General features: G+C 67.3%; 59 protein-coding genes and 1 tRNA gene (2 of these 60 running past the window's edge). 34 read left to right on the top strand and 26 right to left on the bottom strand.

Features of this window, described 5'->3' with window-relative positions; translation table 11 throughout:
• Window positions 1-679: the 5' portion of a 4-hydroxy-tetrahydrodipicolinate reductase gene (dapB, locus tag N8I71_RS01770; protein ID WP_262876197.1), read on the bottom strand. It extends 134 nt beyond the left edge of the window; only the first 679 of its 813 coding nucleotides appear in the window; the start codon lies at window positions 677-679; its stop codon lies beyond the left edge, outside the window.
• A gap of 119 nt (window positions 680-798) precedes the next feature.
• Here dapB and rbfA point away from each other — a divergent pair, with 119 nt between their 5' ends.
• The 5 genes from rbfA (at window position 799) to N8I71_RS01745 (ending at window position 4,548) form a co-directional block, all read left to right on the top strand.
• Window positions 799-1,224 carry a 30S ribosome-binding factor RbfA gene (gene rbfA / locus N8I71_RS01765; protein ID WP_262876196.1) on the top strand — a complete coding sequence of 142 codons (426 nt, stop codon included), beginning with the start codon at window positions 799-801 and terminating at the stop codon, window positions 1,222-1,224.
• Window positions 1,221-1,985 (top strand): phosphodiester glycosidase family protein, encoded by a 765-nt coding sequence (locus N8I71_RS01760; protein WP_262876195.1) that lies wholly within the window; start codon window positions 1,221-1,223, stop codon window positions 1,983-1,985. Before rbfA ends, N8I71_RS01760 begins: the two co-directional genes overlap by 4 nt.
• A gap of 42 nt (window positions 1,986-2,027) precedes the next feature.
• Window positions 2,028-2,933 carry a tRNA pseudouridine(55) synthase TruB gene (gene truB, locus N8I71_RS01755; RefSeq protein WP_262876194.1) on the top strand — a complete coding sequence of 302 codons (906 nt, stop codon included), beginning with the start codon at window positions 2,028-2,030 and terminating at the stop codon, window positions 2,931-2,933.
• Window positions 2,934-3,090: 157 nt separating this feature from the next.
• Window positions 3,091-3,603 carry a DUF1643 domain-containing protein gene (locus N8I71_RS01750; RefSeq protein ID WP_262876193.1) on the top strand — a complete coding sequence of 171 codons (513 nt, stop codon included), beginning with the start codon at window positions 3,091-3,093 and terminating at the stop codon, window positions 3,601-3,603.
• Between the two features lie 51 nt (window positions 3,604-3,654).
• A complete protein-coding gene (locus N8I71_RS01745; protein WP_262876192.1) occupies window positions 3,655-4,548 on the top strand; it encodes an alpha/beta fold hydrolase in 894 nt (297 codons plus the stop codon).
• 9 nt (window positions 4,549-4,557) lie between these two features.
• Here N8I71_RS01745 and N8I71_RS01740 read toward each other — a convergent pair whose 3' ends face one another.
• Window positions 4,558-6,006 (bottom strand): calcium-binding protein, encoded by a 1,449-nt coding sequence (locus tag N8I71_RS01740; protein WP_262876191.1) that lies wholly within the window; start codon window positions 6,004-6,006, stop codon window positions 4,558-4,560.
• 386 nt (window positions 6,007-6,392) lie between these two features.
• Between N8I71_RS01740 and rpsO the strand changes: the two genes are divergently transcribed.
• Window positions 6,393-6,662, top strand: a complete 270-nt coding sequence (gene rpsO / locus N8I71_RS01735) for a 30S ribosomal protein S15 (RefSeq protein WP_262876190.1) — start codon at window positions 6,393-6,395, stop codon at window positions 6,660-6,662.
• Window positions 6,663-6,725: 63 nt separating this feature from the next.
• Here the strand turns inward: rpsO and N8I71_RS01730 are convergent, their stop codons facing one another.
• Window positions 6,726-7,091, bottom strand: coding sequence for a cupin domain-containing protein (locus N8I71_RS01730; RefSeq protein ID WP_262876189.1), 366 nt, complete (start codon window positions 7,089-7,091; stop codon window positions 6,726-6,728).
• Between the two features lie 224 nt (window positions 7,092-7,315).
• On the opposite strand from N8I71_RS01730, the gene pnp reads away from it, so the two are divergent.
• From pnp to N8I71_RS01715, 3 genes are all read left to right on the top strand, one after another.
• On the top strand, window positions 7,316-9,454 hold the full coding sequence (gene pnp / locus N8I71_RS01725; RefSeq protein ID WP_262876188.1) for a polyribonucleotide nucleotidyltransferase: 2,139 nt from the start codon (window positions 7,316-7,318) through the stop codon (window positions 9,452-9,454).
• A 184-nt stretch (window positions 9,455-9,638) separates the two neighbouring features.
• Window positions 9,639-10,265 carry a L,D-transpeptidase gene (locus tag N8I71_RS01720; protein ID WP_262876187.1) on the top strand — a complete coding sequence of 209 codons (627 nt, stop codon included), beginning with the start codon at window positions 9,639-9,641 and terminating at the stop codon, window positions 10,263-10,265.
• Window positions 10,266-10,427: 162 nt separating this feature from the next.
• Window positions 10,428-11,066 (top strand): L,D-transpeptidase, encoded by a 639-nt coding sequence (locus N8I71_RS01715; protein ID WP_262876186.1) that lies wholly within the window; start codon window positions 10,428-10,430, stop codon window positions 11,064-11,066.
• A 60-nt stretch (window positions 11,067-11,126) separates the two neighbouring features.
• Here N8I71_RS01715 and N8I71_RS01710 read toward each other — a convergent pair whose 3' ends face one another.
• A complete protein-coding gene (locus tag N8I71_RS01710) occupies window positions 11,127-11,783 on the bottom strand; it encodes a peroxiredoxin (protein WP_262876185.1) in 657 nt (218 codons plus the stop codon).
• Window positions 11,784-12,033: 250 nt separating this feature from the next.
• On the opposite strand from N8I71_RS01710, the gene N8I71_RS01705 reads away from it, so the two are divergent.
• Together N8I71_RS01705 and N8I71_RS01700 are read left to right on the top strand one after the other, a co-directional pair.
• Window positions 12,034-13,467: an aldehyde dehydrogenase family protein gene (locus N8I71_RS01705; protein ID WP_262876184.1), complete on the top strand. Its 1,434-nt coding sequence runs from the start codon at window positions 12,034-12,036 to the stop codon at window positions 13,465-13,467.
• A gap of 103 nt (window positions 13,468-13,570) precedes the next feature.
• Window positions 13,571-14,344, top strand: a complete 774-nt coding sequence (locus N8I71_RS01700; RefSeq protein WP_262876183.1) for a hypothetical protein — start codon at window positions 13,571-13,573, stop codon at window positions 14,342-14,344.
• Here N8I71_RS01700 and N8I71_RS01695 read toward each other — a convergent pair.
• From N8I71_RS01695 to N8I71_RS01665, 7 genes are all read right to left on the bottom strand, one after another.
• Window positions 14,283-14,933 (bottom strand): RluA family pseudouridine synthase, encoded by a 651-nt coding sequence (locus tag N8I71_RS01695; protein WP_262876182.1) that lies wholly within the window; start codon window positions 14,931-14,933, stop codon window positions 14,283-14,285. The two genes, N8I71_RS01700 and N8I71_RS01695, sit on opposite strands and share 62 nt — an antisense overlap.
• Before the next feature lie 39 nt (window positions 14,934-14,972).
• Window positions 14,973-15,179: a hypothetical protein gene (locus N8I71_RS01690; protein ID WP_262876181.1), complete on the bottom strand. Its 207-nt coding sequence runs from the start codon at window positions 15,177-15,179 to the stop codon at window positions 14,973-14,975.
• The gene (locus N8I71_RS01685) at window positions 15,176-15,385 is read right to left on the bottom strand and encodes a hypothetical protein (protein WP_262876180.1); all 210 of its coding nucleotides are present in this window, start codon (window positions 15,383-15,385) and stop codon (window positions 15,176-15,178) included. Before N8I71_RS01685 ends, N8I71_RS01690 begins: the two co-directional genes overlap by 4 nt.
• A 51-nt stretch (window positions 15,386-15,436) precedes the next feature.
• Window positions 15,437-16,474, bottom strand: a complete 1,038-nt coding sequence (gene tdh, locus N8I71_RS01680) for an L-threonine 3-dehydrogenase (RefSeq protein WP_262876179.1) — start codon at window positions 16,472-16,474, stop codon at window positions 15,437-15,439.
• Complete coding sequence (locus N8I71_RS01675) at window positions 16,471-17,670, bottom strand: glycine C-acetyltransferase (protein WP_262876178.1); 1,200 nt, start codon at window positions 17,668-17,670, stop codon at window positions 16,471-16,473. The genes tdh and N8I71_RS01675 overlap by 4 nt, the downstream gene beginning before the upstream one ends.
• Window positions 17,671-17,775: 105 nt before the next feature.
• Window positions 17,776-18,420, bottom strand: a complete 645-nt coding sequence (locus tag N8I71_RS01670; RefSeq protein ID WP_262876177.1) for a ChrR family anti-sigma-E factor — start codon at window positions 18,418-18,420, stop codon at window positions 17,776-17,778.
• A gap of 18 nt (window positions 18,421-18,438) precedes the next feature.
• Window positions 18,439-19,083 (bottom strand): sigma-70 family RNA polymerase sigma factor, encoded by a 645-nt coding sequence (locus N8I71_RS01665; RefSeq protein ID WP_406676063.1) that lies wholly within the window; start codon window positions 19,081-19,083, stop codon window positions 18,439-18,441.
• Between the two features lie 120 nt (window positions 19,084-19,203).
• Between N8I71_RS01665 and N8I71_RS01660 the strand changes: the two genes are divergently transcribed.
• The 5 genes from N8I71_RS01660 (at window position 19,204) to N8I71_RS01640 (ending at window position 23,674) form a co-directional block, all read left to right on the top strand.
• The gene (locus N8I71_RS01660; protein ID WP_262876176.1) at window positions 19,204-20,499 is read left to right on the top strand and encodes an NAD(P)/FAD-dependent oxidoreductase; all 1,296 of its coding nucleotides are present in this window, start codon (window positions 19,204-19,206) and stop codon (window positions 20,497-20,499) included.
• Window positions 20,496-21,260 (top strand): DUF1365 domain-containing protein, encoded by a 765-nt coding sequence (locus N8I71_RS01655; RefSeq protein WP_262876175.1) that lies wholly within the window; start codon window positions 20,496-20,498, stop codon window positions 21,258-21,260. The genes N8I71_RS01660 and N8I71_RS01655 overlap by 4 nt, the downstream gene beginning before the upstream one ends.
• A gap of 1 nt (window position 21,261) precedes the next feature.
• The gene (locus tag N8I71_RS01650; RefSeq protein WP_262876174.1) at window positions 21,262-22,521 is read left to right on the top strand and encodes an MFS transporter; all 1,260 of its coding nucleotides are present in this window, start codon (window positions 21,262-21,264) and stop codon (window positions 22,519-22,521) included.
• Between the two features lie 17 nt (window positions 22,522-22,538).
• Complete coding sequence (locus N8I71_RS01645) at window positions 22,539-23,276, top strand: SDR family NAD(P)-dependent oxidoreductase (RefSeq protein WP_262876173.1); 738 nt, start codon at window positions 22,539-22,541, stop codon at window positions 23,274-23,276.
• 80 nt (window positions 23,277-23,356) lie between these two features.
• Window positions 23,357-23,674: a DUF3775 domain-containing protein gene (locus N8I71_RS01640; protein WP_262876172.1), complete on the top strand. Its 318-nt coding sequence runs from the start codon at window positions 23,357-23,359 to the stop codon at window positions 23,672-23,674.
• Between the two features lie 115 nt (window positions 23,675-23,789).
• Here the strand turns inward: N8I71_RS01640 and N8I71_RS01635 are convergent, their stop codons facing one another.
• From N8I71_RS01635 to N8I71_RS01625, 3 genes are read right to left on the bottom strand one after another with little or no spacing between them, the layout of a single operon-like run.
• Window positions 23,790-24,842, bottom strand: a complete 1,053-nt coding sequence (locus N8I71_RS01635; protein ID WP_262876171.1) for a saccharopine dehydrogenase — start codon at window positions 24,840-24,842, stop codon at window positions 23,790-23,792.
• 12 nt (window positions 24,843-24,854) lie between these two features.
• Window positions 24,855-25,508, bottom strand: coding sequence for a histidine phosphatase family protein (locus N8I71_RS01630; RefSeq protein WP_262876170.1), 654 nt, complete (start codon window positions 25,506-25,508; stop codon window positions 24,855-24,857).
• A 60-nt stretch (window positions 25,509-25,568) separates the two neighbouring features.
• Window positions 25,569-25,733, bottom strand: a complete 165-nt coding sequence (locus N8I71_RS01625) for a hypothetical protein (RefSeq protein WP_262876169.1) — start codon at window positions 25,731-25,733, stop codon at window positions 25,569-25,571.
• A 106-nt stretch (window positions 25,734-25,839) separates the two neighbouring features.
• Here N8I71_RS01625 and N8I71_RS01620 point away from each other — a divergent pair, with 106 nt between their 5' ends.
• Window positions 25,840-27,048, top strand: a complete 1,209-nt coding sequence (locus N8I71_RS01620) for a hydantoinase/carbamoylase family amidase (protein ID WP_262876168.1) — start codon at window positions 25,840-25,842, stop codon at window positions 27,046-27,048.
• A gap of 72 nt (window positions 27,049-27,120) precedes the next feature.
• Here the strand turns inward: N8I71_RS01620 and N8I71_RS01615 are convergent, their stop codons facing one another.
• Both N8I71_RS01615 and N8I71_RS01610 read right to left on the bottom strand, forming a co-directional pair.
• Window positions 27,121-27,822 (bottom strand): response regulator transcription factor, encoded by a 702-nt coding sequence (locus N8I71_RS01615; protein WP_262876167.1) that lies wholly within the window; start codon window positions 27,820-27,822, stop codon window positions 27,121-27,123.
• Window positions 27,819-29,741 (bottom strand): hybrid sensor histidine kinase/response regulator, encoded by a 1,923-nt coding sequence (locus N8I71_RS01610; protein ID WP_262876166.1) that lies wholly within the window; start codon window positions 29,739-29,741, stop codon window positions 27,819-27,821. Before N8I71_RS01610 ends, N8I71_RS01615 begins: the two co-directional genes overlap by 4 nt.
• Window positions 29,742-29,952: 211 nt before the next feature.
• On the opposite strand from N8I71_RS01610, the gene N8I71_RS01605 reads away from it, so the two are divergent.
• Genes N8I71_RS01605 through N8I71_RS01590 form a run of 4 tightly spaced genes read left to right on the top strand, consistent with a single transcriptional unit; the run spans window position 29,953 to window position 34,029 of the window.
• Window positions 29,953-31,929, top strand: coding sequence for an AMP-binding protein (locus tag N8I71_RS01605; RefSeq protein ID WP_262876165.1), 1,977 nt, complete (start codon window positions 29,953-29,955; stop codon window positions 31,927-31,929).
• On the top strand, window positions 31,926-32,180 hold the full coding sequence (locus N8I71_RS01600) for a hypothetical protein (RefSeq protein WP_262876164.1): 255 nt from the start codon (window positions 31,926-31,928) through the stop codon (window positions 32,178-32,180). The genes N8I71_RS01605 and N8I71_RS01600 overlap by 4 nt, the downstream gene beginning before the upstream one ends.
• Window positions 32,177-33,013, top strand: coding sequence for an ABC transporter ATP-binding protein (locus N8I71_RS01595; RefSeq protein WP_262876163.1), 837 nt, complete (start codon window positions 32,177-32,179; stop codon window positions 33,011-33,013). The genes N8I71_RS01600 and N8I71_RS01595 overlap by 4 nt, the downstream gene beginning before the upstream one ends.
• A 29-nt stretch (window positions 33,014-33,042) precedes the next feature.
• Window positions 33,043-34,029 carry a branched-chain amino acid ABC transporter permease gene (locus N8I71_RS01590; RefSeq protein WP_262876162.1) on the top strand — a complete coding sequence of 329 codons (987 nt, stop codon included), beginning with the start codon at window positions 33,043-33,045 and terminating at the stop codon, window positions 34,027-34,029.
• A 24-nt stretch (window positions 34,030-34,053) separates the two neighbouring features.
• Here N8I71_RS01590 and N8I71_RS01585 read toward each other — a convergent pair whose 3' ends face one another.
• Window positions 34,054-34,332, bottom strand: coding sequence for a hypothetical protein (locus N8I71_RS01585; protein ID WP_262876161.1), 279 nt, complete (start codon window positions 34,330-34,332; stop codon window positions 34,054-34,056).
• 212 nt (window positions 34,333-34,544) lie between these two features.
• Between N8I71_RS01585 and N8I71_RS01580 the strand changes: the two genes are divergently transcribed.
• The 5 genes from N8I71_RS01580 to N8I71_RS01560 all read left to right on the top strand — a co-directional run bounded on the left by N8I71_RS01580 (window position 34,545) and on the right by N8I71_RS01560 (window position 39,463).
• Complete coding sequence (locus N8I71_RS01580; RefSeq protein ID WP_262876160.1) at window positions 34,545-34,790, top strand: hypothetical protein; 246 nt, start codon at window positions 34,545-34,547, stop codon at window positions 34,788-34,790.
• An 88-nt stretch (window positions 34,791-34,878) separates the two neighbouring features.
• The gene (locus N8I71_RS01575; RefSeq protein WP_262876159.1) at window positions 34,879-35,955 is read left to right on the top strand and encodes a branched-chain amino acid ABC transporter permease; all 1,077 of its coding nucleotides are present in this window, start codon (window positions 34,879-34,881) and stop codon (window positions 35,953-35,955) included.
• Window positions 35,956-36,031: 76 nt separating this feature from the next.
• Window positions 36,032-37,309, top strand: coding sequence for an ABC transporter substrate-binding protein (locus N8I71_RS01570; protein WP_262876158.1), 1,278 nt, complete (start codon window positions 36,032-36,034; stop codon window positions 37,307-37,309).
• A gap of 109 nt (window positions 37,310-37,418) precedes the next feature.
• Window positions 37,419-38,279: an ABC transporter ATP-binding protein gene (locus tag N8I71_RS01565; protein ID WP_262876157.1), complete on the top strand. Its 861-nt coding sequence runs from the start codon at window positions 37,419-37,421 to the stop codon at window positions 38,277-38,279.
• Window positions 38,279-39,463: a phenylacetate--CoA ligase family protein gene (locus N8I71_RS01560; protein ID WP_262876353.1), complete on the top strand. Its 1,185-nt coding sequence runs from the start codon at window positions 38,279-38,281 to the stop codon at window positions 39,461-39,463. Before N8I71_RS01565 ends, N8I71_RS01560 begins: the two co-directional genes overlap by 1 nt.
• Before the next feature lie 6 nt (window positions 39,464-39,469).
• On the opposite strand, the gene N8I71_RS01555 is transcribed toward N8I71_RS01560, so the two are convergent.
• Window positions 39,470-39,799: an EF-hand domain-containing protein gene (locus N8I71_RS01555; protein ID WP_262876156.1), complete on the bottom strand. Its 330-nt coding sequence runs from the start codon at window positions 39,797-39,799 to the stop codon at window positions 39,470-39,472.
• Between the two features lie 103 nt (window positions 39,800-39,902).
• Between N8I71_RS01555 and N8I71_RS01550 the strand changes: the two genes are divergently transcribed.
• The gene (locus N8I71_RS01550) at window positions 39,903-40,388 is read left to right on the top strand and encodes a RidA family protein (RefSeq protein ID WP_262876155.1); all 486 of its coding nucleotides are present in this window, start codon (window positions 39,903-39,905) and stop codon (window positions 40,386-40,388) included.
• Between the two features lie 82 nt (window positions 40,389-40,470).
• The gene (locus N8I71_RS01545; protein WP_262876154.1) at window positions 40,471-42,123 is read left to right on the top strand and encodes a peptidoglycan-binding domain-containing protein; all 1,653 of its coding nucleotides are present in this window, start codon (window positions 40,471-40,473) and stop codon (window positions 42,121-42,123) included.
• 70 nt (window positions 42,124-42,193) lie between these two features.
• On the opposite strand, the gene ykgO is transcribed toward N8I71_RS01545, so the two are convergent.
• Both ykgO and N8I71_RS01535 read right to left on the bottom strand, forming a co-directional pair.
• Complete coding sequence (gene ykgO / locus N8I71_RS01540; RefSeq protein ID WP_012177066.1) at window positions 42,194-42,319, bottom strand: type B 50S ribosomal protein L36; 126 nt, start codon at window positions 42,317-42,319, stop codon at window positions 42,194-42,196.
• A gap of 92 nt (window positions 42,320-42,411) precedes the next feature.
• Window positions 42,412-42,486: transfer RNA gene (locus N8I71_RS01535), tRNA-Val, on the bottom strand.
• Window positions 42,487-42,666: 180 nt separating this feature from the next.
• Between N8I71_RS01535 and N8I71_RS01530 the strand changes: the two genes are divergently transcribed.
• Window positions 42,667-43,524: an N-formylglutamate amidohydrolase gene (locus tag N8I71_RS01530; RefSeq protein ID WP_262876153.1), complete on the top strand. Its 858-nt coding sequence runs from the start codon at window positions 42,667-42,669 to the stop codon at window positions 43,522-43,524.
• A 63-nt stretch (window positions 43,525-43,587) separates the two neighbouring features.
• Here N8I71_RS01530 and N8I71_RS01525 read toward each other — a convergent pair whose 3' ends face one another.
• Entirely contained in the window at window positions 43,588-44,841 is a 1,254-nt protein-coding gene (locus tag N8I71_RS01525) for a DNA polymerase IV (RefSeq protein ID WP_262876152.1), read from the bottom strand.
• A 99-nt stretch (window positions 44,842-44,940) separates the two neighbouring features.
• On the opposite strand from N8I71_RS01525, the gene N8I71_RS01520 reads away from it, so the two are divergent.
• The 3 genes from N8I71_RS01520 to N8I71_RS01510 all read left to right on the top strand — a co-directional run bounded on the left by N8I71_RS01520 (window position 44,941) and on the right by N8I71_RS01510 (window position 46,539).
• On the top strand, window positions 44,941-45,252 hold the full coding sequence (locus N8I71_RS01520) for a DUF6958 family protein (RefSeq protein WP_262876151.1): 312 nt from the start codon (window positions 44,941-44,943) through the stop codon (window positions 45,250-45,252).
• A 115-nt stretch (window positions 45,253-45,367) separates the two neighbouring features.
• Complete coding sequence (locus N8I71_RS01515) at window positions 45,368-46,255, top strand: SPFH domain-containing protein (RefSeq protein WP_406676062.1); 888 nt, start codon at window positions 45,368-45,370, stop codon at window positions 46,253-46,255.
• Window positions 46,255-46,539: an NfeD family protein gene (locus N8I71_RS01510; protein WP_262876149.1), complete on the top strand. Its 285-nt coding sequence runs from the start codon at window positions 46,255-46,257 to the stop codon at window positions 46,537-46,539. Before N8I71_RS01515 ends, N8I71_RS01510 begins: the two co-directional genes overlap by 1 nt.
• Window positions 46,540-46,576: 37 nt before the next feature.
• On the opposite strand, the gene pyrF is transcribed toward N8I71_RS01510, so the two are convergent.
• Both pyrF and N8I71_RS01500 read right to left on the bottom strand, forming a co-directional pair.
• Complete coding sequence (gene pyrF / locus N8I71_RS01505) at window positions 46,577-47,266, bottom strand: orotidine-5'-phosphate decarboxylase (protein ID WP_262876148.1); 690 nt, start codon at window positions 47,264-47,266, stop codon at window positions 46,577-46,579.
• A gap of 144 nt (window positions 47,267-47,410) precedes the next feature.
• Entirely contained in the window at window positions 47,411-47,536 is a 126-nt protein-coding gene (locus tag N8I71_RS01500; protein ID WP_262876147.1) for a hypothetical protein, read from the bottom strand.
• Window positions 47,537-47,812: 276 nt separating this feature from the next.
• Between N8I71_RS01500 and clpB the strand changes: the two genes are divergently transcribed.
• Window positions 47,813-50,428 (top strand): ATP-dependent chaperone ClpB, encoded by a 2,616-nt coding sequence (gene clpB / locus N8I71_RS01495; RefSeq protein ID WP_262876146.1) that lies wholly within the window; start codon window positions 47,813-47,815, stop codon window positions 50,426-50,428.
• Window positions 50,429-50,497: 69 nt separating this feature from the next.
• On the opposite strand, the gene N8I71_RS01490 is transcribed toward clpB, so the two are convergent.
• The 3 genes from N8I71_RS01490 to N8I71_RS01480 all read right to left on the bottom strand — a co-directional run bounded on the left by N8I71_RS01490 (window position 50,498) and on the right by N8I71_RS01480 (window position 52,371).
• A complete protein-coding gene (locus N8I71_RS01490; protein ID WP_262876145.1) occupies window positions 50,498-51,226 on the bottom strand; it encodes an alpha/beta fold hydrolase in 729 nt (242 codons plus the stop codon).
• An 89-nt stretch (window positions 51,227-51,315) separates the two neighbouring features.
• Window positions 51,316-51,813, bottom strand: a complete 498-nt coding sequence (locus N8I71_RS01485; protein ID WP_262876144.1) for a fasciclin domain-containing protein — start codon at window positions 51,811-51,813, stop codon at window positions 51,316-51,318.
• A 78-nt stretch (window positions 51,814-51,891) separates the two neighbouring features.
• Complete coding sequence (locus tag N8I71_RS01480; protein WP_262876143.1) at window positions 51,892-52,371, bottom strand: fasciclin domain-containing protein; 480 nt, start codon at window positions 52,369-52,371, stop codon at window positions 51,892-51,894.
• A 244-nt stretch (window positions 52,372-52,615) separates the two neighbouring features.
• Here N8I71_RS01480 and N8I71_RS01475 point away from each other — a divergent pair, with 244 nt between their 5' ends.
• Window positions 52,616-53,780, top strand: the 5' portion of a protein-coding gene (locus N8I71_RS01475) for an FMN-binding glutamate synthase family protein (RefSeq protein ID WP_262876142.1). 329 nt of this gene lie beyond the right edge of the window; the window shows 1,165 of its 1,494 coding nt (coding positions 1-1,165); it begins with the start codon at window positions 52,616-52,618; its stop codon lies beyond the right edge, outside the window.

Below are 53,780 nucleotides of genomic sequence, written 5' to 3'. Positions count from 1 at the left end.
CGGGACCCGCGAAGATCACGTCGTGCTCACCCACGATGTCGCCGCCGCGGATCGCCGAGAACCCGATGGCCCCTTCGCCCCGCGGCCCGGTGATCCCGTCCCGGCCTCGTTCGGAGACCTCGGATAGGTCGACGCCGCGTCCCGCCGCCGCGGCCTCGCCCAGCATCAGCGCGGTGCCCGAGGGCGCGTCGACCTTGTGGCGATGGTGCTTTTCCACGATCTCGATGTCGAATTCGGTGTCGAGAGCGGCCGCGATCTGCTGCGCGAGCCGGGTCATGAGGTTCACGCCGAGGCTCATGTTGCCGGCCCGGACGATCGTCGCATGGCGTGCGGCGGCGTCGAGGGCGGCGATGTCCGTCTCGCTCAGTCCGGTGGTGCCGATGACGTGGACCGTGCGCGCCTGCGCCGTCAGCTGGGCATGGGCGATCGTCGCCTCGGGCGAGGTGAAGTCGATCACGGCCTGCGCCTTCACGATCACGTCGAGCGGATCGCCGTAGACCGGAACCCCCATGTGCCCGCGTCCCAGCGCATCGCCGAGGTCCTTTCCGACCCAGTCGTGCCCCGGACGCTCGGTCACGCCGATCAGTTCGGCCCTGTCGCTTTCGGCGATGGTGTCGATCAGCATCCGGCCCATCCGGCCCGAGGCCCCCATCACCGCGATGCCCACACGTTCGCCCATCCCGACCTCCGTCGCCTGCGTTTCGTCCCGGTCCTAGCCGATGGCGCCCGCGCGCGAAACCCGTCGCTTGCGGGCGGGGCGCGCATGTCATACCTCCCGGGAACAAGGAAAGGCGGAAGATGGCGAAGAACAGGCATCACGACGGCGCGGGACCTTCCCAGCGGCAATTGCGCGTGGGTGAACTGATCCGCCGCACGCTTTCGGCCGTTCTGGCGCGGGGCGACGTGCACGACCCGGAACTCAATGCCATGTCGATCACCGTGGGCGAGGTGCGGACCTCGCCCGACCTCAAGGTGGCGACGGTCTATGTCATGCCGCTCGGCGGTGCCGGGCGCGAAGACGCCATCACCGCGCTGAAACGCAACAGGGGCGAACTGCGCCGCGCCCTGATGAAGGACATGACGCTGAAATACGCGCCCGACCTCCGCTTCGTTATCGACGAGACATTCGACAGGATGGACGACACGCGGCGGCTGTTCTCGGACGAACGCGTCCGCCGCGACGTGGAGGCAGACCGGGACGACGACGAAGGAGACGCGGAATGATCCGCGCCGCCCTTGCCGCGCTGGGGCTCATGATGGCCGCGCCGGCGACGGCGGCCGAGTGCCAGCGCCTGCTTTTCGACGGCGCGCGTTTCACTGCCTGCGAGCTCGACATGGCGGCGGATGACGTGCGGCTTTTCCTGCGGAACCCCGATGGCGAGGTCTACGGCACCTTCTCGAGGGTCGAGGCGGGCCTTCCCGAAGGTCAGCGGCTCGGCCTCGCGATGAATGCGGGGATGTTCCACGAGGACCTGAGCCCGGTCGGCCTCTATATCGAGAACGGCGCGGAGGAGATGCGCATCGTCACGCGCGACGGGCCGGGCAACTTCGGCCTTCTGCCCAACGGCGTGCTTTGCCTCGGCTCGGGCTGGGCGCGGGTGGTGGAGAGCCGCAGCTTCGCCGAGGACCCGCCCGCGTGCCGTTATGCCACGCAGTCCGGGCCGATGCTGGTGATCGGCGGCGACCTGCACCCGCGTTTCATCGAGAGCGGCACGAGCCTGAACATCCGCAATGGCGTCGGCGTCTCCGACGACGGGCGGCGCCTTGTGCTGGCCATCGCGGACGAGCCGGTGAATTTCCACCATTTCGCGCGTTTCTTCCGCGACGGGATGGGGACGCCGGATGCGCTCTACCTCGACGGGCGGGTGTCGCGGATGCATGCGCCGGGGATCGGGCGTTCGGATATCGGCTTTCCGCTCGGCCCGATCATCGGCACGGTCGTGACCGAAACGCCTCCGGTTGACGGCGGCGACGGCCAAGGCTAGCAGGACCGCCTTTCCCGGCAGGCCGATCTCACGGAGCTTCGCATGGCACGCAGGCGCAAGGGGCGCGACATTTCCGGCTGGCTTCTCGTGGACAAGCCCGCGGGCATGACCTCGACCGCGGTCGTCAACAAGGTGCGCTGGGCCTTCGATGCGAAGAAGGCGGGGCATGCCGGCACGCTCGACCCGGACGCCACGGGGCTTCTGCCGGTGGCGCTGGGTGAGGCGACGAAGACCATCGCCTATCTCGGTGACGCGCTGAAAGGCTATGACTTCACCGTGCGCTGGGGCATCCAGACCACCACCGACGACGCCGCGGGCGAGGTGATCGCGGCCTCCGATGCCCGACCGTCAGAGGCCGACATCGAAGCCGCTTTGCCCGCCTTCACCGGTGACATCCGGCAGGTGCCGCCGCAATTCTCGGCGGTGAAGGTGGACGGCGCGCGCGCCTACGACCTGGCGCGCGAGGGTGAGACCCTCGAGCTGGACGCGCGCGACCTCTACGTGGACGAACTGACGCTCGTTTCGCGTCCCGATGCCGACCACGCCGAGTTGCGCTTCGTCTGCGGGTCGGGCGGTTACGTCCGGTCGATCGCGCGAGACCTCGGCCAGACGCTCGGCTGTCTCGGGCACGTCACGGCGCTCCGGCGCACATGGGTCGGCCCCTTCGATATCGAGCACGCCGTGACGCTCGACGAGGTGGAGCGACTGGCGAAGACGCCCGAGATCGACGCGCTGCTGGCGCCGACCGCGTTGGCGCTTGCGGACCTGCCGGAGTTGAAGGCCACCGAGGCGGGGGTCGCGCGGCTCAGGAACGGCAATCCGGGGCAGGTGCTTCCCGGGCCGGTCGAGTACGGCGATCTCGCCTGGGCCTCGCATGGCGGCGAGCCCGTCGCCGTCGGCCGTTTCCGCGCGGGCGAACTGCATCCCGAGCGGGTCTTCAACCTCTGAGCCCGCTTTCATCGCTGCGGTTTCTGCGTCGGGCGAATGGCGCTTCGCCGATCCCCGCAACCTTCGTGGCCTTCGTCCTCATTCGCCGCGCGATCGAGACCGCCCAACGCGCGTCCGGAGGGTTCACCCCGGCGCGCGCCCGCGCCATAACGGGCCCATGATCGTGCGGCATTTCCAGAAAGGCGACGCGGCGAGCGTGGCCGAATACTCCGACTGCGAGCTTTACCGCTACACCCTGACCCGGGTCTGGGACGAGGGCGGGGCGCGGGCGCTGTTCGTCATGCTGAACCCCTCGACCGCGACCGAGGTGCAGAACGACCCCACGGTCGAGCGTTGCGAGCGGCGGGCGCGTGCGCTGGGTTTCGGGGCGTTCCGGGTCCTCAACATCTTCGCCTTCCGCGCGACCGACCCGCGCGACATGCGCGCCGCTACGGACCCGGTCGGACCGGGAAACGACGCCGCCATCCTCGACAGCCTGCCTTGGGCCGACCGGGTGATCTGCGCCTGGGGGACCCATGGCGCGCACCTGAACCGGGGGCCCGAAGTGGAGCGCCTGTTGCGCGGCGCGGGGGCGGAGTTGTTCCATCTGGGCCTGTCCAAGGACGGCCATCCGAAGCACCCGCTTTACATCGGCTACGCGGTGCAGCCCGTGGGCTGGCCCGCCGATTGACCGCGCCAGGCCTCTGCGTCACGGTCGCAGGGCATCGGCGAGGGGGACGGAATGGCGATCGAAGGGTTCACGCAGTCGCGGATCGGGACGAACGGCACCCACCTGTCGGTCCATCGCGGCGGAACCGGGACACCGCTGATCCTGCTCCACGGCTATCCGCAGACACACGCGGCCTGGGCGAAGGTCGCTCCGGGGTTCGCCGGGCATTTCGACGTGATCGTCCCGGACTTGCGCGGCTACGGCGAAAGCGATGTGCCGCCGAACGATCCCGGCAACCATGCCTATTCCAAGCGCGAGATGGCACGGGACATCGTGGGGCTGATGGATGCGCTGGGCCTGCCCCGCGCCCATGTTCTCGGCCACGACCGCGGCGCCCGGGTCGCGTACAGGATGGCGCTCGACCATCCTGACAGGGTCGACCGGCTGGGTATCGTCGAGGTGGTGCCGACCGGCGATTTCTGGGACGCGTGGAACGCCGATCTTGCGCTCAGGGCCTATCACTGGACCTTCCTCGCGCAGCCCGCGCCGCTGCCCGAGCGCATGATCTCGGCCGACGGGCGGGGCTATATCGACTGGACGCTGTCGAGCTGGACGCATGCCGGCGACCTCTCGCCATTCACGGACGCCTCGCTCGCCTCCTACCGGGCGCAGGCTGCGGACCCGGCGCGGGTGGCGGCCATGTGCAACGACTACCGCGCGGGTGCGACGGTGGACCGTGCCCTCGACGAGGCAGACCGGGCCGCGGGGCGGCGCATCTCGGCGCCGCTGCATTTTCTCTGGGCCGAGGGTGGGTTTCCCGCCCGCACGGGTGATCCGCTGGCTCTCTGGCGGCGCTGGGCCGACGACGTGACGGGGAGCGAGGTCGCCGGGATCGGCCACTTCGCCATGGAAGAAGCGCCCGAGGCCGTGCTCGCGGCCTTCCTGCCCCATTTCGGGGTGGCCTGAGTCCAGCGCTCAGCCCTGCGGCGTAAGGGTCCGCAAGTCCACATTCGCGGGGTCCAGGCCCTGGGCCCCGTGGACCCGCATCATGACCTCGCCGTTCAGAGTGATGCTGGCGCCCGTGCCGTCGCCGAAATCTATGACGCCGATCTCGGGATCCGAGACGCGCGCGGGATCGTAGAGCACCTCGATCCGGTCGGTCGCCGGGTCGAAGTCGGTGACTTCCGCGGGTGGCGACCCGGGCGACCGGACGCCACCGATGAAGGTGTCAGCCCCGGCTCCCCCGGTGACGGTATCACCCGCGCCGGCCAGGATCGTATCTTCGCCCTCGCCGCCGTCGATCAGGTCGCCTGCATCCCGATCGCCGCCGTCTCCGTCGCCGTGCCAAAAGGTGCCGTCGATCACGTCGTTCCCCGCACCGCCCCTGATCGTGTCGGACCCGGGGCCGCCCTGCAGGCCGTCATCGCCGGCGCCGCCATCCATCACGTCGTCGCCCTCGCCGCCGAACACCAGATCGTCGCCGTCGCCGCCGTCGATGCTGTCATCGCCGCGTCCCCCATCGAGGAAGTCGCCGCCTTCGCCGCCATCAAGCAGGTCGTCGCCCTCGTCGCCACGGAGTTCGTCGTTTCCGCCCGCCCCGACGAGCGTATCGCTGCCCTCGTTCCCGAAAACGACGTCGCCGGTTTCGGTGCCCGTGATAGCGTCATCGCCCGGTCCTCCGGTCAGCGCGTCCTGGCCCGTATCGCCGACATGACCCTGAATTGCCGCGCGCGCCTCGGCGAGGTCCGTCACGCTTCCGCCATCGAGGAGGGCGGCGCGCGCATCCACATGAGGTTCCATCGCATCGCCGCTCATCACGACATCGACGTTATCAGTCGTCATCCCCGTGGCGCCGTCGACCAGGGTGATGGCGAGGCCATTGGCCCGCACGACGGCATTGCCCGGGCTGCTGTCGAGGTCGATGTCGATGAGCGGTGCCTCGTCCTTCGTGCCGTCGAAGTCGAGGATCAGCCGGTCGGTCGTGACGTCGAACCCGGAAACGAAGGGAATATCGGGGCCGGTCCCGAAAGGAATGGTGTCATTGACCACCTGGAGGCCTTCGTGCGGGACGGTGTCGTGGCCCTGCGTCTCCTCTTGGTGGAGGGGTGGAGTGTCGGCGAGATCGACTGTTGTTTCTTGAAAAGGGTCCGCTCCCTGGTCCGTGCCGGTGACCTCTTCATCCGCGGGGATATCCGGCCCCTGCATTCCAGCCCCGTCCGCCCCGTCCACCTGGTCGCCGAATTCCGAGCCGAAGAGGAGTTCCGCCAGACCGCCGCCGTGCTCCTGCTCCGGGTCCTGTGACCCGGACCCTTCCGATGGATCGAGGTCATCGCCGGAGTGATCGCCCTCCCGGTCGTCATCCGTCCCGCCATAGCCGGACATGAGCCCGCCGACGGCGGCCCCCACAAGAAGCAGTCCCAGCAAACCACCCGCGGCAAGCATCCCGATCCCCTCGTTCGTGCAGTTCTCGTCAAAAGGCCCCCGGCCGCGACGGGACCGAGGGGTCTGCATGCCTTCTGACGATGCACGCCGGAGGGGCACCCTGGCTGCGACACCACGGGACCATTCGCCGGACAGGGCATCACTCTCGCCGCGAGGTCTTGCCCAAACCTGAATGCCGACGTCCCTTCTGCGTCGAATTCGCCGAAATTTCCCCCGTTCCCCAGGGCGCCCCGGCGCGAGGGGCTTTTCAAGCCCGAAGCGATGCGCTAAGGCCGCGCATCCGCACAGGGGCGACCCCTTGCGATCCCTCCACGGGCCCTGCTGGACGACATCCCGGCTTGTGCCATGACCTCTGAAAGGAGACCCCGATGTCGATCACTGCCGAAGAAAAGCAGAAGCTGATGAAGGAATACGCGACGAAGGAGGGCGACACCGGTTCGCCCGAGGTCCAGGTCGCGATCCTCACGAGCCGCATCGCAACGCTCACCGAGCACTTCAAGACCCACAAGAAGGACAACCACTCCCGCCGTGGTCTCCTTATGATGGTCGCGCAGCGCCGGAAACTCCTTGATTACCTCAAGGCGAAGGACGAAGCGCGCTACACCGATCTGATCGGACGGCTGGGCATCCGCCGCTGAGGCGTTGCCGACACGACCGACAGGAAGGGCCGCATCGCGCGGCCCTTTTTCGTTGGTGCCACGTCAGTCGGCCTGAACGATCACGCACTCGAAATCCTCGTCGCTGACGACCCGGGTGTGGTGGCCCTTGCCGTGCGTGTCGGCCATGCGCCAGACATCGCCCGGCCCTATATGGCGTGCCTCGCCATCGCTGGCGGTGACGATCACCATACCTTGCAGGCACACGAGGGTCTGGACGCGGGGCGTGGGATGCACGGGCTCGTTCCAGCCAGCGGCGAGCCGCAGGAAAAGAAAACCGCCCGCCGGCATGGTCTCGGAAATCTCGATAGCCTCGGCGGGGGGTGCGAAGCTGCGCTCGGTCAGCGTGACCTCGACCGTGCGCCAATGGCTCTCGCCCGCGTCGTCGCAAAAAAGGTCGTGAAACTTCATTCCGGCCTCCCAGGGTTGCCCGTGCGGCGGCGTGCGGCACGCGGATGCAGCACACTCTATTGCCGGTTTTCATATGTCCACGACTGGTGTACATCGCGCTTCATCTGAGACGTGACGCTTCGACCCCGGCGTTGTGCAAAGGACAGGGGTCGGCGGCAATGGGGCCGCCATATCCATGGGAGACCCGGCAGGGGCCGGGAGTGCTCCCCGACAGGAAACGATAGATGTTCGATATCACGAAGAAAGAGATGCAGTGGGGCGAAGAGACGCTCACACTGGAAACCGGGCGTGTCGCCCGCCAGGCCGATGGCTCGGTCATCGCGACGCTGGGGGAGACCAGCGTCATGGCGAACGTGACGTTTGCCAAGGAACCCAAGCCGGGACAGGACTTCTTCCCGCTGACGGTCCACTACCAGGAAAAATACTACGCGGCCGGCAAGGTGCCCGGCGGCTTCTTCAAGCGCGAGGCGCGTCCGACCGAGAAGGAGACGCTGACCGCGCGCCTGATCGACCGGCCGATCCGCCCGCTGTTCGTGCCCGGCTTCAAGCATGAAGTCCTCGTCATGTGCACGGTCCTCAGCCATGACCTCGTCAACGATCCCGATATCGTGGCGATGATCGCGGCCTCGGCCGCGCTGACGATCTCGGGCGTGCCCTTCATGGGCCCGATCGCGGGCTGCCGCGTCGGCTTCGAGGATGGCGAGTACGTCCTGAACCCGACCGTCGACGACATGCAGGGGCTGCGCAACAACCCCGAGCAGCGTCTCGACCTCGTCGTTGCCGGCACGAAAGAGGCCGTGATGATGGTCGAGTCGGAGGCCTACGAGCTGACCGAGGAAGAGATGCTCGGCGCCGTGACCTTCGCGCACGAGCAGATCCAGCCGGTCATCGACCTGATCGTCGACCTGGCCGAGGACGCGGCCAAGGAACCCTTCGACTTCTCGCCGCCGGACTATTCCGCGCTCTATGAGGCGGTGAAGGCCGCGGGCGAGGCGCAGATGCGCGACGCCTACGCGATCCTCGACAAGCAGCAGCGGCAGACCGCCGTGGCCGCCGCGAAGGACGCCATCAAGGCCACGCTGAGCGAGGAGCAGCTCGAGGACCCGAACCTCGGTTCCGCGCTCAAGAAGCTCGAATCGATGGTTCTCCGCTCGGACGTCGTGAAGAACGGCCGCCGGATCGACGGCCGCGCGCTCGACGCGGTCCGCGCGATCGACAGCCAGACCTCCGTTCTTCCGCGGACGCATGGCTCGGCTCTGTTCACGCGCGGCGAGACGCAGGCGCTGGTCGTCACCACGCTCGGGACGGGCGATGACGAGCAGATCATCGACGCGCTGCACGGGAACTTCCGCTCGAACTTCCTGCTGCACTACAACTTCCCGCCCTACTCGGTCGGCGAAGCGGGGCGCGTCGGCCCTCCGGGACGGCGTGAGATCGGCCACGGCAAGCTTGCCTGGCGCGCGCTCCAGGCGGTGCTCCCGGCGCCGACGGACTTCCCCTACACGATCCGGGTCGTGTCGGAGATCACGGAATCGAACGGTTCCTCCTCGATGGCGTCGGTCTGCGGCGGGTCCCTGTCCATGATGGACGCGGGCGTTCCGCTCAAGGCGCCGGTCGCGGGCGTGGCCATGGGCCTCGTTCTGGAAGAGGACGGCTCCTACGGAATCCTGACCGACATCCTGGGCGACGAGGACCACCTCGGCGACATGGACTTCAAGGTCGCGGGCACCGAGAACGGGATCACCTCGCTGCAGATGGACATCAAGGTCGCGGGCATCACGCCCGAGATCATGAAGAAGGCGCTGGAGCAGGCCAAGGCGGGCCGGCTGCACATCCTGGGCGAGATGGCCAAGGCGCTGACCGCGCCCGGCGAGTTCTCGATCCATGCGCCGCGCATCGAGACGATGCAGATCCCGACCGACAAGATCCGCGAAGTGATCGGCTCGGGCGGCAAGGTGATCCGCGAGATCGTCGAGGTTTCGGGCGCCAAGGTCGACATCAACGACGACGGCATCATCAAGATCGCGAGCCCGAACGCCGAAGCCATCCAGAAGGCCTACGACATGATCTACTCGATCGTCGCGGAGCCGGAGGAAGGCCATATCTACAAGGGCAAGGTCGTGAAGATCGTCGATTTCGGCGCCTTCGTGAACTTCTTCGGCAAGCGGGACGGTCTCGTGCATGTCAGCCAGATCGAGAACCGGCGGCTGAACCACCCCTCCGACGTCCTCAAGGAAGGTCAGGAGGTCTGGGTCAAGCTTCTCGGCTTCGACGATCGCGGCAAGGTTCGCCTGGCCATGAAGATGGTCGACCAGGAGACCGGCAAGGAGCTTGCCCGCGAGACGGAAGAGGCGGCCGACTGAGCGCGCGCCTATCCGGACGGAACTGGAAACCCCGGCTTATCGGCCGGGGTTTCTTCTTTGCCGGCTGACAGGGATGTGAACGGCGAAGAGCGCGCGGTGCCTTGCAGTCCTCGGCCTGAATGCCGACCTAGCGGGCGTATTGTATCGCAGCGAAAAAGCGCCAGACTGACATCGAGTGAAGACCATGCTGACCCGCCGACATTTCATCACGACCAGCGCAACGCTGTTTTCCGGCGCGCTGGCTCTGCCTGCCGCGGCGCAGGACCGGGTCGACTTCGACACGACAGTCGAACGACCGGACCCCGACCCGTTCGCCAACAACCCCTGGGGCCTGCATCCGCGGTTCATGCCGACGCGGGTAGCCCATCGCGACGGACTTGTGCCCGGCGACATTCACGTCGATGCCGTGGCGAAGTACCTCTACCTCATCGGCACCGATGGCACCGCGATGCGCTACGGCGTGGCGATCGGCCGGGCGGATCTTTACGAATCGGGGGTCTTCACGATCAACCGCAAGCAGGAATGGCCGTCCTGGCGGCCGACCGACGAGATGATCGCGCGTGAGCCGAACGTGTACGGGCAATTCGCCGACGGAATGCCGGGCGGTCCGGAAAACCCGCTGGGTGCGCGGGCGCTTTATCTCTACGAAGGCGGGCGCGACACGCTGCTGCGCATCCACGGCACGCCGCAGCCCTGGTCGATCGGCACGTCCGCGTCCTCGGGCTGCGTGCGAATGGTCAATGCCCACATCATCGATATGTACGAGAGCGTCGCGCTGGGAGCCACGGCACACCTCTATCCGCCAGTCTGAGGGGCAGGGTTCGCCGCTTTGGCGGGGCAAACGTGCCACGCGGCGGAATTCCTTACCTATTCGTGATGTGTCTTGGCGTCATTGAGACTTGTCCACAGGGCGTGGATCGGGGCAGATTGTTCCGCGACCGCGCCCTGCGCCTTGTTTTCCAGAGACCCGAAGATGACGACGACCCTGACCCGCCGCCATTTCATCATCACGTCCGCAGCTCTGTTCTCGGCTCCTCTTGCGACGGCGGCTGCCGCGCAGGACGCGGTGGAGTTCGATTTCGACGCCGCCGTCACGCGCCATGAGCGGGCTGGAAGTAACCCCTGGGGTCTCCATCCGCGTTTCATGCCGACCCGTGTCGCGCACCGCGAGGGGCTGAGACCGGGGGACATCCACGTCGATCCCGTCGCCAAGTACCTCTACCATATCGGCAGCGACGGCACCGCGATGCGCTATGGCGTCGCCGTGGGCCGCTCGGGCATGCAGAGCCCCGGCACCTTCACGGTCGGGCGAAAGGCGGAATGGCCGTCGTGGACCCCGACCGCGAACATGATCGCGCGCGAACCGCACGTCTACGCGCAGTTCGCCGGTGGCATGGCCGGCGGACCGGAGAACCCGCTGGGCGCGCGGGCGCTCTACCTCTACCGCGGCAATGCCGACAGCATGTTGCGAATCCACGGCACGCCGCAGCCCTGGTCGATCGGCACGTCCGCGTCCTCGGGCTGCGTGCGCCTGGTGAACGACCATGTCATGCAACTCTACGAACAGGTGCCCCTGGGCACTCGTGCGATCCTGCACTCGCCCTGGCGCTGAGGCGCACGGGAGGAAAAGCCGGCATTTCCGACCGGAAACGCCGGCTTTGTTCCGCGCACTTCAGGCGGCGGGCGCCTTGACCGTCCGCAAGTAGGACAGTTTCGCGTCGAATTCCCCGAACTTGGCCTTCGCCGCCGCGTCGTCGAGGCTGAGCGAGACGATCACGTCCTGCCCCTGCTGCCAGTTGGCGGGCGTGGCGATGGGCGTCTCGTAGGTCGCCTGCAGTGCGTCGAGCGCGCGCAGCACCTCGGCGAAGTTCCGGCCGACGGACATCGGGTAGGACATCATCAGTTGCACCTTCTTGTTCGGTGCAACGATAAAGACGACACGCACGGACGCGCTGTCGGCTGCGGTGCGGCCGTCGGGCAGGTAGGCGTCGGCGGGCAGCATGTCGAGCGCCTTGGACACGGCAAGGTCATCGTCCGCGATGATCGGGAAACCCGCCTTTGCGCCCGAGAAACTCTCAATGTCTGCCTTCCACTTCACGTGTTCCTCGACCTTGTCGACGGAAAGGCCGATGACCTTGGTGTTCCGCTTCTCCCACTCATCGGCAAGCTGCGCGACGGCGCCGAACTCGGTGGTGCAGACGGGCGTGAAATCCTTGGGGTGCGAGAACAGGATCATCCAGCTGTCGCCGATGAAATCGTGAAGGGCGAAGCTGCCCTTGTCGGTCTGGACGGTAAGATTGGGGATGGTCTCGTTGATGCGAAGGCCCATGGCTCTCATCTCCTTTTAATTTACAGTGTCAATAAAATATATATGATGTTCAGGACGCCGTTTCACGGGGTTGGGACAGCTTCCGGCGCAGATAAGTGCGAGCATTCTGTCGCACTGCGGCGCGCGGACCGTGCGTCCTTTATCGGGGGCGCGTGCGGAACGGTCGTTTGCGGCCCTTCTGCCGTCGCGTCCCCGCCTTGAAGCCCGGACGACGGAGTGACAGGTTCGTCGTCAAACAAGGGAGAACACCATGCCGAAGACCACCGATTTCTACATCAACGGCCAGTGGGTCGCGCCAATCCGGCCGCGCGATTTCCCTGTGATCGATCCCTCGACCGAGGAAGTCTGCGCGACGATCTCACTGGGTGACACCGAAGATACCGAGGCCGCAGTCGCCGCGGCCAACGCCGCCTTCCCGGCCTGGGCCGCAACAAGCCCGGCCGAACGTATCGCGCTCGTCGAGCGTCTGCTGGAGGTCTACGAGGGCCGCGCCGAGGACATGGCCGTGGCGATCTCGAAGGAAATGGGCGCCCCCATCGACATGTCCCGGCAACAGCAGGTCACCTCGGGCACCTGGCACATGGAGGGCTTCCTGCGCGCGGCCAAGGGTTTCCAGTGGGAACATCCCCTGGGCGACTGGGCGCCGGGCGAGCGGATCCTCCACGAGCCGATCGGGGTCTGTGCCCTGATCACGCCCTGGAACTGGCCGATGAACCAGATCGTTCTTAAGGTCGTTCCCGCGCTTCTGGCGGGCTGCACGATGGTGCTGAAACCTTCCGAGATCGCGCCGCTGTCGGGCCTGCTCTTCGCGGAGATCGTGGATGCGGCGGGCGTGCCGCCGGGCGTCTTCAACCTCGTGAACGGTGACGGGGCCGGCGTGGGCAGCCAGTTGTCCGCCCATCCCGACATCGACATGGTCAGCTTTACCGGGTCCACCCGCGCCGGGCGGTTGATCTCCAAGGCCGCCGCCGACACGATCAAGCGCGTGAGCCTCGAGCTTGGCGGCAAGGGGGCGAACATCATCTTCGCGGACGCCGACGAGAAGGCGGTGAAGTCGGGTGTGATCCGCTGTTTCCGCAATACCGGACAGAGCTGCAACGCGCCGACGCGGATGATGGTCGAGCGCTCGCGCTACGACCAGGCGGTGGAGCAGGCCATAGCCGCCGCCGAGAGCGTGACCGTCGGTCCTGCGGACGACGAAGGCCGCCACATCGGTCCCGCCGTCAGCGAGGCGCAGTTCGACAAGATCCAGGCGCTGATCCAGAAGGGCATCGATGAGGGCGCCCGGCTGGTCGCTGGCGGCACGGGACGGCCCGGGCACCTCAACCGCGGCTTCTACATCCGCCCGACCGTCTTCGCCGACGTGACCACGGACATGACGATCTACCGCGAGGAGATCTTCGGTCCCGTCCTGTCGATCCTGCCCTTCGATGACGAGGACCACGCGGTCGCCATGGCGAACGACACCGAGTACGGCCTGACCAACTACGTCCAGACGACGGACCGGGAGAAATTCCGCCGCGTCGCCCGGCGGCTGCGCTCGGGCATGGTCGAAGGCAACGGCAAGGGGTTTGGCCAGGGATCGCCCTTCGGCGGCATGAAGCAGTCCGGCAACGGGCGCGAAGGCGGGGTCTGGGGCCTGCATGAGTTCATGGAGGTCAAGGCGGTCTCGAACTGGGAATGACGGTCCGCTCGCCTGCGGCCTTTTTGCCGCGGCGCGCATCTTGTCGTTGCCCTGTCATCTGTCCCGCCTATCTGCGGGCTAGGCGACAGGGAAGAACGACAAGATGCAGCCGGTGGTCCTGATCCTCGGAAGTTCACCTGAAGCGGTCTCCTCGCGGGACTGGGACAGGGGTGCCTTCAGCCACATCGTGGCCATCAACAATGCGTGGCGCATCCGACCTGACTGGGACGTGTCGATCCACCCCGAGGATTTCCCCGCCGAACATCAGCCCGACGAATTCGGGCCGGGTCAGCGCCGGGTGGGCGCGTCCGACTACGTCCCGGTGCAGAACGCCTATGGCGGTTTCGTCTACGCGGGCGGAACCATGGCCTTCACGGCCGGGTACTGGGCGCTCGGCGCCCTCCGGCCCCGGGTGATCGCCTTCTTCGGGTGCGACATGGTCTATCCCTCGCGGGGGGCCACGCATTTCTACGGCAGCGGCACCGCCGACCCGCTTCGCGCCGATGTGACGCTCCAAAGCCTGGAGGCCAAGGCCGCGCGGCTGCAGCTGTTCGCGGCCGAACAGGGCTGTGCCTGCGTGAACCTGTCGGCGCGCGAAAGCCGGCTGGTCTTCCCTCGCGCGTCGAGGGCCGAGGTGTCGTGGTCCGAGCCCGTCCCGCCCGAGCCGGAGAGCTTCGAGACCGCGCGGGCGCGGGAGGCGGCTCTGGGTTATTTCGTGCCATCTGGCCGCTACTGGGAAGAGGAGGCCAGGTTCGACCCGGCCGAACTCCGTTCGCTGGACGACCTGTGGCTGGAGGCCCACGCGAGCGCCTCGCTCAGAATGGCACCGGTGCGCGGAAGAGCATCCCTTTCCCGCCGTCGGGATGGCGGAGCTTGAGGCTTTCCGCGTGCAGCATGAGGCGCGGGAAATCGCGCGCCGCGCCCGCCGCATAGAAGGGATCGCCGAGGATCGGGTGGCCGATTTCCTTCATGTGGACGCGCAACTGGTGCGAGCGACCGGTATGCGGGTACAACCGCACGCGCGTCGTCCCATCCTCCACGCGCATCACGCGCCAGTCGGTCAGCGCGGGCTTCCCCGTCTCGTGGTTCACATGCTGCAGAGGCCGGTTCGGCCAGTCGACGATCAAGGGCAGGTCGACCGTGCCGGTCTTCTCCGCCATCTCGCCCCAGACGCGGGCCTGGTAGGTTTTCTTCATGTGCCGCCGCTCGAACTGAAGGCCGAGGTGGCGCTGTGCGGCGGGGGTGAGGGCGAAAACCATGACGCCCGAGGTGTCCATGTCCAGCCGGTGGACGAGAAGTGCCTCGGGGTAGGCGGCCTGAACACGCGAGAGCAGGCAATCGGACAGATGCTCCCCCTTGCCGGGAACCGACAGAAGGCCCGCGGGCTTGTCGACCAGCAGGATCGCGTGATCGGCGTGGATCACGTTCAGCGGTGTGTCGGGCGGGCGGTAGTCGAGCTTTTCCATCGACCCCACCTAAGCCGGGGGAGCCCCTTGGGGAAGGGGTCAGCCCGCGGGCAGCGCCACCTGCATGAAGACCATCACGGCCAGAACGAAGGTCAGGAACAGGAAGGTATTGCGGTCCCGCCGCGTCTCGGCCCCGCCGAACCACTTGCCGAAGCCGCCCTCGTGCCGGATCGCACCGAAGAGGATCCAGGCCCAGGCAAGGAAGACGAGAGCGAGGAGAACGAGGCGGATGATGCTGCCGGTCATGTGTCTGGGTCCTTCGATTGCAGGAGGCGGCGCGCCGACCAGATCGCCGAGCCGCCAAAGAACGCCCCGCCGATGATGGCGATTTCCAGCGAGGCGATGCTGCCGATGCCGTGGCTGGCATAGGCCCCGATCAGAAGCGCGAGGCCGCCCAGGCTAATGGCCAGGCGAAGCTTCAGTTCGGATCTCGTGGGGCCGAAACGGGACATGGGGGCAACCTAGACGATCGCCGGAAGGGCGTCGAAGGGCATTTCGCCGCCTCAGTTCCAGTCGAGGACGACCTTGCCGGAGCGACCGGACAGCATCGCCTTGAACCCTGCCACATAGTCGTCGGCCTTGAAGCGGTGGGTGATGACCCGCCGCACGTCGAGGCCGTTTTCCAGCATCGCGATCATCTTGTACCAGGTCTCGAAGATCTCGCGGCCATAGACGCCCTTGATCGTGATCGCCTTGAAGACGATGCGCGACCAGTCGACGGGGCTCTTGCCCGGCGGGATGCCGAGAAGCGCGATTCGCCCGCCCATGACGAGGCTTTCCACCATCTGGTCGAGTGCCATCTGGTTGCCGGACATCTCGAGGCCGACATCGAAACCCTGCTTCATGCCAAGCTCCCGGATCACGTCCTTCAGGTCTTCCCCGGTGACGTCCACGGGCCTGACATCCGCCACCTCGCCGGCGAGCGCGAGGCGGGCGGGGTTCACATCGGTAATCACGACATGGCGCGCGCCTGCGTGACGCGCGACTGCGGCGGCCATGATGCCGATGGGGCCCGCGCCCGTCACCAGAACGTCCTCGCCCAGAAGGTCGAAGGAGAGCGCCGTGTGCACCGCGTTGCCGAGCGGATCGAGGATCGCCCCGATCTCGTCGTCGATGGCATCGGGCAGCGGCACGACATTGAATGCGGGCAGGCGGAGATACTCGGCGAAAGCGCCCTGTTCGTTCACGCCGATCCCCCGTGTTTCGGGGTCTAGGTGGAACTTGCCCGCGCGCGACTGCCGCGAGGTCTTGCCGATGAGATGACCTTCGCCCGAGCAACGCTGTCCAAGGCTCAGGCCCTCGACATTCCGGCCCATGTCCACGATCTCGCCCGCGAATTCGTGGCCGGTGACGAGAGGCACCGGAACGGTGCGCGCGGCCCAGTCGTCCCATTGCCAGATGTGGATGTCGGTGCCGCAGATGCCCGTCTTCTTCACGCGGATCAGCACATCGTCCGGGCCGATCTCGGGAACCGGACGGGTCTGCATCCGAAGGCCGACCTCGGGGGCGGCCTTCACCAGCGCGCGCATTTCGTTCGTCATGAGAGGACTCCGGTCTTGCGGCCCGCCCTGGCGAAGGCATCAAGCGCGCGGTCGAGATCGGCGCGGGTAAGGGCCGCGTTCATCTGTGTGCGGATGCGGGCGCGCCCGTTGGGCACGACGGGGTAGAAGAACCCCGCAACGTAGACGCCTTCCTCGTAGAGCGCGGCCGCGAGGTCCTGTGCCAGTTGCGCTTCGCCGAGCATCACGGGGACGATGGGATGCACGCCGGGCAGGAGGTCGAAGCCGAGCTTTTCGAGGCCCGCGCGCCAGTAACGCGTGTTCTCGAAAAGCGACGCGCGAAGGCCGTCGTTATCTTCTACAAGATCTATCGCCGCGATCCCGGCGGCGCAGACGGCGGGCGGCAGGGCGTTGGAGAAAAGGTAGGGCCGCGCCCGCTGCCGCAGGAGGTCGATCACCGGCTGCGGCCCGGCGATATAGCCGCCGATGGCCCCGCCCAGCGCCTTGCCGAGCGTGCCGGTCAGGATGTGCACCTTGTCCGCCACACCGAAATGGTGCGGCGTGCCTCGCCCTCCCGGCCCCATAAAGCCGGTGGCGTGGCAGTCGTCGACCATCACCACGGCCTCGTATGCCTCGGCAAGCGCTGTGATCTGCGGCAGGGGCGCAAGGTATCCGTCCATGGAGAAAACGCCGTCCGTCGCAATGAGGATATTTCTCGCGCCATCCGACCGCGCGGCCCTGAGCTGTGCCTCCAGGTCGTCGATGTCCGCATTCGCGTACCGGTATCGCCGGGCCTTGCAAAGGCGGATGCCGTCGATGATCGAGGCATGGTTCAGCGCATCCGAGATCACGGCGTCCTCGGGGCCGAGCAGAGGCTCGAACACCCCGCCATTGGCGTCGAAGCACGCGGCGAAGAGGATCGCGTCGTCCTTGCCGAGATAGGCGGCCAGCCGGTCCTCAAGCGCGCGGTGCAGATCCTGGGTTCCGCAGATGAAGCGCACGCTCGCCATGCCGTAGCCGTGGTCGTCCATCGCGGCCTTGGCGGCGGCGATCAGCGCGGGGTGATCGGCGAGCCCGAGGTAATTGTTGGCGCAGAGGTTCAGCATGTCGCGCCCGTCCGGCGCGACGGCGATATGCCCGCCCTGGGCCGAGAGAATCGGACGCTCGGCCTTCCAGAGGCCCTCGGCGCGGATCTCGGTCAGGGTTTCGGAAATGCGGGTCAGGAATGCCTGCGCCATCGGGACTCCCCTTCTGTTGGGGTCAGTATAGACGCGAAAACGCCCGCCGTTGAACGGCGGGCGACATGCAATGGTCGGTCGGCGTCCGGGTTGCCCCGGTACGCGTCAGATTCCGATGAACGGTTGCGCGATCCGAGGCAGGAGGCCCTTGAAGCGCAGGCGCTGATCGGTGGCGACAAGGCAGATGCAGTCGACATCGCCCTCGGCCACGGGCGTGTGGTCGGTGGTCTGGTCGGCAAATTCCACGTCACCGCGTGCGAAACGGTCGGCCTCGTCCCGATAGGCGCCCTGAAGCACGAGCGTCAGTTCCATGCCGCGGTGGCCATGCTCGGGCATGGCCTGGCCGGCGGGAATGTAGAGCAGGCGCGCGCTGGCGCCGTCGTCGGACTGAAGGACGCACTGCTTGGCGCCCAGGCCGAGGCTGCGCCATTTCACGGCGTCCGCGTCGCCGCCCACGACATTGCGCAGAGGCTCGGGGAAGATGCCGTTCTCGGGCCTTGCCGGAGCTTTGCGGTTCGGGGCGCCTGCGATCTTGGCCAGGGTGCGCTCGAGGCTGTCCTCGGCGATCCGCGCCTCGTTCATGTCGGACAGGACGACCCCGCCCATCGCCTCGTAGCCGGCGAGCCGCGCCCGCGCATCGTCACTCATCGACACGTGGGATGCGACGACGAGGTCGAAGGCATGCGGAAGGGCGCCAGCGGCGTAGCCCATCAGCAGATCGTCGGAGATATGGTGTTTGATACCGGTCATTGCGTCTCTCGCGTCACGTCAACTCATTGCGCGGCGCAACCTTTCCAGAGCCAACCTAATGCGAGACTTGATCGTGCCAAGGGGCAATCCGGTCTCGGCGGCGATTTCGCTGTGCGTTAGATCGCCGAAATAGGCGCGCTCTATGAGGTTGCGCTGTTTTTCGGGGAGCTGGCGGATCGCAGCCGCCAGACGTTCTGAATCCTCTTGCAGGGCCATGACGTCGGCCTGGTCCGGTTCCCGCTCGGGACCCCAGGGAAGTTCCTCGGGCTCGGGACGGGCGTAGCGGCGCAGGAGGTCGATCTTGCGGTTCCGTGCGATCGTGAAGATCCACGTTGCCACGGAGGCGCGCGAGGCGTCGTAGAGATGTGCCTTCTGCCAGAGCGTGGCCATCACGTCCTGCATGCACTCTTCCGCGAGGCTTTCGTCGGCCCCGGACTTGATGAGAAACGCCTTAACGCGTGGTGCAAAATGACGGAAGAGCCGGGCAAAGGCTGCCTGGTCCTCGTCTTTCGCGATCGCCGTTACGCAGGCAACCCATTCAAGTTCGGTCTTTTCTGTTGGTGTCACAGGTCCGTCACGCCTCTGGGGCCGGCGCGCCAGCACCGCGTCGAGCGGCGAGGAACTCGCATCGGACCGAACGTGTTCAGCATGGTCGTTGGACATCAACATATTGCCTGTACGCAGATTTCGGTAGCCCGGATCAAAATAATTTTCTTTGATCTGGTGCGGGTTGCGACCCGTAACACTGCCAATCGACTTCTCTAGCAAATCGGGGACAACCACGTGCCATTCGAGACTTCGGCCGCCGCGCCGCGCCGCATCGCCATCATCGGCGCAGGAATTTCGGGAATGGGGGCCGCGTATCACCTGGCACAATCCCACGCCGTCACATTGTTCGAGGCCGAACCGCGCCTGGGCGGTCATGCCCGCACCGTCATCGCGGGCAAGAACGGCGACCAGCCGGTCGATACCGGCTTCATCGTCTTCAACTACGTGAACTATCCGCACCTCACGAAACTCTTCGCCGATCTCGACGTGCCAGTGGCGAAATCGGACATGAGCTTTGCCGCGTCCATCGACGGCGGCCGCATCGAGTACGGGCTGAAGAGCCTCGGCGCGCTGTTCGCGCAGAAGGGCAACCTGGCGCGTCCCGGTTTCCTGCGGATGGTGCGCGACCTGATGCGCTTCAACGCCGGCGCCGAAAGCCTTGCGACCGATTCGACCATCACGCTCGGCCAGTTCATGGACGAGATGGGCATGGGCGCGTGGTTCCGCGACTACTATCTCACGCCGATCTCCGGGGCGATCTGGTCCACCCCGAAAGAGGAGATCATGGACTTCCCGGCGCAGGCGCTGGTCCGGTTCTTCCGCAACCACAATCTCATGCAGGCCACCGGTCAGCACCAGTGGTGGACGGTGCAGGGCGGATCGGTGGAATACGTCACGCGGCTGGAGATGGCGATGCGCCGTCGCGGCGTCGACATCCGCCTGGCCGCGCCGGTCGATGCCGTCCGCCGCACCCCCGGCGGGATCGAGGTGATCCGCGGCGGTCATCCCGAGCCCTTCGACGAGGTCGTCTTCGCCACCCATTCCGACGACAGCCTGCGCCTTCTGGCCGACCCGACCCCGGCCGAAACCGCGGCGCTGGGCGCCGTGCGGTATCAGCCGAACGCGGCGGTCCTGCATTCCGACGCCTCCGTCATGCCCAAGCGCCGCGTCTGCTGGTCGAGCTGGAACTACACCGAGCGCAAGGGCCACGAGGGCGGACCCATCGACCTCACCTACTGGATGAACTCGCTGCAGCCGATTCCGCTCAACGATCCGCTATTCGTCACGCTGAACTCTCGAGCGACGATCGACGAGCGGCTGATCCATGACGAGACGACGTTCCGTCATCCCGTCTACGACCTTGCGGCGCTGGCCGCGCAGGGTACGATCAGGGAGATGAACGGCGACAACGCGACATGGTTCTGCGGGGCCTGGATGAAGAACGGCTTCCACGAGGACGGCTACGCCAGCGCGATCGACGTGGTCGAGGCCATCGCAGCGCGCGACGCGGAGGCCGCGCTCGCCGCATGAACGCCCGCGTCGATCATATCGCCGGCGAGACGTTCCACGGCCGCCGTGGCGCGGTGGAGAATGCCTTCAAGTACGGCATCGACTACGTGATGGTCGATGCCGAGGCGGATCGCCCAAAGGCCCCTTTCGGCTTCGGGCGGAACCGCCGCGGTTTCCTGTCGCTCTGGGACAGTGACCATGGCGGCACGCCGAAGGAGGGTCGCGGCGCGCCCTGGGCGCGGGACGTGCTCGCGGCCCATGGGCTGTCCGAGGCGACGGACGGGACGCTGTTTCTTCTGGCGCAGCCCCGGACCATGGGACATGTCTTCAACCCGGTCAGCTTCTGGCTCGCCCATGACGGAGAGGGCGCACTCCGCGCCGTGATCGCGGAGGTTTCGAACACCTTCGGCGACCGGCATTCCTATCTCTGCGCGCACGAGGATCAACGCCCGATCACCCGGGAGGACACGCTGACGGCCGCGAAGATCTTCCATGTCTCGCCGTTTCAGCCGATCGAGGGCGGCTATACCTTCCGCTTCGACATCCGAGACGACCGGGTGGGCGTCTGGATCGACTATTCGACCGGCAACGAAGGGCTGTTCGCCACGCTGACCGGCAAGCGGCGGCCCCTGACGGCGCCCGGCATCCTGCGCGCCGCGCTGCGCCGTCCGTTCGGCGCGCGGCGGGTCTTCGCGCTCATCCACTGGCAGGCGCTCAAGCTCTGGTGGAAGGGCGCGCCCTACCGTGTCCGTCCCGAGCCGCCCGGACACGAGGTCTCCTGACATGGGAGCAACCGGCCCCGACAGGGCGGTGAGCCTGCCGGGCTACGCCGTCTTCGCCGCCATGCTGTCGGCGGCGGGCCTGCCCATCTACATCCACGCGCCCGCCCACTACGCGACCGATTTCGGAGTGAGTCTCACGGCGCTGGCGGGGGTGCTCTTCGCGCTCCGCCTGATCGACGTGGTGCAGGACCCCGCGCTCGGCTGGCTGTCGGCGCGGCTGCGCGCGAAGCGGGGGATCGCGGTCGGGATCGGTGTGGTTCTTCTGGCCGGCTCGATGCTTGGGCTATTCGCCGTGACGCCGCCGGTCGCGCCGCTTCTGTGGTTCGCGATCACCATGACCGGGCTTTTCTCAGCGTTCTCGTTCCTGACGATATCGATGTATGCCGAAGGCGTGCAGGCTGCGGGGCGTATCGGCGGGGCCGGGCACCTGAAACTCGCCGGATGGCGCGAGACCGGCGCGCTTCTGGGCGTATGCGTCGCGGCGGTCGTGCCGACGGTGCTGGTCGACACGGGCGCGCCTTATGCGTGGTTCGCGGCCGGGTTCGCCGCCCTTTGTCTTGTCGCCGCGCTCCTGATGCGGGGGCAGTGGGGCCGGGGCGGGACGCTGGCGCCGTCCGGTTTCCGCCAGGTCCTCTCGGACCCGGTGGCGCGGCGGCTCCTGCTGATCGCGCTTATGAACGCGGCGCCGGTGGCGGTGTCCTCCACGCTGTTTCTCTTCTACGTCGAAAGCGTGCTGGACGCGCCGGGATGGGAGGGGCCGCTTCTTGTCCTGTTCTTCCTCGCCGCGGCGGGGGCCGCGCCGGTATGGTCCCGCCTCGCGGTTCGGTTCGGCGAACGCGCGATGCTGCTGTCGGCCATGGCGCTGGCGATCGCCGCCTTCTCGGTCGTGCTGGTTTTGGAACCGGGCCAGGTCGGGGCATTCGCCTTCGTCTGTCTTGCCTCCGGTGCGGCGCTCGGCGCCGATTTCGCGATCCTGCCGGCGCTGTTCGCGCGCCGGATGAGCAAGGTCGCGCCCGATGCGGCTGCCGCCTTCGGCCTCTGGGCCTTCGTGCAGAAGGCATCGCTCGCGCTCGCGGCGGTCGTGCTCTTGCCCGCGCTCGACGCCGCCGGTTTCTCGGCGGCCGAGGGCGCCGCGAACCCGGCTGGCGCACTTGAATTGTTGACCTACCTCTACGCGCTCGTGCCCTGTATCCTGAAACTGGGCGCCATGGCGCTTCTGGCGGTGACGCCGCTTCCGGCCCCGGCGCCGGCCTCAGCCTGACGGAAGGACCCAAACCGATGCGCGACTGGAGCGGAAAACGCTATTGGCTTGTCGGCGCCTCCGAGGGGCTGGGCCGTGCCCTGGCCCTTCAGATGAGCCGCGCCGGCGTCGAGCTTGTCGTCTCCGCGCGGTCGGAGGATCGTCTGAAGGACCTGGTCGCCGAATTGCCCGGCCGCGCCACCTGCGTGCCCATGGACATCGCCGACCGCGACAGCGTCATCGCCGCCGCGCGGGACGTGGGCGAGATCGACGGGATGGTCTTTCTTGCGGGGCTCGCGACCCTCGTCAAGACGCAGGACTGGGACGCCGAGCGGGTCGAGCAGATGTTCGACGTGAACCTCACCGGGGCGGCGCGCGTGATCGGGCAGGTCATCGGCCCCATGGTGACGCGCGATGCGGGGCACATCATGCTCATCGGGTCGCTGTCCGCCTATCGCGGGCTTCCCGGCTCCATCGGGTATTCGGCGTCCAAGGCCGGGCTCATGGCGCTCGCCGAATCGATGCACGGCGACCTGAAGGGGACGAACGTCCTCGTCCAGCTGGCGAACCCCGGCTACATCCAGACCCGGATGCAGGACGACAATCCCTACGCCAAGCCGTTCATCATGTCCCCCGCAAAGGCCGCGCAGGAGGTGTTCGACCAGATGAACACCGACCGGTTCCACAAGGCGTTTCCCTTCGGGTTCGGCCTGCTGTTCCGTCTTTCGCGGTTCCTTCCGACATCGGTCTATGAATGGATCTTCTTCCGCAGATAGATTGACGTCGATCAATGACGCTGATGGAAGGGGCGCGTCATCTGCCGAGAGGGCCGGCAGGGCGACCCACAGGGAGGTACATGATGGAAATTTCCGCTCGCGAAGTGGCGCAGATCGTGCTGATGGGGCACGAGTTGGAGCGCGCCGAGGGAGAATTGCGGGCCTTCGTGGACCGGCTCAACGAGGATGAGCAGGCCGAGCTGGTCGCGCTGTTCTGGGTCGGGCGCGGGTCCTTCGAGGCGGAGGACTGGGACGAAGCGGTCTCGACGGCGCGGGCGGAGGCGACCACGCCGACGGCCGACTACCTCCTCGGCAGCCCGCATTTCGCCGATCATCTCGAGGCGGGTGCCGAGGCCATGGGTCTGGATCTCTCCGATGAGGAGGAGGACCTCCTCTAGGGGTCGGGATCCTGCGGCGCGCTTGCGCGCATTCCCTTTCTCGAGGGGGCTCCGCCCCCGGCCCGTGCCAGGCCTGCCCCGGAGTTTTCCGCCAGGATGAAGGGACGCGCCGCGCCTAGAGGGTTGCGGTGTGGCGCTGGAAGAGGTCCTTCGCGCGGGCCCAGGCGCCCGCGTCGATGCGATCAAGGTCGAGAAGCACCGGAAGGAGTTGTGCCGCGAAGTCCTCGGAGCTTTCGCGCGGCAGGAGTGCCGGCAGGTTGTCGATGGCCATGACGTCGAGGGGCGGGTCGGCATGGACGCGCTGGACGGGTCGGGCCCAGTCGGTGACGGCGTCGTAGACCTTGACCGGGGAGAAATCGGAGGTCGGGTCGCAGGCGATGTCGCCGATGACGGTGAGGGCGCGGGGCGCCGTCTTGGCGGTCTCCGGGACGAATACGGGCACGCCCGGCGTCGCGAGGATGCAGTTGAGGAACACCTCGTGCTCCAGCACTTCCGGGAAAGGGCCGCCATGGGCAGTCTCGGCCATGTCCCAGCGCGTGACCTCCAGCCCGACGGCCTCGCAGAAGTCGCCGGCACCGGTTCCGACGCGTCCTTTCGCGCCGATGATCAGGACATGCGGACGATGGCCCTGCCGGTCGAGGGCCGCGGCGACGATGTCGCGGGGCGCCTCCGCGTCGGGCCAGGTGGAAACGGGGCCGCAGGTCCCGCCCTCGGCCCGGGCGATGCGGGCCATGAGGGAAACGGCGGCGCCCGCGTAACCAGCCCAGTAGCCGAAGGCCGCGAGGCGGCGGCCGGCCTCGTCGGTGAGGTATTCGAGGTCGTAGAGCGCGCCGCCGCCCGCGCGGAAGCGCCGGAGGAGCCGTTGTCCCGCGGGCTGGCCCTTGTAGGCATGGCCGAACATGATGTGGCGATGGACCAGCGGCGTGTCGTCTTCGGTCAGTTCCTTGAGCCCGAAGACGATGACCTCCGGCGGGGCCTCGCGCCAGCTGCCGGGTGGGGCGATGGTGGCGCCGGCCTCGCGGTAGCCCTCGATCGGGATGGCGCGTGCGGCGCTGTCCTCGACGGTGAGGGTCAGTCCCGCCGCGATCAGGCGGGCCGCGCCCTCGGGCGTGAGGCCGACGCGCGCCTCGTTGTCACGTTCTTCCGCCCGGACCCAGAGATGCGTCATGGATCGCGCCTTTCAGTATTCCGTCCGGGCGTGAAGCCGGTCGGGCGTGTCGAGATGCGGGGTGGCGTTGAAGCCCGCGAGGATGCTGCCCTGCGGAAGGACCGCGACGCGATGGATCGACGCGTTGCGGATCGGGACCAGCAGGTGGGCCATGCGCCCCGGGTCGAGATCGAGCAGGTGGCGCACCATCATCCCGATGACCCCGCCGGAGGTCACGCAGAGCACGCGTCGTCCGGGCCGGGCGGCGATGGTCAGCATCTCGGCGACCCGGGTCTCGAAGCTGACGTAGCTTTCGTCGCCCTGGATCTCGGCGCGGGCCCAGGCCTCCATCACGTCGCGGATGTGGTGGACGAAATCCTGCGGCGTATGGACTTCGGTCGCGCCATTGCGCGCGGCGTGGGCCGCCGACAGGTTGAAGTAGTCGAGCTCGTTCAGCCGGGCGTCGACCTCGACCTCGGCGCCCATGTCGCCCATTTCCTCGGCGGTTTCGCGGTGGCGGCGGAGGCTGCCCATGAGGACGCGGTCGAAGGGCGCCTCGTGTCCGCGCAGCCAGTCGCCGAGCCAGCGCGCCTGCTGCCGGCCCAGGTCCGAGAGACGGTCGTAGCCTGCCTCGTCGCTGGCGCCTGAATTCGCCTGTCCGTGGCGGATGAGAACGAGCTCGCCCAAGGTCCTGTCCTTCCGGTTGCCCCGCGGTCTTGTCGGATCGGGACCCGAAGTGCAAGCCGCTCAGGGCAGGCCGAACGTGGTTCGGAGGGCCGGCAGAAGGGCGGCCGCGGCGATGCCTACGGCGGCGCCGATGGCGATGCGGGACAGCGGCCTGCCGGAGGCAGGGGCGGCCAGCGACAGAAGCCCGCAAACGATGGCGTAGAAGACGAGCGCGGTGACATCCATGCGCCGGAGACTGACACGAGGAGGGGCAGCGCCGCAACGTGCCGTGGTCTGGACGGGGCGCGCGGGGTCTGCGATCACCTTCCCGACTGCAGAGGAAGGCGTGCCCATGACCATCGATCCTGACCGGTTCCTTGCCGATCTCCATGCGCTGCGCCGTTTCGGCGGCGATGACGCGAGCAAGGGCGTGCGCCGCCGGGCCTTCTCGGAGGCCGACCTGGCCGCGCGGGACTGGCTGGCCGCGCGGTTCACGGAGGCCGGGCTCACGCCCTGGATGGACCCGGTCGGCAACCTCTTCGGGCTCGCGCCGGGGGAGGGACCGAGCCTTCTGATGGGATCGCATTCCGATACCCAGCCCGAGGGCGGGTGGCTTGACGGAGCCTATGGCGTGATCGCCGCGCTGGCGGTGGCGCGCGCGGCGCGGGAGGCGGGCGGGCCGCCGATCTCGGTCGTCAGTTTCCAGGACGAGGAGGGGCGGTTCGGGGCGCTTACCGGGTCCTCGGTCTGGTCGGGCAAGCTCTCGCTTGCGGATGCCGATACGCTGACCGCGACGGACGGCACGCGCTTCGCCGAGGCGCGAGGCTCCGTCGTGGACAAGGCCGGAGACTTCCTCGACCCGGCGCGGTTCAGCGGATTTCTCGAAGCACATATCGAGCAGGGGCCGGTTCTGGATGCCGCGGGCGAGGCGGTGGGCGTGGTCACGGGCATCGTGGGCTTGAGACAGGTCCAGGTGACGGTGCGGGGCGAGCAGAACCACGCCGGCACCACGCCGATGGCCCATCGCAAGGATGCGTTCACGGCCGCGGCGCGGATCGCGACGGCCCTGCCCGACCGCTTCGCCAACATCGTGACGCCAAGCTCGGTCTGGACCATCGGGCATATCGTGCTGCATCCGGGCTCGCAGTCGGTGGTGCCGGGTCGGGCGACGTTCAGCCTGCAGTGGCGGGATATAGAGACCGACCGGCTCGACCGGATGGAGGCCGCGATCCGCGGGCTTCTCTCGGACGTGGCGGCGGAGACCGGAACGACGATCGAGGCCGAGCGTCTGCGGCACGACCTGGCGCCCATGCCGATGGATGCGGGGATGCAGAAGGCGCTGTCGCAGGCGGCCGAGGAGGTGGCGCCCGGGCGCTGGCGGGCGATGCCCTCGGGGGCGCTGCACGATGCGTCGAACCTCGCTGGGCTGATGCCGGTGGGCATGCTCTTCGTGCCGTCGATCGGCGGGGTTTCCCACGACTTCGCGGAGGATACCGCGGAGGCCGACCTTGTGACGGGAGTGCGCGTCCTGGCGGCGGCGGTGGCGCGGTTGGCGGGCTAAGGGACGGAAACCTTCAGGCTTACGAGCCGGGAATACCGGCATTCTCCCGTTTTTCGCATGGAAAACGTACCGCTATTTCCAGTCGACATCCCCCAGGAAGATATAACCCGCGCCATAGATCGTCTTGATGAGCCGCGGGTTCTTCGGGTCTTCGCCGAGTTTCGTCCGCAGCCGCGAGATGCGCACGTCCATCGCGCGGTCGAAGCTTTCTCCCGCGGCGCCGCCCAGGTTCTCCTGCATCTGCTGGCGCGAGATCAGGCGCTTGGGCGCTTCGAGGAACATGCGCAGCACTTCGCCCTCGGCATGGGAGAAACTGACTTCCTTTCCGTCTTCCGCGACGAGGACGTACCGGTCGAAATGCGCGGTCCAGCCGTTGAATCGTGCCGTCCTGTGCGCCTCGGCGCGGGGGCGCGCGACGCGCAGGCGCGCGCGGATTCGGGCCACCACCTCGGCGGGGTCGAAGGGCTTGATGATGTAGTCGTCGGCGCCGAGTTCGAGGCCCGTCACCCGGTCCTGCACCTGCGCGCGCCCCGAGATGATGATGATCGCGGCGCCGGATTCGAGCGCGAGGCGGTGAACGAGAGCCAGGCCGTCGCGGTCTGGCAGGCCGAGGTCGACCAGGCAGACATCCGGTGCATGGGTCTTCAGCGCGGCCTCGAACTCGGTCGCGCGGGCGAAGGCGGCGGTCCGGAACCCGGCCTCGGTCAGAGCCTCCGACAGCATGGCCCGGATCTGCGGTTCGTCGTCGAGGATGGCGACGAAGGGCTGTGTCACGCGGCATCCTCCCGGGAGAAGAGGCGCGCGAGCCACGGGGCCTCGATCGGCTTGCCGAGGACCGGCCAGCGCAAGGCGCCCTCGGCCCTGCGCGGGTCCGTCTCGGGTGCCGAGGTCATGAGCGCCAGCCGCAGACCCGGCGCCCGGGTGGCCAGGGTGTTCAGAAGATCCACGCCGTCGGCCTGACCCAACCTCAGGTCCGATATCACCCAGTCGAGCCCGGGGATCTCGGCGAGCGTCAGCGCCTCCTCGGCGGACGCCGCCTCGATCACCTGGTGGCCGAGATCGGTCAGGGTCGTGCGCACCGACGCGCGCAGTTCCGCCATGTCCTCGACCAGCAGGACAAGCTGGGGTCGCGCCTCGGCGGCGGCCGGTTTCAGAGGCAGGCGCAGCGTGACGGCGGCGCCGCCCTCGGGCCTGTTCTCGAGGCGGACGTGGCCGCCCGCCAGCTTCGCCATGTCATACACCATGGACAGCCCGAGGCCCGATCCCTCGTCCCCCTTGGTCGTGAAGAACGGGTCGAGCGCCTGTCCGAGTGCGGCCTCGGTGAAGCCCGGCCCGGTGTCGGTGACGACGATGTCGAGCCACGTGTCCCGCACCGCACGGAGCGTCAGAACGATCTCGCCCGGTCCCTCCCCGATGGCGTCGCGGGCATTGAGGACGAGGTTCAGAAGACTGTCCTGCAGGCTGTCGGCATCGATCATCACGGCCGGATGCGGCACGTCCGTCTGCGCGGTGAAGGCGATTCCGGGCGGCAGGGGCGCGCGCGCCAGCGGCGTGAAACTGTCGAGAAAGTCGCGCAGGACGACGGGCGCCGGCCGGATCTCGATCGGGCCCGACATGCGCGCGATCTTGTCGAGCAGAAGCCCGCCGCGCCGCGCCGCCGTCCGGGTCGCGCCGGTCAGCTCCCGTGCGCCTTCGGGCAGCGGCATCTTCTCGAGCCGCCCCTGAAGGCCGAGGATGATCGTGAGGAGGTTGGCGAAGTCGTGCGCGAGGCCACTGGTCAGTTGCGCCGCAAGCTCACGCTTGTGTGTCTGGGCGAGGGCCGCGCGCGCCTGCGCCTCTTCGGTCACGTCCGTCGACAGGAGGTAGACGCCGGTCACCGGTTCGCCCGGGCCGGTCTGATCGGGCGTGAACGCCGTGCGGATGCGCCGGCCGAAGGTCGGCTCGGTGAACTCGAGCACGCTCGCCTCCCCCTCCAGGGCGCGGGCGAGCGTCGGACGCAAGCGTCCGGCCACAGGTCCGAGCGCCTCCTCGAAGCTGAGGCCCACGATGTCGCTGCCCCGGTCCGGCAGTAGCGTGGAGAGACGCCGGTTGGTGTAGGTATAGACGCCGTCGCGATCGACGCGGGCGATATGGGCCGGCGTCATCTCGGTGGTCAGGCGGATGCGCGCCTCCATCTCGGTCAGTTCGCGCTTGGCCTCCTCGAGCTGGGCGATCGTTGCTTCCAGCTGCCGGTTCGTGCGCGCCAGTTCCTCGGCATGAGACAGAAGCTGGTCCGACAACTCCTCGGACCGGCCCCGCAGCAGTTCTTCCTGCCGCTTGACCGCCGAGATGTCGGTATAGACGGTGACCCACCCGCCTTCCGGCAGGGGCGAGCCCTCGACCGAGATCGTGCGGCCATTGGCGCGGCGGCGTTCCATGTAATGGGGTACGAAGGCCCGCGCGGCCTCGACACGGTCGCGAACGAAGGCTTCCGGCTGGGGCACATCGCCGTATTCGCCGTTTTCCACGAGCCAGCGGATCGTGTCCTCGAAGCTCGCGCCGGGCGTCACCAGGTCTTCGGGCAGGCCGAACATCGTCTGGAAGGGGCGGTTGCATACGGCAAGGCGCAGATCGGCGTCGTAGATCGACAGCGCCTGCTGGATCAGGTTCAGACCCGCCCGCGTGAGGTGATCGGTGGCGGCCGCTCGCGGCATCGCTCCCTCCCTTTTCTCCATCGCTTGCCCCTCCGCCCCCCGTCCGTCAAGCGCGCCCCGCGTCCTGTTACAATTCGTAAGGATTGGGAAAAAGTCAGGCAAAACTTGACGGCGACACAGAAGGTGCCACGGTGGAAGCCTCGGCGATGCCTGCGCAAGACGGGCTGCCGTGGACGTGGGACCTTCGGGTCCGCGAAGGGAGGAGACGGCTTTGGCAGATGCAACCGCGCCCCGGGGCGGGCTTCAATCCGTGCCTGCGCTTCTGACGCGCAACGCGGAACAGTTCGGATCGAAACCGGCCTACCGGGAAAAGGAATTCGGGATCTGGCAGAGCTGGACCTGGGCCGAGACGGCCGAGGAGGTCGAAGCCATCGCCGGTGGACTGCTCGCCCTCGGGCTCGAGCGGGGCGATTACGTCGCGATCATCGGACGCAACCGCCCTGCGCTCTACTGGTCGATGGTCGCGGCGCAGAAATGCGGGGCGATCCCGGTGCCGCTCTACCAGGATTCGGTGTCCGAGGAGATGGCCTACGTCCTGGAACACTGCGGCGCCCGCTTCGTCGTCTGTGGCGACCAGGAACAGGTCGACAAGGTGATCGAGGCGCAGGAGACGCTGCATCACATCGAGCATATCGTCTATCTCGATGCGCGGGGCCTCAGGAAATACGACCACACGCGGCTGCATTCGATGAAGGACGTGCAGGCCGAGGGACGGGCCGCGCACGAGCGCTTCCGGAAGGAACTCGCCGCGCGCGAGGCGGAGCTCGACTACGATTCCACTTGCGTGATGCTCTACACCTCCGGCACGACCGGAAAGCCGAAGGGCGTGGTCCTTTCGAACCGCAACATCATCGAGACCTCGCGGGCGTCCTCCGAGTTCGACCGCCTCGATCCCAGGGACGAGGTGCTGGCCTACCTGCCGATGGCCTGGGTCGGTGACTTCATCTTCTCGATCGGCCAGGCCTACTGGACAGGGTTCTGCGTGAACTGCCCCGAGAGCGCGGAGACGATGATGACGGACCTGCGCGAGATCGGGCCAACCTATTTCTTCGCGCCGCCTCGGGTCTTCGAGAACCTCCTGACATCCGTGATGATCCGGATGGAGGACGCCGGAAAGCTGAAGAAACGCATCTTCGACCGCTACATGGCGCTGGCCAAGCGCGTCGGTCCCCAGCTGCTGGACGGCAAGCCGGTCTCCTTCGGCGACAGGCTCGGCTATGCCATCGGCAATCTTCTGGTCTTCGGACCGCTCAAGAACACCCTCGGGATGAGCCGCGTGCGCGTGGGCTATACCGCGGGCGAGGCCATCGGGCCGGAGATCTTCGATTTCTACCGAGCGCTCGGGATCAACCTCAAGCAGCTCTACGGCCAGACGGAGGCCTCGGTCTTCATCACCCAGCAGCCCGACCACGAGGTGCGGCCCGACACCGTGGGCGTGCCTTCGCCCGGCGTCGAGCTGAAGATCGCGGAGAACGGCGAGGTCTACTACCGGAGCGCGGGCGTCTTCGTGGAATACTACAAGAACGCCGAATCGACCGCTTCGACCAAGGACCCCGAGGGCTGGGTCGCGACGGGCGACGCGGGCTTCATCGAGCCCGACACCGGGCACCTCCGGATCATCGACCGCGCCAAGGACGTGGGCAAGATGGCCGACGGCTCGCTGTTCGCGCCCAAGTACGTCGAGAACAAGCTGAAGTTCTTCCCCAACATCCTGGAGGCCGTCGTCTTCGGGAACGGTCGCGACTACTGCACCGCCTTCATCAACATCGACCTGACCGCGGTCGGCAACTGGGCCGAGCGCAACAACATCTCCTACTCCTCCTACCAGGAGCTCGCCGGACATCCGCGCGTGCTGGACACGATCCAGTCCCATGTCGAGGAAGTGAACCGGAGCGTGGCCGGCGACGAGATGCTGTCGGGGTGCCAGGTGCGCCGCTTCCTCGTCCTGCACAAGGAACTCGACGCCGACGATGGCGAGTTGACACGGACCCGCAAGGTGCGTCGCCGGATCATCGAGGAGAAGTTCGCCGACCTGATCGACGCGCTCTATTCCGGCAAGTCCTCGCAATACACGGAAACGGAAGTGACCTACGAGGACGGGCGCAAGGGCAAGATCTCGGCCACGCTCGAGATCCGCGATGCCGCCGCGGTCGATGCGGGCGCACCGGCGAAGGTCGCCGCGGAATGACGCTGATCGCTGCAGGCCTGTTCCTCCTCGGCTTCGCCGCGTCATGGGTGGCGGGACGCTACATCGCCAGCGGAGCGGCGGCGGTTCAGGGCGGGGCCATCGGTCTTTGCGGGGTCGCGGCGCTGATCTTCGGGATGCCGCAGGTCTGGGCGGAAAACTTCCTCTGGGCCATCGTAGCCCTTCTCATCTACGGCCTGATCGGCGCGCTGATCTTCCGCTCGGGCCAGGCCGCAAGGGAGAAAGCGGAATGAACGAGCGGGCCGTACCCCTGTCCCCGACCGATGGCTATGTCACCGCCGACGGCCGCCAGATCGGCCCGGTGGTCATGGAGATGAAGCACATCACGCTGCGTTTCGGCGGCGTGGAGGCGATCAAGGACATCTCCTTCGATGTCCGTGAAGGCGAGATTCGCGCGATCATCGGACCGAACGGTGCCGGCAAGTCCTCCATGCTGAACGTGATCTCCGGCTTCTATCACCCGCAGGAGGGCGAGGTCTGGTACAAGGGCAGCCAGCGCCCGCCCATGAAACCCTACCAGGTCGCCCGTCAGGGAATCGCGCGCACCTTCCAGAACATCGCGCTTTTCGAGGGCATGACGGTGCTCGACAATATCATGACGGGCCGTCTCAACCACATGAACGCAAGCTTCCTGGACCAGGCCTTCTGGTGGGGAAAGGCGCAGCGCGAAGAGGTCGCCAACCGCGAGAAGGCCGAGGAAATCATCGATTTCCTAGAGATCCAGAACATCCGCAAGACGCCGGTCGGCCGCCTGCCCTACGGTCTGAAGAAGCGCGTGGAACTGGCCCGCGCACTGGTGGCCGAACCTCAGATCCTGCTCCTGGACGAGCCCATGGCCGGCATGAACGTCGAGGAGAAGGAGGACATGAGCCGCTTCGTCCTCGACGTGAACGACGAGTTCGGGACGACCATCGTCCTGATCGAGCACGACATGGGGGTGGTCATGGACCTGTCCGACCGGGTCGTGGTGATGGATTACGGCAAGAAGATCGGGGACGGCACGCCGGACGAGGTGCGCGCCAACCAGGAGGTCATCGACGCTTACCTGGGGGTGGCGCATGACTGAAACACAGCATTCGGTTCGGGGGGGATACCATGCCTGACCAGTTGATTTTCGCCATGGAGGTCACGCTGAACGGCCTCATGACCGGCGTGATGTATGCCCTCGTGGCCCTCGGCTTCGTCCTGATCTTCAAGGCTTCGGGCATCTTCAACTACGCGCAGGGGGTCATGGCGCTGTTCGCGGCCATGACGCTCGTGGGCATCCAGCAGGGGCGCGTTCCCTTCAGCCATCTGATCAACGAGATATTCGGGACCGACGTCCACTATTTCGGCTGGGAGGTGCCCGCGCTTGCGGCCATCGCGCTGACCGTTGTGGTGATGATCGGGTTCGCCTGGCTGGTGCAGCGCTTCGTCTTCCGCCACCTCGTGGGGCAGGAGCCGATCATCCTCTTCATGGCCACCATCGGGCTTGCCTACTTCCTCGAAGGCGTTTCGGACCTGATGTGGGGCTCGGAGATCCGAAACCTCGACGTGGGTCTGCCGCAGGGGATCAACGACGTCATCGACACGACGACCTTCGAAATCTTCGGCTACGGCTTTTTCATCGACAACCTCGACATCTCGGCCGCGATCATCGCCGCGGTCCTCGTCACGGGCCTCATCGCCTTCGCGCAGTACACCAAGCAGGGCCGCGCCATGCGCGCGGTGGCGGACGACCACCAGGCAGCCCTCAGTGTGGGCATCAAGCTCAACTACGTCTGGGTTCTGGTCTGGTCGCTTGCCGGTATCGTCGCGCTGGTCGCGGGCATCATGTGGGGCTCGAAGTCGGGCGTGCAGTTCTCGTTGTCGCTGATCGCGCTCAAGGCATTGCCGGTGCTGATGCTGGGCGGCTTCACCTCGATCCCGGGCGCCATCGTCGGCGGCCTCATCATCGGGGTGGGTGAGGCGTTGTTCGAATTCGCCGTCGGCCCGATGATCGGGGGCGCGACGGAGAACTGGTTCGCCTACGTCCTCGCCCTCATCTTCCTCGTCTTCAGGCCGCAGGGCCTGTTCGGCGAGAAGATCATCGAGAGGGTCTGAGCGGATGACGCCGTGCCGCGCCCCTCACTCGTCCTTGTGCCGTCCCAGCGTGTTCAGCGTCACGAGACTGAGCAGCATCGCGTTCAGGCCGAGCGCGACCGCAGTGATCGCCACGCCGAGCGACAGGTCGGTAAAGGCGATGAGCGCGTATATGCCGAAGATCGCCGCGGTCGAGATGCTGAGTATCGAGCCGAACACCACGCTCAGCGTGACGACGAGGACATCGATGAAGGTGGAGAGGGTGGATTTCGCGGTGCCAAGCACACCGGCTTCCAACGGGGAATTCGTGGTTTGCTGCGTCATGGAACCCTACTCGTCAAATGAAACATCGCCGAACGTTAACCAACAATCCGGCGACAATTTGGCGAAGGGATGCACCAGATCGTTGGCGACGAAAAAGGCTGACGAATGCGACAATTCCGTGCAGTATGACACCGCGCGGGCACCTCGCAGAGGGCGTGTCGCATCCGGACGGGGAGGGTTCGGCTGCGGCGGTATTGGGAGGATACGGTGCAATGGCACTGGACGAGTTGCAGAAGCCGAATGTCGGCACACCGGAGTTCGCGGCGGGACGCAGCACTTCGGAACGCAAGGTGTGGGCCATCGTGACGACCGTCGCCTTCGCGGTGTTCTGGTTCTCGGGCCTGTTCCTGGCGGCCGGCCTCTACGGCCAGCAGAGCATGCACTGGAGTGCGCCGGTCCTGGCCGTGCTCGGGCTGGGCGTCGGGCTCTATGCACGTCGGAAGGTCGACGCGGACTGATCACGCAAAAACGCGGCGATGACCGGTGCGGCGCCCACGGGCACCGCGCCGCCTTGCGCTGTCTCAAGATCCTGGGAGGGAGGGCCTGATGTTCTATCGTGAGGCCGGCGATTTCAAGACGTCCTACGCCGAGGACAACCAGACCTTTCCGATCGCCTTCGACCGCTACCGCTATTACTTCGTGCTGTTCGTGGGGCTCGCCATCGTGCCCTTCGTGATCAACGATTACTGGGCAAACGCGATCCTGCTTCCCTTCCTGATCTATGCCATCGCCGCGATCGGGCTGAACATCCTGACAGGCTATTGCGGGCAGGTCAGCCTTGGGACGGGCGGGTTCATGGCGGTGGGGGCCTATACCTCCTACAAGCTGATGACGGCGTTTCCCTGGATGGACATGGTGACGATCACCATCCTGTCGGGCGTGATGACCGCCATGGTCGGCGTGATGTTCGGCCTGCCGTCCCTGCGCATCAAGGGCTTCTACCTCGCCGTGGCGACGCTGGCGGCGCAGTTCTTCCTGGTGTGGATGTTCAACAAGGTGCCGTGGTTCTTCAACTATTCCGCCTCGGGCCAGATCAGCGCGCCGGAGCGGTTCCTGTTCGGTCAGGCGATCACGGGGCCGAACGCGGAAGCCTGGGTGAAATACCTGTTCTGCTTTGCCTTCGTCTTCGTGCTCGCGTGGATCGCGCGGAACCTGACGCGTGGATCCGTCGGACGGCAATGGATGGCGATCCGGGACATGGACATCGCGGCCGAGATCATCGGGGTGAACCCCCTGAAGGCCAAGCTGACGGCCTTCGCCGTGTCGTCCTTCTACGTGGGGATCGCGGGCTCGCTGCTGTTCACCGTCTTCCTCGGCGCGGTCGAGGTGGGCGCGTCCTACGGCATCCAGCGGTCGTTCCTGATCCTGTTCATGATCATCATCGGCGGGCTTGGGAGCATCTTCGGCAGCTTCGCGGGGGCGGCCTTCATGGTGATCCTGCCGGTCGCGTTGAGGAACTTCTTTGCCGGGACACTGGGTTGGGACCCGGCCCTGGCGACCCATTTCGAATTCGTCATCGTGGGCGCGCTGATCATGTTCTTCCTGATCGTGGAGCCGCACGGGCTGGCGCGGCTCTGGGCGCTGCTGAAGGAGAAACTGAGATTGTGGCCCTTCCCACACTGAGGGGCCGCCAACACGCGACAACCCGGGACGAACCCGGGGTGACACCATCGGATCAACCAAAGGGAGGAATACCCCGATGAAGAAACTAGCCACATTTGCTCTGGCCGGAATGATGGCCGCGGGTCCGGCGCTTGCCGAACTCGTCATCCCCGACCTGCACTACCGCACCGGCGCCTACGCCGCCGGGGGCATTCCGTTCTCGGACGGCTACCAGGATTACTTCAACCTGCTGAACCAGCGCGACGGCGGCATCGGCGGCGAGATGATCCGGATCGTCAGCTGCGAAACGGCCTACGATACCGAGCGCGGCGTCGAATGCTACGAGTCGACGAAGGGCGAAGGCTCGCTGGTGTACCAGCCGCTCTCGACCGGGATCACCTACCAGCTGATCCCCCGCGCGACGGCGGATGGCATCCCGCTCCACACGATGGGCTACGGCCGGACCTCGGCGGCGAACGGCGACGTGTTCAGCCACGTCTTCAACTACCCGGCGAACTACTGGGACGCGGCCTCGGTGATCATCAACCAGCTGCTGGAGGAGAACGGCGGTTCGCTCGAGGGCAAGTCGATCGCGCTTCTCTACCACAACTCGGCCTATGGCCGGGAGCCGATCCGCACGCTCGAGACGCTGGCCGCGCAGCATGGCTTCTCGCTGACGCAGATCGCCGTGGACCATCCCGGCCAGGAGCAGGGCAACCAGTGGCTGCAGATCCGCCGCGAGCGCCCGGACTACGTGGTCATGTGGGGCTGGGGCGTGATGAACCAGGTCGCCGTGCAGGAAGCCATCAACATCCGCTATCCGATGGAGAACTTCATCGGCAACTGGTGGGCCGGCGCCGAGCATGACGTCGCGCAGGCCGGCGAGGCGGCTGCGGGCTACCGTTCGCTCAACATGAACCGCCTGGGCGACATGCCGGTCTTCGACGAGATCCGGCAGTATGTCCACGAGGCGGGCATGGCCGCGGGCGACGGGTCCAACGTGGGCTCGGTGCTCTATACCCGGGGCATGTACGCAGCGATGCTGGCCGCAGAAGCGATCCGGACGGCGCAGGAGATCCACGGCGTCGCCGCCATCACGCCCGAGATGATGCGGGACGGCATGGAGGCGCTGGAGATCACCAACGCACGCATGGAAGAGCTGGGCATGCCGGGCATCGGCCCGGAATTCGCGGTTTCCTGCGAGGATCACGGCGGCACCGGCATGGCGATCATGCAGCAGTGGGACGGGTCCCAGTGGGTGACGCTGACCGACTTCGTCGCGCCCGACGACAGCGTGATCCTGCCGCTGGTGATGGAGGACTCGGCGCAGTACGCCGCCGAGAACAACATCTCCAGCCAGTGCAGCGACAGCTGATCTGAACTGCCCGGCGGCGGCGCGGGCCGTCGCCGCCGGGATCTGCGTATTTCAGGAAAGATGAAGGCGGGGGTGTTTGCCCCGCCGCGCGCGACGGGAGAGCCGCGAGATGCTGGACCAGCCGACAGAGACCCACGGTGAGGGCGTCGCCCCGGAATTCCGGGATGCCGAGACGCTTCTGGAGGTGAACAACATCGAGGTGATCTACAACCACGTGATCCTCGTGCTGAAGGGTGTCTCGCTGAAGGTGCCGAAGGGCGGGATCACCGCGCTTCTGGGCGGCAACGGCGCGGGCAAGACGACGACGCTGAAGGCGATCTCGAACCTTCTTCATTCCGAGCGGGGCGAGGTCACCAAGGGCAGTATCCTCTATCGCGGCGAAGGCGTTCAGGGCCTCAGCCCATCGGACCTCGTCGATCGGGGCGTGATCCAGGTGATGGAGGGTCGCCACTGTTTCGAGCATCTCACGGTGGAGGAGAACCTCCTGACCGGTAGCTATACGCGCAAGGATGGGCGCGCGGCGATCGAGGCCGACCTCGAGATGGTCTATTCCTATTTCCCGCGCCTGCGGGAGCGGCGCAAAAGCCAGGCCGGCTATACATCGGGCGGCGAACAGCAGATGACGGCCATCGGCCGCGCGCTGATGAGCCGGCCCGAGACGATCCTTCTCGACGAACCGTCGATGGGTCTCGCGCCGCAGCTCGTCGAGCAGATCTTCGAGATCGTCAAGCGGCTGAACGAGGAACAGGGGGTGACGTTCCTTCTGGCCGAGCAGAACACGAACGTGGCGCTGCGCTTCGCGCATTACGGCTACATCCTGGAATCGGGGCGCGTGGTGATGGACGGTCCGGCAGCGGACCTCCGCGAGAACCAGGACGTGAAGGAATTCTACCTCGGAATGTCCGATGAGGGCCGAAAGAGCTTTCGCGACGTGCGAAGCTATCGGCGGCGGAAACGGTGGCTGAGCTGATGCTGGACAGGAACGACAAGCATTTCGACGCGCTGGAGACGCGCAGCGCGGATGCGCGCGCGGCAGACCAGCTGGCGAAACTCAATGCCCAGCTCGCGGCGAACGGGATGGCGGCGGTCGCGTCGCTCGACGAGCTCGCGCGGCTTCCGGTTCTGCGGAAGGCCGATCTCGTGGCACGGCAGACCGCGACCCCGCCCTTCGGCGGATTGCCGGTACGCAACGTGGCCCACGTGTTCCAGAGCCCTGGCCCGATCTACGAGCCCGGCGGTGTCAGCCATGACTGGTGGCGCATGGGGCGTTTCCTGCATGCGGCGGGCATCGGCGCGGGCGACATCGTGCAGAACTGCTTCGGCTATCACCTGACGCCGGCGGGGATGATCTTCGAAAGCGGCGCGCGGGCGGTGGGCGCGACGGTCCTGCCCGCAGGTGTCGGGCAGACCGAACTCCAGGTGCGCGCGGCGAAGGATGTGGGCACGACGGCCTATGCCGGCACGCCGGATTACCTGAAGGTGATCCTCGACAAGGCGGACGAGATGGGGGTCGAGCTGGGCATCACCAGGGCTGCCGTCGGGGGCGGCGCGCTGTTCCCGTCTCTCCGGCAGGAATATGCGGATCGCGGGATCGCCTGCCTCCAGTGCTATGCCACCGCGGACCTCGGGAACATCGCCTACGAGAGTCCGGGGATGGAGGGGATGATCGTCGACGAGGGGGTGATCGTGGAGATCGTGCGCCCCGGTACCGGCGACCCCGTGCCGCCGGGCGAGGTGGGCGAGGTCGTGGTCACGACGCTCAACCCGGATTACCCGTTGATCCGGTTCGCGACCGGGGACCTTTCGGCCATTCTGCCGGGCGAAAGCCCGTGCGGCCGCACCAACATGCGGATCAAGGGCTGGATGGGCCGGGCGGACCAGACCACGAAGATCAAGGGCATGTTCGTCCGCCCCGAGCAGGTGGCGGAGTTCGTCGGGCGCCATGGCGAGGTCGTGAAGGCCCGCGTCGTGGCCAGCCGCGAGGGGGAGATGGACGTCATGACCGTGCTGGTCGAGGCGACGGGCGCTGATGCGGGCGCCCTTGCCGAAAGCGCGGCCTCGGTCATGAAACTGAAGGGCAAGGTCGAGATCGTCGCCCCGGGAAGCCTGCCGAACGATGGCAAGGTCATCGACGATCAACGCAGCTACGACTGAGGCGCGCTAGCGCCGCTGTCTGCCGGTGTCGCTGTCGGAGGCCTGCGCGCGGACATGGGCCACGACCCAGGCCTCAGCGGCCAGAAGTTCGGCCGGTGTTGCGCGCCCGTCGCCGTCGAGGTCCACGCGACCGAAGGCGGTGCCGTGAAGGCCGGTTGACTGCACGAATTGCGCGATGCGCCGTCCGTTCGCGGCCATGTGGCCAACGAGCGTTGTGAATTCCGCGAAGGTCAGATCGCCGCTGTTGTCGGCATCCGACGCGTGAAAGGCGGCGGCGTCGGCCCGCGCGAGACCGGGCGAGGCGAGAAAGAGACAGAGAAGCAGGACACGGGTCATGGCGCAAATCCTGACCCCGTTTCATTTCCATTCGGTTAGCGGCCCGGCTTGTTGCGCGGCAATGGCGCGACTAGGCTGTCGGCTGCCTGGACGGGGGACGCAAATGACCGAGACACTTGAGGCGCGGCTTGCCGCCATGGGATTGACCCTGCCGCCACCGATCCGCGTGCCGGAGGGGCTGCACCTGCCCTTCACCTTCGTGAATATCCGCGGGGAACGTGCCCTGATCTCCGGTCATCCGAAGCAGGATGCGGGCGGCATAGCCGGTCCCTACGGTCAGGTCGGGAAAGACCTCGGCACTGCGGAAGCGGCCGAAGCCGCGCGGGACATCGCCCTGTCGGTTCTCGCCAATCTGAAGGCCGAAATCGGGGAACTGTCGCGTGTGGCGGGCTGGGTCCGTGTCTTCGGCATGGTGAACTCGGCGCCGGACTATGCCGAGCAACACCTTGTCCTCAACGGTTTCAGCGACCTTGTGATCGACGTGTTCGGTCCCGAGGTGGGCCGCCATGCCCGCTCGGCCATCGGGGTGGCAGGCCTTCCGTTGAATTTCGCCATGGAGATCGAGGCCGAGGTCCTCCTTTCCCCCTGAGTTGCCGCCGACGGTCTCGTTATCGGTTAACACCGGGGTCCCTGCTATGCTTGCGGTCGGAACTACGCAGGGAGACGGCGACATGACCCGGACCAAAGCAATCATCGCGGCCACGCTGATGGCCGGCGCAGGCATGACCGGAGCGGCGAGTGCCGATACGGCGCTCGTTCTCGTCAATGCGCGCTACGATGCGGCGCCGCAGATGCGGAGTCTTCGCGCCCTCGGCGGTATCGAGCGGGTGCTGGAGCGGGCAGGCTTCGACGTGCTGACATTGCGCGACGGTTCGGGTGCGGACCTGCGGCTGGCGCTGTCGCGCCTGCTGGCCACGGGAGAGGACGAGCGTGTCCTGATCGTCGCCGGCGGCCACTTCCTGCGCGGTGGCGGAGACACCTGGCTCCTCGGGACCGACGCGCGTGCGCCGGACCTCGCCACGGTCGGAGGCGTGGGCGTGCCGGTCTCGCTCCTGGCCGAGATCGCGGCGATGGCACCGGGCCGGGCGGTCGTGGCCCTCGCGACGGAGGATGCACGGGTCGTTCACGGCGCGCGCCTCGAGCCTGGGATCGGACGCGTGGAGCCGCCGCAAGGCGTGACGGTCGTTGCGGGGCCGCCGGCGGCGGTGGCCGATTTCGTGACGGGCCCGCTACTGGCGCCGGGCACGGACCTGCCCGCGGTGCTCGAGGCGATGCCGGGCCTGCAGGCGGTCGGTTTTCTGTCCTCGGCCGTGGCCTACGTGCCTGACGTGGCCTTCGCGGAGCCCGTGCCGCCGGCACCCGTCGCCACGCCCGAGGATCGTGCCCTGTGGCAGGCGGTCGAGGCGCTGGACACGGCGGCGGCCTACCGGGTCTACCTCGAGCGGTTTCCGCGCGGCGCCTTCGCAGATCTTGCCCGCGCCAGAATCGCCCAGGCCGATCCGGAAACGCCGCAATCGCGGGCGGAGGCGGCGGAGGCCGCGCTGGCGCTGACGCAGGCGGAACGGCAGCAGTTGCAGCGCTATCTCACGCTGCTCGATTTCGACACCCGCGGGGTGGACGGAATCTTCGGGCCTGCCACGCGGCGTGCGATCGCCGACTGGCAGTCGGCGCGCGGCCTCGCGCGAACGGGTTTCCTCGACGCCGATCAGGCAAGCTCGATCCGCCGCGAGGGCGAGATCCGGGAGGCCGTGCTGGCCGAGGAGCGTCGCGCCGAGGAGCGTGCCGACCGCGCGTGGTGGCAGGCGACGGGGGCGGGGCAGAGCATCGACGGAATGCGCGCCTATCTCGACCGCTATCCCGACGGCCTCTTCGCGGAGAGGGCAAGGAGCGCCATATCCGACTGGGAGCGCGCCCAGGACACCGCCAACGACGCGGAAGCCGAGGCTGCCTGGCCGCGGACGCTCGGCATCGACACGGTGGACGCCTATCGCACCTTCATCCGCAACTTCCCCAACAGCCGCCATGTGCAGACGGCCGAGGCCCGCATCCGAGAGTTGCAGACCGGCATCGGCGAGGAGGCGCGGCAGCGTTACGAAGCGGCGGAGGCGGCGCTCAACCTGCCGCCGATCACGCGGACGCTGGTGGAACAGCGGCTGGCCCGGATGGGGCTCGAGCCCGGCCGCGTGGACGGCACGTTCGACGACGCGACGCGGCGGGCGATCCGGGACTACCAGGAGGCGCGCGGCCTGCCGGTAACGGGGTATCTCGACCAGACGATGGTCGCGCTCCTGCTGGCGGGAACGCTCGGCGACATCCTGCGGTGATCCGAAAAGGAAAAAGGCCGCTCGGAGGCGGCCTTTTTCGGTGTTTTCCTCGGGTCGTGAAGTGCGTGGCTCAGCCCTGGCGGGCCTTGAACCGGCGCTGGGTCTTGTTGATCACGTAGACCCGTCCCTTGCGGCGCACGACGCGGCAATCGCGATGGCGCTGCTTGAGCGAGCGGAGCGAGTTCTTGACCTTCATGGGCCGTCTCCTTCGTCGCGGCGCGGCGATGCGCCTTGAAATCCAATGGTCCTTTCGGACCGGCTATCCCGGCATCCTTTCGGAAAGCCGGTTGGTGGGCGGTACTGGGATCGAACCAGTGACCCCTACGATGTCAACGTAGTGCTCTACCGCTGAGCTAACCGCCCGATGTCCCAGCTGTTCCGGACCGTGCCGGGCGCCGGACCACAACAGCCCTGCGCCCCGTGCCGCAGCCCGCCGCATGGGTGAGCGGTCTATAAAAGGAGTCGGAAAGGGGTTCAAGGGCTTTTGGCCAACCGCGAAATCCCGCTATATGTTGAAGCGAAGATGCCTGTCGAGGAGCGCCGATGCACCCGGCCTACAGCCTGAAATGTCCCGCCGAGACGACCACGTCGGTCGTCGTCGCCTCGCCGCATTCCGGGCGTCACTACCCCCGGAGCTTCCTGCGCACGAGCATGCTGGACGAGCGCAGCATCCGGTCCTCGGAGGATGCCTTCATGGACCTCCTGGTGGAAGACGCTCCGCGACTGGGCGCGCCGCTACTGGCCGCCGAATATCCGCGTGCCTACATCGACCTCAACCGAAGCCCCGACGAACTCGATCCCGGTGTGATCGAGGGTGTCGGCCGGGTGGTACAGACGCCGCGGATATCCTCGGGTCTGGGTGTCATCCCCCGCGTGGTGGCCAATGGCCGTGCGATCTATCGCGGCAAGCTTGCCCGCGCGGAGGCGGACGAAAGGATCGCGAGGATCTGGCATCCTTACCACGACGCGCTCGACGATCTGATGAACAGGGCGCAGGGCCGCTTCGGCGAGGCGGTGGTGCTCGACTTCCACTCCATGCCGCACGAGGCGCTCGACAGCGTGGTGCGTCCGGGAATGCGCCGGCCCGAGGTGGTCCTCGGCGACCGGTTCGGCGCCTCGGCGCGGGGCGATCTCGTGGACGCGGTGGAAGCGGCCTTTCTCGACGCGGGCCTCGTGGTGAGCCGGAACGCGCCCTTCGCAGGCGCCTTCGTCACCCAGCGCTACGGGCGTCCCTCGCGCGGCTGGCACGCCGTTCAGATCGAGATCGACCGGTCGCTCTACATGAACGAGCGGATGATCCGGCCGAACGGGAATTTCGAGACCGTGAAGCGGATCGTGACCTCGGTCCTCGCGCGCGTGATCGAGGCGACCCCGGGCGCGATGCCTCTGGCGGCCGAGTAGGGGGGCGCTGCCCCCCGGCCCCTTTGGGGCCTCCCCCCGGAGTTTTCTGCCAGGATGAATGGGTCAGCGCAGCGCGCGGCCCTTGAGGATCGCATCGGCGCCGAAGCGCGCGCGGATGTCGTCGGTGGCGCGCTCGGTGGCGCGGCGCGCGGCGGCCGCCGGGTCGAGGAGGTCGCCCTCCCGGTCGGCGGCCTCGGCCGGCAGGAGGTCCGATATCCCGACCCCGATCAGGCGGTAGGCGCGCGGATGCTCCATCCGGTCGAAGAGGCCGCGCGCCGTGCGGTAGATGCGATCGGCCGTCTGCGTGCCGTCGGGCAGTGTCGTGCGCCGGGTCAGCAGCGTGAAGTCGTCGCGCTTCAGCTTCAGTGTCACGGTCCGACCCGCGAGCGCCTTCGCCTTGGCCCGGTCGGCGATCTTCTCGGACAGCCGCCAGATATGGCCGTCGAGGATGTCGACGTCCGAGATGTCCTCGGAGAATGTCGTCTCGTTCGAGATGCTCTTGACCCCGCGGTCGCGGGCGACCTTCCGGCTGTCCTGGCCGCGGGCAAGCTCCCAGAGACGCATCCCCTGGCTGCCGAAGCGGCGGATCAGTTCGTCCCGGTCCCAGCGGCGCAGATCGGCGATGGTGCGGATACCTGCGTCGGCCAGCGCGCGCTGGCCGGCGTCGCCGAGCCCCCAGATGACGCCGACGGGCTTGGGAGCGAGAAGGTCGAGCGTCTCGGCGCGGCCGATCACGGAGAATCCCTGCGGCTTGTCCATGTCGGAGGCCATCTTGGCGAGGAACTTGTTGTGGGAGAGGCCGATGGACCCGGTGATCCCGAGCTCGGCCTGCATGCGCTTCACCAGCCGGGCCAGAAGGACTGCAGGCGGCACTCCGTGCAGCCGCGAGGTGCCGGTGAGGTCGAGGAACGCCTCGTCGAGCGAGAGCGGCTCGATCGCCGGCGTCATCTCCTCCATCATCGCGCGGATCTGGCGGCTGACCTCGGCGTAGACGTCCATTCGGCCGCGCACGACGACGGCCTCGGGGCATAGTTTCAGCGCCTTGAACATCGGCATTGCCGAGCGCACGCCCTTGATCCGCGCGATGTAGCAGGCGGTGGAGACGACACCGCGACGTCCGCCGCCGATGATGACGGGCTTGTCCCGAAGCTCGGGGTTGTCACGCTTCTCGACCGAGGCATAGAAGGCGTCGCAATCCATGTGGGCGATGGAAAGCTCGAAGAGCTCGGGATGCGATGTCACGCGCGGGCTGCCGCAAGCCCGGCAGCGGGCCCCGGTCTCGAAGGTGGTCAGGCAATCGCGGCACAGGGCTGGCATGGCGCGAAGATAGGCCGATCGGACCTGCGGCGGAAGACGGCGCTTTGCGGGCGCAGCATTTCCGCTAGACTGGAGGGGCTGGTCCGGGGGAGTCGCGCCATGGAGACCGAGGAAAGGATTGCCTGCCGCACGCCGACCGAGGGGCGCGACGGGGTCACGCGCATCCCGGCCTGGAAATACCATGCCGTTCGCCGCGCCATCCTGCACGCGGTCGAGGGGGCCGGGCCGGAGGGCCTGCCGTTTTCGGAGCTGACCGGCGCGGTGCGCGCGCGCCTCTCGGCGGGGGATCTCGCGCGGCTCGGGGCGCTTGGCTGGCACTGCACCACGGTGAAGCTCGAGTTGGAGGTCGCGGGCGAGATCGCGCGCCTTCCGGGGTCCGGGCCGCAGCGCCTGGTGCGCGGGGGCGCCTGAGGGGGAGCCGAGGTCGGGTTTTCCCCCGGTCATCCTTCGCATTTTCGCCTAGCTTTGGCCCTTCTCGCCGCGCATACCATGCGCCATGAAACAGGACCAACAGACAGGCTTCGACATGGACCAGCTGCTCTCCGAGCTCATCGGCGGGAACCTCGTGATCCTGCTTCTCGCGCTCTTCATCATCCTCTGCATCTTCCTTGCGATCCGCATCGTGCCGCAGTCCGAGCAGCACGTGGTGGAACGCTTCGGGCGGCTGAAGAGCGTGCTGGGGCCGGGGATAAACTTCATCGTGCCGTTCCTCGACCGGGTCGCGCACAAGGTCTCGATCCTCGAGCGGCAGCTGCCCACCGCCAGCCAGGACGCGATCACCGCCGACAACGTGCTGGTGCAGGTGGAGACGAGCGTCTTCTACCGGATCCTGGAGCCCGAGAAGACCGTCTACCGCATTCGTGACGTCGACGCCGCCATCGCCACGACCGTCGCCGGTATCGTGCGGGCCGAGATCGGCAAGATGGAGCTGGACGAGGTGCAGTCGAACCGCGCGACGCTGATCGCGACGATCAAGACCAGTGTCGAGGACGCCGTCGACAACTGGGGGATCGAGGTGACGCGGGCCGAGATCCTCGACGTGAACCTCGACCAGGCCACGCGGGACGCGATGCTTCAGCAGCTGAACGCCGAGCGGGAGCGGCGCGCCGCGGTGACGCGGGCCGAGGGCCAGAAACGCGCGGTCGAGCTGAACGCGGATGCCGAGCTTTATGCCGCCCGCCAGGGTGCCGAAGCGCGCCGTGTCGAGGCCGACGCCGAGGCCTATGCCACGGGCGTCGTGGCCGAAGCCATCGCCAAGGGCGGGCTCGAGGCGGTGCAGTACAACATCGCGCTCGAGCAGGTGAAGGCGATCGCGCAGGTCGCGCAGGGCCAGGGTTCGCAGACGATCGTCGTCCCGGCTGATGCCGTCGATGCCTTCGGCAAGGCGTTCCAGATGCTCAGGGGCCGCAGCTGATGTGGGGCGCCTGGTGGGTCTGGGGGGCGGCGGCGGTCCTGCTTGCCGTCGGCGAGGTCCTGCTGCCGACCTTCCTTCTGCTGGGCTTCGCCATCGGCGCGGCCGTGATCGCCGTCCTCCTGCTCGTGGGCGGGCCGCTGGCGGTCTGGCTCGGCGGGTCGGTGCCGGTCCTGCTGCTCGTCTTCGCGGTCGTGTCGCTGTTCGCGTGGCTGGCCTTGCGCCGCTGGCTGGGCGTCTACCGCACCCAGGTGAAGACCTTCGACCGCGATATCAACGAGGACTGAGCGCGAGCCCTGCCCCCAGCGAGAGCTGGCCGGGATCTCAGGGCAGAGTGGCCAGGATGGCGCGCGCCGCTTCGGCGGGGTCCGCCGCCTGCCAGACCGGGCGGCCGACGACGATGTGATCCGCACCCGCCGCGATGGCGTCGGCCGGCGTCGCGATCCGCTTCTGGTCGCCGCTGTCGCTGCCTTCGGGGCGAACACCCGGCGTGACGATCAGCTTCCCCTTTGCTTCGGGCATGGACCGGATCATCGCCGCCTCGTGCGGCGAGGAGATGACGCCGTCGGCCCCGGCTTCCAGCGCGCGGGCGGCGCGTGTCGCCACGATATCGGGCAGCGCGCCGTCGCGGATCAGCGCCGCGTCGAGGGCGGCCCGGTCCAGCGACGTCAGGATCGTCACGGCGAGGATCTTCAACGAGCTTCCCGAGGCCCCTTCGCACGCGGCTCGGACAACCTGCGGGTCGCCGTGAACGGTCAGGAAATCGAGGTCGAACTGCGCGAGGCCCCGCACCGCCGCCTCGATCGTGGCGGAGATGTCGAAGAGCTTCATGTCGAGGAAAATGCGCTTGCCGCGCTCGGCCTTGAGCTCGTTCGCCAGCGCGAGGCCGCCACCCGTCAGCATCCCGAGCCCGATCTTGTAGAACGAGACCGTCTCGTCGAGCCGGTCGGCGAGCGCGAGGCCCTGGAGTGCATTCGGCACGTCGAGGGCGACGATCAGGCGGTCGTCGGACATTGGCTCACCTCCGGCTTCGGGCGTTCGCGCCTTCTTTCCGGTGGGGCGGCGGCTGTCAAGGCAGCGCGCCGGCCGTGCCTGCCGAGGTTGTGTCGGTCTCCGTCGTGCTGCGGCCCCGGCGGGAAGGCCCGGGCCGCAAGCCTGTCAGTGTTGCGTCTGCACGTGCGCCCTGTGGGTGCCGGGTTGCGAGTAGGGCGACGCGAGCGCGATGGCCCCGGACATGCCCAGAAGGATGCTCGTGACGATGATGGTATGCCTAATGTGCCTCATTTGCCTCATATTTCCCTCCTTTTGCGGCGTCTTTGGTGACGCCTTGGGGTTGAATCTCCGCCCGGTTCGGGGCGGCGGAATGTCGGGAACTTGGCGAAAATGGGACGCGGCGGCCGGTCGGCGGATATTGGCCGAATCATCCCCCGCACATCGCCGCCTTCGCCTCGCTTGCACTGGTGCCCGACACTTCCCATATCCCGATACGAGGCCCCGAACCGTCCATGCCGCAAAGCCGGGTGGACAAGAACGAGGGGCGCTTGGAGAAGGAGAGACATGATGAACTTGGAAAAGTTCACTGACCGCGCACGCGGTTTCCTGCAGGCCGCGCAGACCATTGCGCAGCGTGAGGATCACCAGAAACTGGTTCCCGAACATCTGCTGAAGGCGCTTCTGGACGATGACCAGGGCATGGCTGCCAGCCTGATTTCCCGTTCGGGCGGCGCCCCGGAGCGGGTGCGCGAGGCGCTGGAGGTCACGCTCGGCAAGTTGCCGAAAGTCACTGGCGACGCCGGGCAGCTCTATCTCGACGGGCAGACCTCGAAGGTCCTGGCCGAAGCCGAGAAGCTTGCGCAGAAGGCCGGCGACAGTTTCGTCACCGTCGAGCGTGTGCTGACGGCGCTCGCCATGGTGAAGTCGGGCGCGAAGGATGCCCTCGATGCGGGCGCCGTGAACGCGCAGGCGCTGAACGCCGCGATCAACGATCTGCGGAAGGGGCGCACGGCGGATTCGGCCGGCGCCGAGGAGAGCTATGACGCGCTGAAGAAATACGCCCGCGACCTGACCGAGGCCGCGCGGGAGGGCAAGATCGACCCGATCATCGGCCGCGACGAGGAAATCCGCCGCTCGATGCAGGTGCTGTCGCGCCGGACGAAGAACAACCCGGTCCTGATCGGTGAGCCCGGCGTCGGCAAGACCGCCATCGCCGAGGGCCTCGCGCTGCGCATCGTCAACGGCGACGTGCCGGAATCTCTCCGCAACAAGAAGCTCATGGCGCTCGACATGGGCGCTCTGATCGCCGGCGCGAAGTATCGCGGCGAGTTCGAGGAGCGTCTGAAGGCGATCCTGAAGGAAATCGAGGCCGCGGCGGGCGAGATCATCCTGTTCATCGACGAGATGCACACGCTGGTGGGCGCCGGCAAGTCCGACGGCGCGATGGACGCGGCGAACCTCATCAAGCCGGCGCTTGCACGGGGTGAGTTGCATTGCATCGGTGCCACGACGCTCGATGAATACCGCAAGTATGTCGAGAAGGACGCGGCGCTTGCCCGGCGGTTCCAGCCCCTGATGGTCGAGGAGCCGACGGTCGAGGACACGATCTCGATCCTGCGCGGCATCAAGGAGAAATACGAACTGCATCACGGGGTGCGGATCTCGGATGCGGCGCTTGTGGCCGCAGCGACGCTGAGCCACCGCTACATCACCGACCGGTTTCTGCCCGACAAGGCGATCGACCTCATGGACGAGGCCGCCTCGCGTCTGCGGATGGAAGTGGACAGCAAGCCCGAGGAACTCGACGCGCTCGACCGGCAGATCCTGCAGATGCAGATCGAGGCCGAGGCGCTGAAGAAGGAGGACGACGCGGCCTCGAAGGACCGGCTGGAGAAGCTGGAGAAGGAGCTTTCGAACCTGCAGCAGAAGTCGGCCGAGATGACGGCGAAGTGGCAGGCCGAGCGCGATGAACTCGACGCCGCACGCACGCTGAAGGAACGACTGGACCACGCCCGCGCCGAACTGGAGCAGGCCAAGCGCAACGGCGACCTCGCCAAGGCGGGGGAGCTGTCCTACGGCGTGATCCCCGGGCTGGAGAAGGAACTGGCCGCCGCCGAGGCGCAGGAAGACGAGCTGATGGTCGAGGATGCCGTCCGTCCCGAGCAGATCGCCGAGGTGATCGCGCGCTGGACGGGGATTCCTGTGTCCAAGATGCTGGAAGGCGAGAAGGAGAAGCTGCTCCGGATGGAGGACGAGCTGGGCCGCCGCGTCATCGGGCAGTCTCAGGCCGTCAGCGCCGTATCCCGCGCCGTGCGCAGGGCCCGCGCGGGCCTGCAGGACGAGAACCGGCCCCTGGGTTCGTTCCTGTTCCTCGGCCCCACGGGTGTCGGCAAGACCGAGCTGACGAAAGCCCTGGCGGAATACCTTTTCGACGACGACCAGGCGATGGTCAGGATCGACATGAGCGAGTTCATGGAGAAGCATTCCGTCGCCCGGCTGATCGGCGCGCCTCCGGGCTATGTCGGCTATGACGAGGGCGGCGTCCTGACGGAAGCCGTGCGTCGCAGGCCCTACCAGGTGATCCTGTTCGACGAGGTCGAGAAGGCGCACCCGGAGGTGTTCAACGTCCTTCTGCAGGTGCTGGACGACGGTATCCTGACGGACGGGCAGGGCCGCACGGTCGACTTCAAGCAGACGATCATCGTCCTGACCTCGAACCTCGGCAGCCAGGCGCTCAGCCAGTTGCCGGAGGGGGCGGATGCTGCCCAGGCCAAGCGCGACGTGATGGATGCCGTCCGGGCGCATTTCAGGCCCGAGTTCCTGAACCGGCTCGATGACCAGATCGTGTTCGACCGGCTGACCCGCGCGGACATGGACGGGATCGTGACGATCCAGCTCTCGCGGCTGGAGAAGCGGCTGGCACAGCGCAAGATCGTGCTGGACCTCGATGCTGGCGCGATGGCGTGGCTGGCCGACGAGGGCTACGACCCCGTGTTCGGCGCCCGGCCGCTGAAGCGTGTCATTCAGCGCGCGTTGCAGGACCCGCTGGCGGAGATGATCCTCGCCGGCGACGTCAAGGACGGCGATACCGTATCGGTCATGGCCGGGGCGGACGGCCTGATTGTCGGCGGCAAGGTCTCGGCCTCGAACCGTCCGAAACCGGACGATGCCGTCGTGCACTGAACGGCGGACGTGAAACGCTTAAGCGGCCCGGGCGAATTGCCCGGGCCGTTTTCATTCGCCGCGCGCGGGTCAGAGGCGGCCGTTCACGGCGCGGGCAAGCAGGTCGGGGAAGTCCGGGCTGCGCCACGTGCCGAGGTGGTCGGCGCCTTCGAGGACGTGTGGCACGAAGCCGGGGCGCATGGTGGCGATGCGTTCCATCCAGGGCCGTTCGTCGTCATTTTCGCCGATGATGCCGCGGACCGGCATCGGCAGGGCCGCCACCGCATCTCCCGGCAGCCCGACGAGGGATGGCATGCCCTCGATCACCGCGGCAAGTGCTGCGGCATTCGGATGGGGCGGCCTGCCGTTCTCGGGGGTGACGAGAATGCCGAACCACTTGCGATACTCGGTCATGATTTCCGGGGGCGACCAGCCCGATCCCGTCAGCGTGAGGCTGCGCACCCGGTCCGGATGCCACGCGGCCATGGCGAGGCCCACTTCGGCGCCCATGGAAAACCCCACGACATCGGCTGCGTCCAGGCCCTCGGCATCGAGAAGGGCGCCGAGGTCGGAGACCAGGCGCGGTCCGTAGGCGGCGGGATCGGAAGGTTTGCCGCTTTCGCCGTGACCGCGGAAGTCTGGCGCGAGGACACGGTGCGTTTCTGCAAGGCGCTGCGCGGCCCCGTTCATCCACCATCCGATCGCCGAGGAAACGAACCCGTGAAGAAGCAGGACCGGTGGTCCATCGCCCTCGGTCAGATAGCTGACGGGGGTGCCGTCGCCGGCGGTCAGGGTCTTGCGGACGGGCGCGTCGCTCATTGCGGCAGGCTAGCCCGCCCATGGCCCGGGCTTCAACGAAAACCGCCCCGCGGGGAGGAGCGGGGCGGCCTGTCGATTATCGCGTTCGGTCAGTGCGGCAGGAGCACGCCGTCGATGATGTGGACAACGCCGTTTGACGCAAAGACATCCGCCGTCGTCACGGCGGTGCTGCCATTGATGTGGACACCGGAGCCGCGCGCGTCGACGCGCAGGAAGCCGCCTTGCACGGTGGGAACGCGGCCACGCTGTCCGAGCAGGGCCTCGGCAGGATAGTAGTCTGCGGAGACGTGGTAGGTCAGGATGTTGGTCAGCGCCGGGATGTCGGCGAGCAGCGCGTCGAGCGTGCCGGCCGGAAGGGCCGCGAAGGCCGCGTTGGTCGGCGCGAAGACGGTGAAGTTGCCGGGACCAGAGAGCGTGTCGACGAGGCCGGCGGCCTGAACCGCGGTCACAAGCGTCGAGAGGTCGGGCGTCGCCGCGGCGAGCTCGACGATGGAACTGGATCCGGTGCGGGCAAGCGCGGGCGCGGACAGGGCGAGAGGGCTGGCGGCAAGCGCCACTGCGGTGGTCAGGAAATTACGGCGGTCCATGGGTGGTCCTCCCTTTCTTGTCTGGTTGCTGGAAAAGGAATGGCCCGGCGCTGGGCCGGGCCATCCATGTTGCCGGACTTACATCGGCGGCAGGATCACGCTGTCGATCACGTGGATCACGCCGTTCGATGCTTCGATGTCGGCTGCGACCACGGTGGCGTCGTTCACCATAACGGTGCCGCCATCGATCGAGATGGTGATGTCTGCGCCGTTGACCGTGGTGGCCATCATGCCATCGGACAGGTCACCCGACATCACAGCGCCGGGAACGACGTGGTAGGTCAGGATCGCGGCGAGCGCTTCGGGATCGGCCAGAAGACCTTCGACGGTGCCCTCGGGCAGAGCGGCGAAGGCTTCGTCGGTGGGTGCGAAGACGGTGAACGGGCCTTCGCCCGAAAGCGTCTCGACGAGGCCGGCGGCCTCGACGGCGGCGACGAGGGTCGTGAAGGTGCCGGCTTCGACAGCCGTTTCCACGATGGTCATGCCGCCATGGGCGTCCGCGAGGGCGGGACCCGAAAGGGCGGTGGTCGCAGCGAGAGCGATAAGGAACTTGCGCATTGGGTAGTCTCCTTCGTTGGCGTTCGCGGAGCGTCTGGGTGGCTCCGTCCCGCGTGGAAGTGCCAGCGAAGTGAGTTCTTTCAAGATGGGCGGAGACCTGCCGGGCGGCTTGACGAACACCCACGGCCGCCTAAGCAACCGTCTCTTTCGTTTTCCAATCAAACCGCTGTGATATGAGTTGAGAGAACGTGACCGGACATGTCGGTGATATCGTTCCGCAAGGCGTCCGACAGGGAGGGACAGCATGACCTGGTATCTCGAGGCCATGGCACTGGCGTTCTGGCTGGTGATCGGAATGGCCGCGCTGATCGCAGTGATCGTCTTCGTGATCGACCGCACACAAAAGAGCGACGCGATCCGCCGAAATTATCCGGTGATCGGGCGGTTCCGAGGCCTCTTCACGACGCTTGGCGAATTCTTCCGGCAATACTTCTTCGCGATGGACCGGGAGGAGCTTCCCTTCAACCGGGCGCAGCGCGACTGGGTCTCGCACGCGGCGGATGGCGGGTCCTACACGCGGCCTTTCGGCTCGACGCGCAACATCTCGGTGGTCGGCACGCCGATCTTCACGCCCGCACCGTTCCCGCCGCTGGACGACCAGTTCGCCGCTTCCGAACCGATGCAGATCGGGCCCTTCGCCACGATCCCCTATACGGCGCGGTCCTTCTTCAACATTTCTGGCATGAGCTATGGCGCGATCTCGAAGCCGGCCGTGCGCGCGCTCAGTCGCGGGGCGCGGATGGCGGGATGCTGGATGAACACGGGCGAGGGCGGGCTGTCGCCCTATCATCTCGAAGGCGAAGCCGACATCGTGTTCCAGATCGGGACCGCGAAGTTCGGAGTCAGGGACAACGAGGGCAATCTCGATGACGACAGGCTTCGGGCGATCGCCGCGCACACGCAGGTGAAGATGTTCGAGATCAAGCTTGCGCAGGGGGCCAAGCCGGGCAAGGGCGGCATCCTGCCCGGCGCCAAGATCACGGACGAAATCGCGCAGATCCGCGGCGTGCCCAAGGGACAGGACGCGATCAGCCCAAATCGCCACCGCGATGCCGGAAGCAATGCGGAGCTACTCGACCTTATCGCCCATGTGCGCGAGGTCACGGGCAAGCCCGTGGGCATCAAGACTGTGATGGGGCATCTTGGCTACTTCGAGGAGCTGTTCGCCGAGATCAACCGGCGCGGGCCAGAGAGCGCGCCGGACTTCATCACGCTCGACGGGGGTGAGGGCGGCACCGGGGCCGCGCCCATGCCGCTCATGGACCTCGTCGGCATGTCGATCCGCGAGGCGCTGCCCCGCCTGGCAGACCTGCGCAACCGAATGGGCCTGCGAGACCGCATCCGCATCGTGGCGAGTGGCAAGCTGGTGAACCCGGGCGACGTGGCATGGGCGCTTGCGGCGGGCGCCG

The organism is Roseicyclus sediminis (assembly GCF_025515305.1).
Classification (GTDB): domain Bacteria; phylum Pseudomonadota; class Alphaproteobacteria; order Rhodobacterales; family Rhodobacteraceae; genus Roseibacterium; species Roseibacterium sediminis.
This window is presented reverse-complemented; position numbering and strand designations above follow the sequence as displayed.

Excerpts from the sequence above, each read along its gene's own strand:
- rbfA (WP_262876196.1), top strand. The coding sequence starts at position 799 with ATGGCGAAGAACAGGCATCACGACGGCGCGGGACCTTCCCAGCGGCAA.
- N8I71_RS01760 (WP_262876195.1), top strand. The coding sequence starts at position 1,221 with ATGATCCGCGCCGCCCTTGCCGCGCTGGGGCTCATGATGGCCGCGCCG.
- truB (WP_262876194.1), top strand. The coding sequence starts at position 2,028 with ATGGCACGCAGGCGCAAGGGGCGCGACATTTCCGGCTGGCTTCTCGTG.
- N8I71_RS01750 (WP_262876193.1), top strand. The coding sequence starts at position 3,091 with ATGATCGTGCGGCATTTCCAGAAAGGCGACGCGGCGAGCGTGGCCGAA.
- N8I71_RS01745 (WP_262876192.1), top strand. The coding sequence starts at position 3,655 with ATGGCGATCGAAGGGTTCACGCAGTCGCGGATCGGGACGAACGGCACC.
- rpsO (WP_262876190.1), top strand. The coding sequence starts at position 6,393 with ATGTCGATCACTGCCGAAGAAAAGCAGAAGCTGATGAAGGAATACGCG.
- N8I71_RS01730 (WP_262876189.1), bottom strand. The coding sequence starts at position 7,091 with ATGAAGTTTCACGACCTTTTTTGCGACGACGCGGGCGAGAGCCATTGG.
- pnp (WP_262876188.1), top strand. The coding sequence starts at position 7,316 with ATGTTCGATATCACGAAGAAAGAGATGCAGTGGGGCGAAGAGACGCTC.
- N8I71_RS01720 (WP_262876187.1), top strand. The coding sequence starts at position 9,639 with ATGCTGACCCGCCGACATTTCATCACGACCAGCGCAACGCTGTTTTCC.
- N8I71_RS01715 (WP_262876186.1), top strand. The coding sequence starts at position 10,428 with ATGACGACGACCCTGACCCGCCGCCATTTCATCATCACGTCCGCAGCT.
- N8I71_RS01710 (WP_262876185.1), bottom strand. The coding sequence starts at position 11,783 with ATGGGCCTTCGCATCAACGAGACCATCCCCAATCTTACCGTCCAGACC.
- N8I71_RS01705 (WP_262876184.1), top strand. The coding sequence starts at position 12,034 with ATGCCGAAGACCACCGATTTCTACATCAACGGCCAGTGGGTCGCGCCA.
- N8I71_RS01700 (WP_262876183.1), top strand. The coding sequence starts at position 13,571 with ATGCAGCCGGTGGTCCTGATCCTCGGAAGTTCACCTGAAGCGGTCTCC.
- N8I71_RS01695 (WP_262876182.1), bottom strand. The coding sequence starts at position 14,933 with ATGGAAAAGCTCGACTACCGCCCGCCCGACACACCGCTGAACGTGATC.
- N8I71_RS01690 (WP_262876181.1), bottom strand. The coding sequence starts at position 15,179 with ATGACCGGCAGCATCATCCGCCTCGTTCTCCTCGCTCTCGTCTTCCTT.
- N8I71_RS01685 (WP_262876180.1), bottom strand. The coding sequence starts at position 15,385 with ATGTCCCGTTTCGGCCCCACGAGATCCGAACTGAAGCTTCGCCTGGCC.
- tdh (WP_262876179.1), bottom strand. The coding sequence starts at position 16,474 with ATGACGAACGAAATGCGCGCGCTGGTGAAGGCCGCCCCCGAGGTCGGC.
- N8I71_RS01675 (WP_262876178.1), bottom strand. The coding sequence starts at position 17,670 with ATGGCGCAGGCATTCCTGACCCGCATTTCCGAAACCCTGACCGAGATC.
- N8I71_RS01670 (WP_262876177.1), bottom strand. The coding sequence starts at position 18,420 with ATGACCGGTATCAAACACCATATCTCCGACGATCTGCTGATGGGCTAC.
- N8I71_RS01665 (WP_406676063.1), bottom strand. The coding sequence starts at position 19,083 with ATGTCCAACGACCATGCTGAACACGTTCGGTCCGATGCGAGTTCCTCG.
- N8I71_RS01655 (WP_262876175.1), top strand. The coding sequence starts at position 20,496 with ATGAACGCCCGCGTCGATCATATCGCCGGCGAGACGTTCCACGGCCGC.
- N8I71_RS01650 (WP_262876174.1), top strand. The coding sequence starts at position 21,262 with ATGGGAGCAACCGGCCCCGACAGGGCGGTGAGCCTGCCGGGCTACGCC.
- N8I71_RS01645 (WP_262876173.1), top strand. The coding sequence starts at position 22,539 with ATGCGCGACTGGAGCGGAAAACGCTATTGGCTTGTCGGCGCCTCCGAG.
- N8I71_RS01640 (WP_262876172.1), top strand. The coding sequence starts at position 23,357 with ATGATGGAAATTTCCGCTCGCGAAGTGGCGCAGATCGTGCTGATGGGG.
- N8I71_RS01635 (WP_262876171.1), bottom strand. The coding sequence starts at position 24,842 with ATGACGCATCTCTGGGTCCGGGCGGAAGAACGTGACAACGAGGCGCGC.
- N8I71_RS01625 (WP_262876169.1), bottom strand. The coding sequence starts at position 25,733 with ATGGATGTCACCGCGCTCGTCTTCTACGCCATCGTTTGCGGGCTTCTG.
- N8I71_RS01620 (WP_262876168.1), top strand. The coding sequence starts at position 25,840 with ATGACCATCGATCCTGACCGGTTCCTTGCCGATCTCCATGCGCTGCGC.
- N8I71_RS01610 (WP_262876166.1), bottom strand. The coding sequence starts at position 29,741 with ATGCCGCGAGCGGCCGCCACCGATCACCTCACGCGGGCGGGTCTGAAC.
- N8I71_RS01600 (WP_262876164.1), top strand. The coding sequence starts at position 31,926 with ATGACGCTGATCGCTGCAGGCCTGTTCCTCCTCGGCTTCGCCGCGTCA.
- N8I71_RS01595 (WP_262876163.1), top strand. The coding sequence starts at position 32,177 with ATGAACGAGCGGGCCGTACCCCTGTCCCCGACCGATGGCTATGTCACC.
- N8I71_RS01590 (WP_262876162.1), top strand. The coding sequence starts at position 33,043 with ATGCCTGACCAGTTGATTTTCGCCATGGAGGTCACGCTGAACGGCCTC.
- N8I71_RS01585 (WP_262876161.1), bottom strand. The coding sequence starts at position 34,332 with ATGACGCAGCAAACCACGAATTCCCCGTTGGAAGCCGGTGTGCTTGGC.
- N8I71_RS01580 (WP_262876160.1), top strand. The coding sequence starts at position 34,545 with ATGGCACTGGACGAGTTGCAGAAGCCGAATGTCGGCACACCGGAGTTC.
- N8I71_RS01575 (WP_262876159.1), top strand. The coding sequence starts at position 34,879 with ATGTTCTATCGTGAGGCCGGCGATTTCAAGACGTCCTACGCCGAGGAC.
- N8I71_RS01570 (WP_262876158.1), top strand. The coding sequence starts at position 36,032 with ATGAAGAAACTAGCCACATTTGCTCTGGCCGGAATGATGGCCGCGGGT.
- N8I71_RS01565 (WP_262876157.1), top strand. The coding sequence starts at position 37,419 with ATGCTGGACCAGCCGACAGAGACCCACGGTGAGGGCGTCGCCCCGGAA.
- N8I71_RS01560 (WP_262876353.1), top strand. The coding sequence starts at position 38,279 with ATGCTGGACAGGAACGACAAGCATTTCGACGCGCTGGAGACGCGCAGC.
- N8I71_RS01555 (WP_262876156.1), bottom strand. The coding sequence starts at position 39,799 with ATGACCCGTGTCCTGCTTCTCTGTCTCTTTCTCGCCTCGCCCGGTCTC.
- N8I71_RS01550 (WP_262876155.1), top strand. The coding sequence starts at position 39,903 with ATGACCGAGACACTTGAGGCGCGGCTTGCCGCCATGGGATTGACCCTG.
- N8I71_RS01545 (WP_262876154.1), top strand. The coding sequence starts at position 40,471 with ATGACCCGGACCAAAGCAATCATCGCGGCCACGCTGATGGCCGGCGCA.
- ykgO (WP_012177066.1), bottom strand. The coding sequence starts at position 42,319 with ATGAAGGTCAAGAACTCGCTCCGCTCGCTCAAGCAGCGCCATCGCGAT.
- N8I71_RS01530 (WP_262876153.1), top strand. The coding sequence starts at position 42,667 with ATGCACCCGGCCTACAGCCTGAAATGTCCCGCCGAGACGACCACGTCG.
- N8I71_RS01525 (WP_262876152.1), bottom strand. The coding sequence starts at position 44,841 with ATGCCAGCCCTGTGCCGCGATTGCCTGACCACCTTCGAGACCGGGGCC.
- N8I71_RS01520 (WP_262876151.1), top strand. The coding sequence starts at position 44,941 with ATGGAGACCGAGGAAAGGATTGCCTGCCGCACGCCGACCGAGGGGCGC.
- N8I71_RS01515 (WP_406676062.1), top strand. The coding sequence starts at position 45,368 with ATGGACCAGCTGCTCTCCGAGCTCATCGGCGGGAACCTCGTGATCCTG.
- N8I71_RS01510 (WP_262876149.1), top strand. The coding sequence starts at position 46,255 with ATGTGGGGCGCCTGGTGGGTCTGGGGGGCGGCGGCGGTCCTGCTTGCC.
- pyrF (WP_262876148.1), bottom strand. The coding sequence starts at position 47,266 with ATGTCCGACGACCGCCTGATCGTCGCCCTCGACGTGCCGAATGCACTC.
- N8I71_RS01500 (WP_262876147.1), bottom strand. The coding sequence starts at position 47,536 with ATGAGGCACATTAGGCATACCATCATCGTCACGAGCATCCTTCTGGGC.
- clpB (WP_262876146.1), top strand. The coding sequence starts at position 47,813 with ATGAACTTGGAAAAGTTCACTGACCGCGCACGCGGTTTCCTGCAGGCC.
- N8I71_RS01490 (WP_262876145.1), bottom strand. The coding sequence starts at position 51,226 with ATGAGCGACGCGCCCGTCCGCAAGACCCTGACCGCCGGCGACGGCACC.
- N8I71_RS01485 (WP_262876144.1), bottom strand. The coding sequence starts at position 51,813 with ATGGACCGCCGTAATTTCCTGACCACCGCAGTGGCGCTTGCCGCCAGC.
- N8I71_RS01480 (WP_262876143.1), bottom strand. The coding sequence starts at position 52,371 with ATGCGCAAGTTCCTTATCGCTCTCGCTGCGACCACCGCCCTTTCGGGT.